The organism is Streptomyces luteosporeus, assembly GCF_039532865.1.
GTDB lineage: Bacteria > Actinomycetota > Actinomycetes > Streptomycetales > Streptomycetaceae > Streptomyces > Streptomyces luteosporeus.
The window spans coordinates 1-55,919 of record NZ_BAAASL010000021.1; the positions used below are offsets into that span (position 1 = coordinate 1).

Genomic DNA, 55,919 nt, shown 5'->3' on the forward strand with positions numbered 1-55,919 from the left:
CGGACGGGCTGCAATCCAGCCCGTCCGGCGTTTGAGGACCGGGGTCCGGGGCGGAGCCCCGGGAGACGGGGAGAGGGCGGGGCTGGGGAACCGCCCGCCGCAGGCGCTACGCGCGCCGCGCCGCCACGATCGCCGGTGCCGTCGAGTACGGCAGCAGGTCCGCCGGGTCCGGCGGCGTCCGCAGCTCCACCCGTAAGCCGTCGGCGAACCGGTACGGCCGGTGCCCCAGCACACCCCCCAGCGTGCGCCGCAACCGCGACAGTTCCGCCCGTACCGTCACCGTCCGGCTCGCGTCGCCGAACAGGTCCGCCGCCAGCTCGGCCGCCGTCCGCCCCGCGGGGTGCCGTGCCAGCAGGTACAGCAGCTCGGCGTGGCGCGGGCTGAGTTCGTGGGACCACCGCCCGGAGGGGCCGGAGACGGTGACCGTCCAGCAGCGGGCGAGGCGCAGGTCGAGCACGACGCTGCCGGGCGGCGCGTCCGCGTCGCGGGCCTCGTCCAGCCGCAGCAGCCAGCCGTCGGGCAGGGGCTCGACGGTGCAGGGGCCGAGGGAGGGCAGCCACGCGGGCCCGGGCCGTACGTCGCGCGGCAGCACGACCCGCCCGAGCGGTGCCATGCCGCTGACCGCCGCCGTCCAGCCGTCGCGGTCGACGGCCAGGGCCCGGCCGCCGAGCCGGGCGAGCATGGGGGCCGCGACCGAGCGCAGCCGGTCGACGGACTCCCAGTGCCGGGTGCGCAGCTCCGCCTCGGCCACTTTGGCGACGGCCGTCACCAGGGCGAGGGTGGCGGGGTTGAAGGCGGGGGCGGGGCCGCTGACGTTGAGCACGCCCAGCAGCCGTCCGTCGCGCGGGTCGTGCAGGGGGGCCGCGGCGCAGGTCCAGGAGTGGTGGCTGCGCACGTAGTGCTCGGCGGAGTGCACCTGCACGGGGCGGCGCTCGACGAGGGCGAGCCCGATGCCGTTGGTGCCGACCTGTTCCTCCGTCCAGGCGGCGCCGACTTCGAAGCCCAGCCGGTCGGCGCTGCGGCGCACTCCCGCGGTGCCCTCGCGCCACAGCAGCCGTCCGTCGGCGTCGGCGACCACGATCAGGTGGTGGACGGCGTCCACCGTCTCCCGCAGGCCCTCGCGCACCTGCGGCAGCAGCCCGGCCAGCTGGGAGGCGTGGCGGCGGTGCTCGATCTCGTCGGGCCCGATCGGCGCGGCGGGCCGGCCGGTCTCGGGGTCGACGCCGTGCCGGCGCACGCGGTGCCACGACTCGCCGATCAACGGACGCGGGCGTGCGGGCGGCGCCTGGCCGGCGAGCGTCGCCTCCCACACGGCGGGCAGCTGCCCCGCATCGATTGGTATGCGCTTCACGCTGCAATGGTGCCCGTCGGGGACCCTGCCACGCCGGTGCATCGGCGATATTGCAACGCCGTGCAACCATTGTGGGCGACCCGCCCCAGGGCGGAAGGTGACGGTGAGCGGCCGGAGGGTGGTGCCGAGTCGGCGCAGCATCACCCTCCGCGGCCCCTCCACCTGCGCCGCCGTACCCCCGCCCGCGCCCGGTCCGCCGGGTGAAGCGAGGTGCCCGCGGCGGATACGGTTAGCGCGTGCAGGCAGCAAAAGAACATTCGGGCCGGCCCGGCCGGCTCCACAGGGCCCGGGCCCTGTACCGGAACGTCTCCAAACGCAGGATGGCCTGGCTGCTCCTGAAGGACACGGTCAACTCCTGCATGGAACACCGGGTCACCGGACTGGCCGCGGAGGCCGCCTTCTTCACCCTGCTGTCGCTGCCGCCGCTGTTCCTCGGCCTGATCGGCCTGCTGCAGTACCTGGACGACTGGACGGGCACCCGCACGATCCCGGGCATCCAGGAGAACATCCTGACGGCCTCGGCCGCCGTGCTCTCCGAGAAGGGCACCCGGCAGATCGCCGAGCCGCTGGTCAGCGAGGTCATCAAGATCGGCCGGCCGGAGATCATGTCGGTCGGCTTCGCCATCGCCCTGTGGTCCGGCTCGCGGGCGGTCAACGTCTTCGTCGACACCATCACGATCATGTACGGGCTGGAGGGCAAGCGCGGCATCATCCGTACCCGGCTGCTGGCCTTCCTGCTCTACCTCGTCGCCCTCGTCGTCGGGGCCGTCGCGCTGCCGCTGATGGTGGTGGGCCCGGAGACGGTCGTCCACCTCGTGCCCTGGAGCGCGGACGTCGTCCGCTTCCTGTACTGGCCGGTGGTCATCGTGCTGTCGGTCGCCTTCCTGACCACCCTCTACCACGTGTCCGTGCCCGTGCGTTCACCCTGGGCCGAGGACATCCCCGGGGCGTTCGTCGCCCTGACCATGTGGGTGCTCGGCAGCTTCCTGCTGCGCATCTACCTCACCCACACCGTCGAACGCGTCACCATCTACGGCTCGCTGGCCGCGCCCGTCGCCGTCCTGCTGTGGATCGGCGTCTCGGCGTTCGCGGTGCTCGTCGGCGCCGCCGTGAACGCGGCCCTGGACCGCGTGTGGCCCTCCGTCACCACCGCGGCCGCCCGCGCCGAGGTCGACAGGCTGCGCGCGGCCGCCGCGGCCCGCGTGGCCGCCGAGCGGGCCGCCATCGCGCTGGTGCACGAGATCGACGACGACCCCTACGAGGAGCCCGAGGACGGCGTGATGGGCCAGGACCGCGAGCCGCCCTCGGAGTTCCCCGAGCGCTGGGCCCAGTTCCTGCCGCCCGAGGACGTCCGCTCCCGGCTCCACAAGCCCGAACAGGGGCCCAAGCACGCCAAGCCCCACCGCAAGGGCTGAGAACCGAGAAGGAGCGAGGAGGAGGGAGAAGGCGGAGGGAAAAACCCTTCGCGACCGGCCGCACCCGCGCCCTACGATCCGGGTGACCGACCGAGCTCAACAGGAGGTGAGTACGCAATGGCTGCCGTCGTCACGGGCCTTGCCCGCACTCAGAAGCAGATCCATTCCCCCTCCTTCGATAAGGACCACCACCTTGTCCGAGCTCAGCTCCGACCACCCGCTCGCCCCCTACGGCTGGGACGCGGGCTTCGCTGACGACTTCGCCGCCCACGCCGCCGAGGGCCTGGTGCCCGGGCGGATCGTGCGCGTCGACCGCGGCCGCTGCGACCTCGTCGTCGCCGACGGCGACGGCGTCCGCACGGTCCTGGCCGACACCTCCCTGGTCGCCACCGGCGACCCGGTGGCCATCATGTGCACCGGCGACTGGGCCGCCGTCGACCTCGCCGGCGGCTTCGTCCGCGCCCTGCTGCCGCGGCGCACCGCCTTCGTGCGGTCCGCCTCCTCCAAGCACTCCAAGGGCCAGATCCTGGCCGCCAACATCGACGCCGCCGTGGTGGCCGTCTCCCTCGCCGCCGAGCTCGACCTCGGCCGGGTGGAGCGGTTCCTCACGCTGGCCTGGGAGAGCGGCGCCGAGCCGCTCGTCGTGCTGACCAAGGCCGACCTCGTCCCCGACCCGGTCGTCCTCGCGCATCTGATCGCCGACACCGAGACCGCCGCCCCCGGCGTGCAGGTGCTGGCCGTCAGCGCCGAGGAGGGCGAGGGCGTCGACGTCCTGGCCGCCGTGCTCGCCGGCCGCACCTCCGTGCTGCTGGGGCAGTCCGGGGCCGGCAAGTCCACCCTCGCCAACGCCCTGCTGGGCGCCGAGGTCCAGACGGTGCAGGCCGTGCGCGACCGCGACGGCAAGGGCCGGCACACCACCACCACCCGCAACCTGCTGCCCCTGCCCGGCGGGGGCGTCCTCATCGACACCCCCGGGCTGCGCGGGGTGGGCCTGTGGGACGCCGAGGGCGGTGTCACCCGCACCTTCACCGAGATCGAGCGGCTGGCCGGCGACTGCCGCTTCCAGGACTGCGCCCACACCGTCGAGCCGGGCTGCGCGGTGCTGGCCGCGGTCGACGCCGGCGAGCTCCCGCAGCGCCGCCTCGACAGCTACCACAAGCTGTTGCGCGAGAACGAGTGGATCACCTCCCGCACGGACGCGCGGCTGCGTGCGGAGATCCGCCGCGAATGGAAGCGCAAGCAGGCGGAGGGCCGCATGATGTACGAGCGCAAGCGCAGCGCCCCGTAGGGGCGCGGGGAACTGCGCGATCAGCCACGACGCGCCCGCAGTCGGAGTGCCGTGCTGCGCCCGGGCCCCAGGGGTGGTGCGTCGCCTGCGGGCCGTCGTTGGCCGATCGCGCAGTTCCCCGCGCCCCTACGGGGCGCCGTGGCATGGCCGGCGACGGCCCTCGCCCCCGGGCGAAGGCCGTGTCCGATTTCCGCCAGTGCCACAGCGGCCGGTGCCGCAGACTGGTACTCATGACGGCCCCCGCACCCCTGCTCGACGACACCCGCTACCAAGCCGTCCGCAGCCGGGACGCACGCTTCGACGGAGAGTTCTTCTTCGGCGTGACGAGCACCGGCATCTACTGCCGTCCCAGCTGCCCGGCCGTGACCCCCAAGCGCGCCAACGTGCGCTTCTACCCCTCGGCCGCCGCCGCCCAGCAGGCCGGCTTCCGCGCCTGCCGGCGCTGCCGTCCCGACGCCGCCCCCGGCTCCGCCGCATGGAACGTCCGTGCCGACCTCGCCGGCCGGGCCATGCGCCTGATCGGCGACGGCGTCGTCGACCGCGAGGGCGTCGCGGGCCTTGCCACGCGCCTGGGCTACAGCTCCCGCCAGGTCCACCGGCGGCTCACCGAGGAACTGGGCGCCGGCCCCGTCGCCCTCGCCCGCGCCCAGCGCGCCCACACCGCGCGCATCCTGCTGCAGACCACCGGCATGCCGATCACCGAGATCGCCTTCGCCGCCGGCTTCGCGAGCGTACGGCAGTTCAACGACACCGTCCGGGCCGTGTACGACCGCACCCCCAGCGAGCTGCGCGCCGCCCCCGCCCACCGGCGGGCCCCCGACGGCGCGGCGGCCGCCGGCATCCCGCTGCGGCTCGCCCACCGCGGCCCCTACGCCGCCGGGCAGGTCTTCGGCTTCCTGGCCCGCCGGGCCGTCCCCGGCGTGGAGGAGGTGCTCGGCCCGCCCGGCGGGCGCACCTACCGCCGCACCCTGCTCCTGCCCTACGGCACCGGCATCGCCGAGGTCACCGAGCCCGCCCCCGACCGGGAGACCGGCAACTGGCTCGGGTGCCGGCTGCGCCTGACCGACCCGCGCGACCTGTCGGCCGCCGTGCAGCGCGTACGCCGCCTGTTCGACCTCGACGCCGACCCGTACGCCGTCGCCGAGCACCTCGGCGCCGACTCCCGGCTGCGACCCCTGGTCGCCGCCCGGCCCGGGCTGCGCTCGCCCGGCGCCGCGGACGGCGCCGAACTGGCCGTGCGCGCCGTCCTCGGCCAGCAGGTCTCCGTCGCCGCCGCGGCCGGCCTCGCCGGCGCGCTGGTCGCCGCCTACGGCAAGCCCCTGGCCGCGCCCGACGGCGGCCTGACCCACCTGTTCCCCGAGCCCGGCGTGCTGGCCGGTGCCGGCCTGGAGGAGACGGGCATGCCGCAGCGGCGCCGGGACGCCCTGCGCGCCCTGGCCGCCGCGCTGGCGGACGGCGCCGTCCGGCTCGACCCCGGCGCCGACCGGGAGGAGACCACGCGCGCCCTGCTGGCCCTGCCGGGCATTGGGGAGTGGACGGCCGGGTACGTGCGCATGCGCGCACTGGGCGACCCCGACGTCTTCCTGCCCACCGACGCGGGCGCCCGCCACGGGCTCGCCGCCCTCGGCGCCGGCCCCGCGGACGCGGACGCGTGGCGCCCGTGGCGCTCGTACGCCCTGCACCACCTGTGGCACCACGGCGCCCCGTAGGGGCGCGGGGCAGTGTCGATCTGCGGCTCCGCCGCGCGGGCGCGACAAGCCACGACGTGCCCGCGGACGGAGTTACCGTGCTGCACCCGGGCCTCGGGGTGGTGCGTCGGCTGCGGGCCGTCGGTGGCTGATCGCGCAGTTCCCCGCGCCCCTTACGGGGCGCTGAACGCTCTGGTCGACACCGGCGCGCCCCATAGGGGCGCGGGGAACTGCGCGACAAGCCACGATGCGCCCGCAGGCGGAGTGCCGTGCAGGCCGTCGGTGGCCGATCGCGCCCACGCGGCGGCAGCCGCAGATCGACACCGCCCCGCGCCCTGACGGGGCGCTGCATGACCATTGCCGCTCACCGGCACGCCCGTAAGGGGCGCGGGGAACTGCGCGACCAGCCACAACGGGCCCGCAGATGGACTGCCGGGCTTCGCCCGGGGTCCCGGGCGTGGTGCGTCAACTGCAGGCCGTCGGTGGCCGATCGCGCAGTTCCCCGCGCCCCTTACGGGGCGCTGGCCCTCGCGCCCAGCCCCGCTCGGCCGCGTACCAGCCCAGCTGCAGGCGGGTCGTCACGCCCGCCAGTTCCATCAGCCGCTTCACGCGCCGCTGCACGGTGCGCAGTCCCAGCCCCAGTTGTTTGGCGACGCTCGCGTCCGTCAGCCCGTCCAGCAGCAGTGACAGCACGGCGAGGTCCATGGGGTCGGGGCCGTGGGCGTCGTCCGGCCGTGGTGGCCGTCCGGCCCGCCAGGCGTCCTCGAACAGGCCGACGAGCCGGTCGAGCAGGGGGCCGCCGCGCACGAGCAGCGCGGCCGCGGCCGCGTCCCCGGCGGCCAGTCGCACCAGTGCGGTGCTGCGGTCGGCTATGACCACTTCCGCCGGTATCCGGTCGACGACCCGCAGCCGCCCGGCGTCCTCGGGCACGTGCACTGCCGCGGAGTCCACCACGATCCGCCGGGGCACCGCCCCGCCTCCTGTCGGTCCGTCCGTCAACACGCCGCGTCCATCGGCCACCATGGCGCACACTTCGTTGACGGCGCCCGACCGCAGTCCCAGCAGCCGCCGGACGACCGCGTCGGCACCCGTCACCACCTCCACCGCACCCGCCCGTACAGGCCGTGCCACCGGGCATTCCCCGTGCGGCGCCTGCCGGACGGCGCCCCTGCCCACCGAATCGAGCACGTGACTTCCCTCCCCGTCCCCGGAATCGTCCTCGCGACTTGCGGACATCATCCCTGGGGTGGTGTTCGCCGTGCACTCTTCCCGTATGCCCCGCAGTGTGGACAATAAGGGCATGAGTCAGCAGGGGGACCAGCACGCCGAACAAGAGGACGCCTGGTGGCGCGAGTTGTACGGCCGGAGCGAGTCCGACACCGGGGGCTGCCCGGGCGGCGACAGCCTCGACGAGCGCTTCTCCTCCGCCTCGGCCGTGGTCGGTCCGGAGCCGCTGCGCCCGAGAGCGGAACGCGGCCCCCAGCGGCCCGGGCCGCGGCGGAGCGGACCCGCCGACGAGCCGCCCGCGCCGCCGACCGTGGCCGCCACCGGGCTCTCGCCCGCCCTGGCCGGCGGGGTGCCGCGGCAGACCAAGCGCTGGGTCACCCCGGCGAACCCGGCGAACGGTTCCCTGCCCGTCCCCGCCGCCTCCCGGCACCGCCCGCCGCCCGCGCCGCCCGAAGCGGGCCCCGAGGAGCGGCCGGAGGCGCCGCCGCCCCCCGACCCCCGCACGCGGGTCTCGCCCCCGCCGCCCCTGCCGGTGCCCCGTGAGGCCGCCGCCGCGGCGGAGAGCGCCGGGCCGCCGGCCGAGGTCGCGCGGATCGCCGAGGCCACGGAGGTGACCAAGGCCACCGAGGTGCCCGGCGGCCGGGACGTGCCCGAGGTGCCGGACGCGACCGGTGTACGGGACGTGCTCGACGTACGGACCGTGCGCGACGTCTCCGCGACGGCGGCCGGACTGCGGGCCGGCGGGACGCCCGAGGCGCCCGAACCGGAGCCCGTCCTGCGCTCGCGCAACGGCACCCGGCTGCGCGCCGCCGAGTTCGTCGGCCGGCGCCCCCCGACGTACGACCCCGAGCCGACCTCCTGGCCGCAGGCCGACGCCGGTGCCCTGGAGGACCTCGTCCCCGACACCGTCCTGGACGGCGCCCGCTACGGCACGATGACCCTGCGGGCGGCCTCCCTGCGCGGCGACTCCGCCCGCTTCCGCGGCGAACCGCGCCGCGACGCCCTGCTCACCGCCCGGTTCGGCAGCGGCGAGGCGGCCCTGCTGCTGGTGGCGATGGCCAGCGGCGCACGGGCGGCGGAGGGCGCCCACCGCGCGGCCCGCGAGGTCTGCCAGTGGCTGGCCGGCGCCGTCGGCCGCAGCCACGCCCGGCTCGTCGAGGACATCCACGCCGGCCGCCGCGACGAGCTGAAGGCCGGCCTGCACCGGCTCACCGACCGCACGTACGGGCGGCTGCGCTCCCGCGCGGCCGAACTCGGCCTGCCGTCCACCGAGTACACCGCGGCCCTGCGCTGCCTGCTGCTGCCCACCGACGTGCGCTGCCGCACCCGCCTGTTCTTCGGCGTGGGCCCGGGCGGGCTGTTCCGGCTGCGCGAGGGAGCCTGGCAGGACCTGGACCCCGAGCCGCACGAGGCGGATCCGGTCGCGACCGGGGCGGACCCGCTGTCCGGCTACGACGCCGCCGACCGCATCACCGTCGACCTGGGCATCCAGACCCCCGGCACCGCCCCCGTCATCGACCCGGCCGAGGTGCCGGGCGAGCCCTTCCGCTTCCGGGCCTCCATCGCCCGCCCCGGCGACGCGCTGCTGCTGTGCACCGCCGGCCTGGCCGACCCCTTCCGCGGGGAGGCCGAGCTCGGCGTCCGCCTGGCCGAGCGCTGGGCGGGCACCACCGAGCCCCCGGGCCTCGCGGAGTTCCTCGCCGACGTCCAGCTGCGGGTGAAGGGCTACGCCGACGACCGCACCGCCTGCGCCGTCTGGGAGGAATGAAGAACATCTCGTGAATTCACGGCCCATTGCCCATTGCCCTGTCTTCCTGTCCTGTTGATGCGTCAACAGGAGTCGTTTCCCCTGGCACGGGGCATGCATTGCCGTGAACGTGTTCGATGGCCGGGGAGGGGTCGGGGCGGCGAGGGATGAAGCGGCGGACTGCACACTGGGCGGGCGCGCACGGGCGCGGGGGCAGGCAAGGAGCCGCGGAAGAGGGGACAGAGGGGATATCCGAGGGGGCCGGGGAGGAATCCGGGCCGACGTGGGAAAGACGACTGCGCCCCCATGAGCTCGGCGCCGTCCGGGAGATACGTGCCGGGCTGCGCGCCCTGCTCGCCGGCCGGGCCGGCTCCGAACTGGCCCGCACCGCCGAGCTGCTGGCCAGCGAGCTCGTCACCAATGCCCTGGTGCACACCGACGGCGCCGCCGTGTTCACCGCCCGCCTGACCGGCGGGCGGCTGCACGTCGCGGTGCGCGACTTCCTCTCCCGCCCGCCGGTTGCGGTCGCCGACCCGGCGGCGTGGACCGCGGACGCCTCACCCGGTTCCGGGCCCCTCGCCACCTCCGGGCGGGGCCTGCTGCTCGTCGACTGCCTCGCCGACGCCTGGGGCGTGCGGCGGCACGCCGTCGGCAAGGCCGTCTGGTTCGTCCTCGATCCGGCGCTGCACGCGAAAGAGCCCTGAGCCGGTCGCACGCGACGGCTCAGGGCGGACGAGCGTCAGCCGAACTGCCGCTCGATCTGCGCGAGTTTCGCCTCCAGGGAATCGAGCCGCGGAATGGCCTGTGTGTCGTCCTCCGCGGTGAGGTCGATGGGGTCGGACCTGCCGGCGACCTGCTGCCGGGAGCGGGGGCGCAGGGGAAGGTGGTCCTCGCCGACTATGGAGGGCTCCGCCCCCGCCTGGGAGCCGATCTGGGCCGGTTGCGGGGCGGCCGGCATGGCCGGGCCGGTCATCTCGACCTGCCGGCCGCCGCGGGTCTTGCCCCACCCCACGCGGTACTGCTGCCCGTACGCCTTGAGCCGGGCCCGCTCCAGCTTGCCCGCCTCCCGGCGGCGCATCCGGTGCTGGGCGCGCTGGCGCTTGTCCTCGCGGACCTCCTCCACGGCCTCGTCCAGCGTGCGCACGCCCTCCAGGAGCATGAGCGACCAGGCCCCGAAGGTCTCGCGCGGCGCCCGCAGCCACCGCACTATCCGGATCTGCGGCAGCGGGCGGGGCACCAGTCCCTGCTCGCGCAGCGCGGCCCGGCGGGTCTGCTTGAGCGCCCGGTCGAAGAGCACGGCCGCCGACAGCGACATGCCGGCGAAGAACTGCGGCGCCCCCGCGTGGTCCAGGCCCCTGGGCGCGTGCACCCAGTTGAACCAGGCGGCGGCCCCCGCGAACGTCCACACCAGCATGCGCGAGCCGAGGGCCGCGTCGCCGTGGCTCGCCTCGCGCACCGCCAGCACCGAGCAGAACATCGCGGCGCCGTCGAGGCCGAAGGGCACCAGGTACTCCCAGCCGTCCTTCAGCCCCAGGTTCTGCTGGCCGAAGCCGACCAGCCCGTGGAAGGAGAGGGCCGCCGCGACCGCGGCGCAGCAGAAGAGAAGGACGTACGAGGCCACGCCGTAGACGGCCTCCTTGCGGCGTCTGCGCTCCTCGTTGCGCTCCCAGGAGTCCGTGCCGGCCGCCGTGTCCTCCCGGCCGGGCTGCCGGCCGCGCGCGTACACCGTCACCGCCACCACTGCCCCGATGAGCGCAACGGCACTGGGGAGCGCCCAATTCAGCGGTATGTCGGTCACTCTCATCTTGCTTCCCTTGCATGCAGTACGGCGATTCGCGCGCCATCCTGACGGAATCCCGTCGGCTGCCAAGGGGTTTCGCGGCAACTCCCCGCGAATGGACGGCAAGGATATACGGAGAGCGACGACAGAATTCGAACGGGCAGGGCGGGTAAGGGAATTGTGTTCTCGCCAATCCACTCGATCGGGTGGCGTGGGCGATGTGTGGTGCCGATCGTTAGTAGGCAAGCCTTGCCTTAGTGGGCGGGGTCCGGGGTTTGACCTGCGGGACGGGCCGCCTATGGTTCCGGGTGAACACAGGAGGAACCCCCATGGAGCAGGGCAGACCCCGCAGCCCCCTGGCGCGGCCCCGGGCCGATGTGCCGGCCGCACGGGGAGAGCACACGCACGACGAGAGCGAGTACGCCTACGGACCGCGCCGCACGCCGCAGCGCTACTCCGTGCGCGGCCAGGTCCTCGACGCACTGCGCAGGGCACTGGTCGCCGGCGAGCTCGCCCCCGGCGAGGTCTACTCCGGCCCCGCCCTCGCCGAACGCTTCGGCGTCTCCGCCACGCCCGTCCGCGAAGCCATGCAGCAGCTGGCCCTCGAAGGCGCCGTCGAGGTCGTGCCCAACCGCGGCTTCCGCGTCACCAGCCGCAGCCCCCGCGACCTCGCCGAGCTCGGCGAGGTACGGGCCCTGCTGGAGGTCCCCGTCCTCCTCCGCCTCGCCCGCACCGTGCCCGCCCGCCGCTGGCACGACCTGCGCCCCCTCGCCGAGGACTGCGTACGGGCGGCGGCGACCGGCGACCGGGCCGCGTACGCGGAAGCGGACCGGGCCTTCCACGCGGGCGTCCTGGAGCTCACCGGCAACCGGCAGCTGGTGGCGGTCGCCGCGGAGGTGCACCGGCGGGCCCAGTGCCCGGCGGGGGCACGGCCGCTGGCCGCGGACGCGGCCGAGCACGTCCAGCTGCTCGACGCGCTGGTTGCGCAGGACTTCGCGACGGTGGAAGCGGTGGCGACGCGCCATTGCGGTGCGCCTGCGGCGGGCTGATCCCCAGCCCCGCCCTCTCCCCGTCTCCCGGGGCTCCGCCCCGGACCCCGGTCCTCAAACGCCGGACGGGCTGACAAGTCAGCCCGTCCGGCGTTTGAGGACACCGGGCGCAGCCCGGTCCGGGGGCCGGGGGCTTGCCCCCGGGAAACGGCGAAAGGGCGGGACCGGGGCTCGGCCCGCCGCAGGCGCACCGGCCCTCTCCGGTTGCCGTTCCGGCCCGGGCCCCGCCCAATGGGTACGGACATGGACGACCACACCTGGGACCGTCGCCGCTTCCTCGGCACCAGCGCCGCCGTGGGCGCGGGCGCCCTCCTGGGCGCCTGTGCCCAGGAGGGTGGCGGCCCCGCCTCCGGCGGCGCCCCCGCCGAGAACGAGCGCCCCGGCACCCCCGACTGGCACCTGACCCACCGCGGCCCCGACCGTGCCGTCGAGGGCTACGCCGACCGGGTGAGCGTCCTGCCGGGTGAATCGTTCCGGCTGCACGTCTCCGTCGGCGCCTCCGGCGCCAGCGGTTTCCGGGCGGAGGCGTTCCGCATGGGCTGGTACGGCGGTGCCCAGGCCCGCCGCGTGTGGGCGTCGGAGCACATACCGGCCGGCCCCCAGCCTCTCCCCCGCCCCACCGGCCCCACCCGCACCGTCACCGCGGAGTGGCCGGCCACCACCGAGGTGGGCACGCACGGCTGGCCCGAGGGCTCCTACCTCATCCGCCTCACCGCCGATTCCGGTGAGCAGCGTTACGTACCCCTGACCGTCCGTTCGGCCCGTACCGCCGGCCGGCTGGTGCTGGTGAACGCGACCGGCACCTGGCAGGCGTACAACACGTGGGGCGGCCACAGCCTGTACTACGGTCCCGGCGGCAAGGGCGACTACGCCTCCCGTTCGCTCGTGGTCAGTTGTGACCGCCCGTACGACCGGGACGGTGCGCCGCTGTTCACGACGTACGAGCAGCCGGCGGTGGCGCTGGCCGAGCGTCTGGGGCTGCCGCTGGCGTACGTCACCTCGATGGATCTCGACCGTGAGCCGGGGCTGCTGCACGGTGCGCACGGCGTGGTGTCCCTCGGCCACGACGAGTACTGGACGCCGGCCATGCGGCGCGCCGTCACGGCCGCCCGCGATGCCGGCACCAACGTCGCCTTTCTCGGGGCCAACGCCTGCTTCCGCCGCATCCGGCTGGAGCACGCGGCGAGCGGCGAGCGCCGCCTGGTGGTCTGCTACAAGACCGACTGGCACCTCGACCCGCTCGCCGGCAGCGACGACGCGGCCGTGACGACCGACTGGCGCGAGCCGCCGCACCCGGACCCGGAGAATTCCCTCACCGGCACGCTCTACGAGTCGAACCCGACGTCCGCCGACTACGTGGTCACCGAGCCCGGCCACTGGGTCTTCGAGGGCACCGGTGCGGGGCGCGGCACGGCCTTCCCGAACCTGGTCGGCACCGAGTACGACCGGGTCGACGCAGGTCCCGGCACTCCGCGTCCGCTGCAGATCCTCGCCCACTCCCCGCTGGTGTGCCGCGGGGTGCGGTCCTTCGCGAATTCCGGTTATTACACGACCTCGAGCGGTGCGGGTGTCTTCAACACCGGCACCATGCGCTGGGTCGAGTCGCTCACCGGCGACGGCAGCCATGGCATCCCGCCGGACACGGCCCGCTTCACCGGCCGGGTGACGGCCAATGTCCTGCGCGCCTTCGCCGCCGGTCCGGCGGGCCGTTCGCATCCGGCGCAGGACAACGTCGACGCCCACCACCCGTACGCGGGCGATCCCATCCAGGCCCACCGCGACCTGTGGTGAGCCCGGGCCGGGGGCTCACGGGCGTCCGAACCAGCGTTCCAGGGCCGTCCGCGGCGTCCCCTCCCCCGGCGGCCCGGCCCAGCACACGTACCCGTCGGGCCGTACGAGCACGGCGTCGGCCCCGGTCGCGGCGTCCGCGACGAGGCCCACGCGCTCGCGCCACGGGCCGAGCATGTCCTCGGGGGCCCGGGGCGGGGCCAGCAGCCGTCCGCGGCCGTCGGGGAGGCGTACGCCCGGCATGCGGGCGCCGAGCAGGGGGTGCGGCGGGGCGCCGGGCATGGGGTAGCGGATGCCGAGTCCGGAGACGAGCCCGGCGACGTACCGGTTGGCGTCAGGTTGGGCGAGCATCCCGGCCACGGTCTCCCGCAGGGCGTGCACGTCCTCGTCGGGGTGCACCAGGACGCCCTGGGCCCGGGTGTTGCGCAGGACGCCGGCGCCGACGGGGTGCCGCTCGGCGTGGTACGTCTCCAGCAGGTCCTCGCCGGCGCGGCCGGTGACGACGGAGGCGAGTTTCCAGCCGAGGTTGAAGGCGTCCTGCACCCCGAGGTTGAGCCCCTGGCCGCCGGCCGGGAAGTGGATGTGGGCCGCGTCCCCGGCGAGCAGCACCCGCCCCGCGCGGTACTGCTCGGCCTGGCGGGCGGCGTCGGTGAACCGCGATGCCCAGCGGACCTCCACCAGTTCGGGCCGCACCCCGCCCGCCGGCCGCAGCGCCGCCCGGACCTCGTCCTCGGTGACCGGCGCGTCGCGGTCGCGCTCCTGCTGTTCGGGGCCGCCGAAGAGGAAGCGGAAGACGCCCCCGCCGAGGGGGACGAGGAAGAGCTGTTCGTCGCGGGCGTCGTAGCGCGGCAGCGGCCACTGCGTGGGCAGGGTGCCGTTGTCCGCCAGGACGATGTCGGCGACCACCATCGACAGGCGGCCGTCGCGCCCGGGGAAGGCGATGTGCGCCTCCTTGCGCACGCGGCTGCGCGCGCCGTCCGCGCCGACGGCGTACGCCGCCCGCAGCCGGCGCGTCGTACCGTCCGGGGTGGCGACGGTCGCGGTCACGCCGTCCGCGTCCTGGGCGAGCCCGGTCAGTTCGTGCCCGCGCAGCACGGGCACGTCGTACGCGGCGAGGTTGTCCTCCAGGAACTCCTCCACGCGGGCCTGCGGAATGCCGACCTGGTACGGGAAGGCGGTGTCGAAGACGTCGTAGTCGAGCGGGATGCCGGCGAAGTGGCCGGTGGGCACGGTGGTGAGCGCCCGGTCGAGCACCGGTTCCAGCCAGCCGCGCATGTCGAGCATCTCGGCGGTGCGCGGCTGCAGGTTGAGCGCCCTGGACTGCCCGGAGCGCACCGGTTGCCGCTCCAGGACGACGGCGCGCACGCCGGCGAGTGCGAGTTCGCCCGCGAGGGTCAGCCCGGTGGGGCCGCCCCCGACGACGATGACGTCCGTGTCCATGGCCGCTCCTGTCATCAATGCCTCATGCCTCAGGCCTCGAGCCCGCTGCGGGTGACGTACCACTTGTGGAAGAAGATCAGTCCCGCCAGCACCACCAGCCACTGCACGGTGCTCACGGTCGGTACGAGGTCGACGGGCAGCGTCAGCGCCAGCACGACGCGCACGCCGGCGTCCAGCGTGAGCACCGTCCCCCACACCGCGGTGATCACCCTGATGCGCCGCCGGAACACGGGATTCGCCTCCCACTGCGCCCGCCACTGCCGGAAGCCGTCCTCGCCCACCTTGGCCACGATCAGGGGACGGAACGCCGTCAGCATGAAGGGGCTGCGCGTCGGCAGCGTGCCCAGCACCCACAGGCCGATCAGCGCGGCGAGCCAGCTGTCCCGGACCAGGAGCGTCCGCGGGTCGCCGGTCACCAGCGTCATCAGCGCCCCGACGACCAGGACGGCGAGGGTGAACACCGCCATCCCCTCGATGCGGCGCCGGCGCACCATCCCGTACCCGATCCACGGCACGAGCAGCAGGCTGCCGACCAGGAGCGCGGCCCACTGGTTCACGCCGGCGGCCCGCAGCCCGTAGTAGGCGCCGAGCGGCAGCCCCAGCTCGAACAGCAGCTGCTTGAGCGCGTAGCGGCGGACGGCGGCGGCCTTCTCGGCCCGCGTCCTCACCGGGGTCACCTCGGTCGCCTCGGTCGCTTCCGTCACTGTCTTTCCCCCGCCCTGTTGCCTTCTGTGGTGTTACTTGCGTGTCGCCCGGTCGAAGAGGTCGGCGAGCTCCCGCCCGCACAGGGCGAGATCGAGCCCGGGGTCGGTGGCCGCCCGGCTGATGACGGCGTCGATCGCGCTGCGGATGGCCAGGGCCATCACCCACGGGTCGAACTCGCCGAATTCGCCGGCCGCCTGAGCCGCTCTCATGCGGTCGGCGATGTCGTGCAGGAAGGCGTCCATGGAGGCGTCGAAATCCGGCATGCGGGTGTTGGTCAGCACCTCCACGAGGGCCGGCAGGTGCTTGGGGTACACGGTGAGCGCCGCGATGTTGGACTCGATGTGCGCCCGCAGCCGCCCCCGCGCGGTCGACTCGGCCTCGATGCGCGGCACCATGTACTCGCCGACGACGCGCAGGACCTCAGCGACGACCTCGCGCATGAGGTCGTCCTTCCCCTTGAAGTGGTACGAGATCATCCCGGTGCTGCTCAGCCCGGCCCGCTCCGCGATGCGCGCGAAGGTGGCCTTGCCGTACCCGAGATCGGCGATCACCTCGATCGCCGCCCCCACGATCTGCGCCCGCCGCGCGGCCTCCGTGAACGTGCGCTCCTGCTCGGTCGCGCGGTTGTTTGCTTGCATAAGCAAGACGGTAGCGGCGGTTTGCTCGACTGCGCAAGGAGTTGCGTAGTTGAGCTAATACCTTCCGCTTGCCGACGACGGCGCAGGCCCCGTCCCCCTACGGGGGCGGGGCCTGCACGTCAGCGTGCTCAGTCGCAGGTCACCACTGGGTGATGCCCATCGTCTTCGCCGCGCTGTGAATGGCGTTGTAATGCGGTAGCGACATCCCGGACTTCTTCTGCTTGTCCGGCAGGTGCTTGTCGGTCTGCCGGAACTCGTCGCGGGAAGCGGCCAGCAGGCTGGTTCCATAACTCACCGGCACGTCGTCCTTCCCATGGATGGGGTGCGACTTGGCGGCAGTCTGGCTCCCGGCCTTCGCCAGGATGCTCCGCGCCTGGTTGTACGCGGCGGCCTTGATGGTCTTGGGGTTCGCCACCACCGCGTGCGCGCCGGCCACGGCCGGAGCGTGCCCGGTCCCGGCGGCGACGGCGGGGGCGACCGCCGTGGCGACGGCACCCGCGGTCAGGAGGGCGGCGAGTCCGGTGCGGACGATGAATTTCATCAGTACCTCGCTTGCTCGTTCGCTCGACAAAGCCGGCGACGGAATGCCGGCCGGTGTCCCCACCCTGACGTGACCACGCGTCCGCCGTCCAAGACCTGTTCCGGGACGGCCGATACCGCATGGGCATCACAGCAGTTCATGCGAGACCCACAGGGCTCGCGCCCGTGACGCGCAATACAGTCGGAGCATGTCTGAGACGTCCGACTCGTCCGCGGATCTGGACTTACGCCTGGTGCGCTACTTCACCGTCGTCGCCGAGCAACGGCACTTCGGCCGCGCCGCCGCCGTCCTGCACCTCGCCCAGCCCTCCCTGAGCCGGCAGATCCGCCGCCTGGAGGACCAGCTGGGAGCCCGCCTGCTGGACCGCACTCCGCAGGGCACCCACCTCACCGAGGCCGGAGCCGCCTTCCTGCAGCACGCCCGGACGCTCCTGCGGTCCGCCGCTCAGGCCGTTGCGCAGACCCGCGCAGTGGCCGAGCCCAGCCACATCACCATCGGCTACACCACCGGCCTCATCATCACCCCCGCCGTCCGCGACCTGCGCCACAGGCACCCGGAAGCCGAGGTGCGCACGCAGCACCTGGCATGGAACGAACCGCGCGCGGCCCTGCTGGACCACCACGTCGACGCGGTCGTGGCCCGGATGCCGTTCACGGCCGACGGCCTGCGGGTGACGGTCCTGTACGACGAACCACGGCTGCTCATGGTGCCCGTCGACCACCGTCTCGCCGGAAAGGAGTCCATCACCCTCGACGACATCTCCGACGAACCCATGGTCTGCCTCCCGGACCCCATGTGGAACGCCTTCTGGCGCGTCGACCCCCGGCCCGACGGACGCCGCGCCCCCGACGGCCCCGTCGTGGAAACGATCGAGGACAAACACGAAGCCATCGCGAGCGGCCAGGCCGTGGCCCTCGTACCGGCAGGAGCCCGGACGACCAACCGCCGCCCGGACCTCGTCACGATCCCCGTACGAGGCGTCGAACCGGGCCAGGTCGTCCTCGCCACGCGTGCCGGTGACCACAGGGGCCTGATCACCGGCTTCCGCACGGCAGCCCTGACCCACCTCACACGTCCACCGCAGCCCCGGGACGCGCCCTGACCGGAGCCACGCCCGTTGCCCGGGGCCGCTCGCACCGCGCGATCAACCCGGTCCGCCCGCCGGCCGGTGCGCGCCGTACTCCGGCCGCCGGGGGCTGGTGAAGTACTCGGCGTCCTTCGGCCGGGACGCGTCCCGGCCGACCGGGCGGGGTGCCGGCACCAGATGCGGAATGTACTTGGAGCAGTGGATGTAGGCCTCCTCCACGGCGAGGTGCACCCACATCTCCGGACTGCGGCCCGGCGCGACGTCCGTGGGCAGGCCGGGGTGCATGCGGCGCAGGTCGTGGTCGTAGTAGAGGCGGGCCACGCCGTTGACGTGCAGTCCCACATGATGGTGGGTGAAGTCGACGAAGAGCATGCCGAGATGGGGGTTTTCGAGGACATTGCCGGCGCTGGCCATCACGCCGTTCCCGCGGAATTCCGGATAGGCGAGCGCACGGTCGTCCATCACGTGGACGAATCCGGGCGGACCGGCCCGGAAGCTGGCATCGCATTCGCCTTTCGCGTCGGCGGTGGCCAGGAAGACCATGGCCTGGCGGCCGATGAAGTCCTGCATTTCGGGGGTGAGATGGTCCCGGACCTGCTGGTCGTAGAACCGGGCGGCGCGGTCGGCGGTGCCCATGTGTCGCTGCAGCCGGTGTTCACCTGCTGATGTCACGAAGAGTTCTCCTGGCGGAACGGATCAGGGAGTGGACAGGACCGGCGTTTCAAAGGGGTCGTGGTGGATCCGATCGGTCGGCATTCCGTGCAGTCCGAGCACTTCCCTGGCCGAAATGATCATCTGGGCGGGGCCGCTGAGGAACGCGTCGTGCTCGTACCAGGGCCCATACTCGGCCAGAACCTCCGGCAGGGACCCGCGAATGCCGAAGCTGTACTCGTCGGACACCGCGGCTTTGACCGTCAGCCAGTGGTGCCGCTGGGCCATGCGGAGCATGTCGTCGACCGCGTACAGCTCGGCGCCGGTCCGGGCGCCCAGGAAAAGGCTCACCTGATGGCCCCCGCCTCGCCGGGCCACCTCTTCGACGAGCGCACGGATCGGGGCCAGACCGGTGCCGCCGGCCACGAGGAGCAGCTCGCGGTGCGCGGCCGCGTCGAGGACCATGTCCCCCATCGGCGGCCCCAACCGCACGACGTCGCCCACCGCCGCCCGGTGCGCCAGCGCGTGACTGACCGAACCGCCCGGCACTGCGCGGACGTGAAAGGTGAGGGTGCCGTCCTCGCGGGGCGCGTTGGCGACGGAGTAGTAACGCCACCGCTTCGGCCACCACGGGGTCTCGACGCTCACGTACTGCCCCGCGGCGTACGCGTAGTCGCCCTCGGGCCGTACGGTGATCTCGGTGATGCCGTGACCGCGCGGCAACCGGTGCACGACAGTGCCGGCCCACACGGCGGGCCGCACCGCCTCGTCCTGCTCCGCCGCACTGATCATGACCTGGGCCACGGTGCCGTACGCCTTCGTCCAGGCCGCGGCGATCTCCGGGGTCCACGCGGAGCCGGCGTACCGGGCCAGGGTGTCGAGAAGACACTCGCCGACGGCCGGGAAGTGCGCGGCGAGGGTGCCGAACTTGCGGTGGTCCCGCCCGAGATGCCCGCAGAAACCGACGAGGCTTTCGGCGTCGTCGACCAGATCCACGATCCGCAACAGCGCCCGGAGGAGACGATCGCGCTGGGCGTCCATCCCTTCCGGGAACATCGGACGGACCTCGGGATAACGGGCGAAGAGGATGGCGTAGAAGTAGACCGTTATTTCCCCCGCGAGGGGCTCGACCACCGCCAGGGAAGTCCTTATGAGGTCTATCTCATGGGGCGACAAAGGCGCTTCGGCGGCCTCCGTTTCCCGGGAGGCGGGGGCGGCCGGGGCGACCCCTCGGTCCTCCCGGGACGAACGCGGTGAGGTGCTGCTTGAACGGCCGATCCGGAATCTCAAGGGGACAGCGCCCCTCCACCCACCATGCGGCATGACTTCCGCCATGCCCGGCCGACGGGAACCTCTTGGGAGTCGAAGGGGGCCAACGCAAGTCCTCACTGGAGCGCGGAGTCCGCGAAGCGGATCGAATGATTCCGTATGGATGGCACTCGATCCTCATGGAGAACCAGGGAGTAGGGAAGGTACACATCCACTAGAGCTCCCGGCCGCATCTTGTGGAACTACGCCGACGCAGCCCGGCCGATGTGGCGATTTAGGCCACATATGGCGCACGCCGCGGCTCCCTCGCCCCTCACCGCTGCATTCGAGCCCGCGCCCTACACGCGGCGGCCCCAGGCGGAGATCAGCGGAGAGGTGGAGACGTCGAGGCCGCCCGCGGCAATGTTCGCCAGGTGCCGGTCGATCTCCTCGTCCGTTGCCAGCCCCGCCCCGACCAGCTGGGCACGCACCTGGCGGACGGTCGCCGCCTCCAGGAGGTCGCAGGCCGGTGAGGTGACGGGGAAGTAGCCGTCCGCACGGACGTCTGCCAGCCCCGCGTCCCGCAGGAGCCGGGGCAGCTTGCGGCCGTAGGAGAGGTCGGCGCCGCGCGCCGCCATCAGCGAGCGGAAGCCGGCGCGCAGCTTGTTGGCCAGCTCCTGCTCGGGCCCGTCCTCGTCCAGGCTGATCGACGGCTGCAATGCCGGAGCGGCGTCCTCCACGAGCAACCACCCGCCCGGCCGCAGCGAGGCGACCATCGACCGCAGGGCTCGCTCCCGATCGGACACGTGGATCAGCACCAACCGGGCGTGGACGAGGTCGAAGCCGCCCCCCGGCGGTTCGTCGCGGCCGACGTCGTGCCGCAGCACCTCCACGCCGCTCGCCGCGACGGGGTCGGCCCACGAGGTGTCGATGTCGGTGGCCACGACCCGCCCACCGGGCCCGACCCGGTCGGCCAGCCAGCTCACCACCGTGGTGCCACCGGCGCCCACCTCCCAGCACTTCCACCCCGGCGCGATGCCGAGCTGCTCGATGTGCCGGAAGGTGGAGGGATCGAACAGCTCACCGAGCACACGGAAGCGGATGCCCGCCTCGGTCTGCGCGTTGTCCAGGAGGTAACGGCCGTGGTCGGACGAGGCCGGTGCGGAAGGCGTCATGAGCATGATTCTCACACCTGGCGGAGCGGGCGCGCTGTGACCTTGAGCGCACATCCCGGGACGTCAACTCGGCGTCCCCAGCGGGCCGGTTCCCGCCATACTCTGGTCGTGACGCGCCGTCCGGAGAGAGGCCAACGATCGTGCCATCGGATGCCATCAACGAGCCGTACGCCGACCCCCTGGCGTTCGGGCAGCGGTTGCAGGTGCTGCGCACGCGCCGCGGGATGAGCCGGACCGTCCTCGCCGGGCTGCTCGGCAGGTCGCCGTCGTGGGTGAAGGCCGTGGAGTGCGGCCGGCTCAAGACGCCGAAGCTGGAGGTGATCCTGCGGGTCGCGGAGATCCTCCGCGTGCGCGAGCTGTCCGAGCTCACCGGTGACCAGGGCCTGCGCGTGGATCTCTTCGCCGGCCCGGGCCACGCCCGGCTGCCGGCCGTGCGTGCCGCCGTCGACGCGTTCCCCTGCGTCCCGCCGGGGCGGGCCCCGGCGGTCGCGCAGCTGCGGATGCGACTGGCCGCCGCCTGGCGGGCCCGGCATTCCTCGGCCAACCACCGCGATGTCATCGGCGCGCTGCTGCCGGACCTCATCCGCGACGGGCAGCTGGCCGTCCAGCAGGCCGACCGGGCGGCCGACCGGCGGGCCGCGCAGGCGGCGCTGTCGGAGATCTACAGCCTGAGCCAGTTCTTCCTGGCCTACCAGCCGGATCCCTCGCTCCTGTGGCGCGTGGCCGAGCGCGGCATGGTCGCCGCGCAGCAGTCCGAGGACGCGCACACCATCGGAATCGCCGCCTGGCTGGCCGCGCAGGCCCACCGCGACAGCGGTCCCGCGCACTTCGACGCCGCCGACGCGGTCACGCGGGACACGCTGCGCTATCTGGATCCCCTGCTGCCCGACGCGGCGGACGACGTCCTCGCCATTGCCGGAGCCCTGCGCTTCGAAGCCGGCTACACCGCCGCCCGCCGGGGCGACAGCGGTACGGCGTGGCACCACTGGGACGCGGCCCGGGCCGTGGCCGACCGGCTGCCCGCGGACTACTTCCATCCGGTCACCTCGTTCTCCCGCGCCGTGATGGGCGCGCACGCCGTCACCGTGGCCGTCGAGCTGCACGCGGGCGGCGAGTCGGTGCGGCAGGCGGCCGCCGCGGACGCGCTGGCCATCCCCTCCCGGCCGCGCCGGGCGCGCCACCGCATCGAGGAGGCCCGCGGCTACCACCTCGACGGCCAGCCCGAGGCCGCCCTCGCCGCCCTGGGCAGGGCCTTCGAGACGGCCCCCGAGACGATCCGCTACAACGGCCACGCCCGGACGATCATCCTGGCCGAGTCCGAGGCAATGAGCCCGCACCGCCGTCGCCGCGCGTCCGAGCTCGCGGTGAAGGTCGGCCTGCTGGCCGCGTAGGGCGTGTCCGGCGGCTCTTCGCGCCCGTAAGGGGCGCGGGGAACTGCGCGACAAGCCACGACGCGCCCGCGGACGGAGAGCCGGGCTGCGCCCGGACCCAGGGGTGGTGCGTCGGCTGCGGGCCGTTGGTGGCCGATCGCGCAGTTCCCCGCGCCCCTTCGGGGCGCCGCCGGACAGGCCCCGGACCGCTGCCCCGCGAGGGGGTACGAACTGTGCCCCTTCCGCTCCCGCACCGCGCCTACGGTCCCCTTCGGATCCCGTTCCGTACGCCCCGAAGGAGTACCGTGTCCGCCTCCCGTACCGCCTGGCTCGCCCGGGCCTCGATCGTTCCCGCCGCGACCTTGGACCTGTGGCGCCTCGGGTGCACCGCACCCCTGCTCCCCGGGCGGGAGTGGGACGTCGTGCGGGTCGACTTCGCGTTGGCCGTGGCCGCCGTGCGGCAGCTGAAGGGTGCGGGGCGGCACATCGGGCCGTACCTCATGAGCGGCGCCGAGCGTGCCGTGTGGTGGCTGCTGCCGCTGGGGACGGGATACCGGTTCGCCGGGGAGGGCGGGGTCACCGTCCATCCCGGTGACTGGGCGCTGCTCTCGCCGCCACCCACCAAGTACGTGGGCAATCGCGTCTGGGTCCTCCCCGAGGAGACGCCCCCGGCCCTCACCTCGCCCGGGGAGCTGCTCGGCGCCGTGCGCGGGGCGTTGGGCTCGTCACACTCGCCCGTCGGCGCCGGGCGGCTCGCCTAGGGTGCGGCCATGAAGATCATCGACCTGGCCCCGGGTGACGAGCGGCTCGTCACCGACTTCCTGCCCGTCCTGCGCCAGCTGCGCCCGCACCTCACCGAGGAGACATACCGGGAGGTGTACGCGGAGGGACACGGCTCCGGGCTGCGGTTCTCCGGGGCGTACGACAGCGACGGCCGGTGCGTCGGCGTCGCCGGGTGGCGGATCGTCGTCAACACCAGCACCCTGCGCTCGCTGTACGTCGACGACCTCGTCACCGATGCGGACGCCCGGTCCGGCGGCGTGGGCAAGGCGCTGCTGACGTACCTGCAGGAGCGGGCGCGGGAGGAGGGCTGCCTGCAGTTCACCCTGGACTCCGGCACCCACCGCACCGACGCCCACCGCTTCTACCTGCGCGAGCGGATGTCCATCGTCGCCTTCCACTTCAGCAAGCCGTTGGAAACTTCGGCTGAGTGACCAGCGGTGCGGCGGGGTGTGGGGGAGTTATCGCGTTGCACGGGCGCCGGCGGGGCCTTTACCCTTTTTGGGTTCCGCCTGTGCCCGTTCCGGGGCACCGGCGCCGTGTTTCGAGGTGACGACTTATCTCCCAGGCCACGTAGCCGTCCGCAGTTCCCCACGTTCCGAGGTTTCGAACGTGTCCGGGGGCGGACGTTGCGCTGGCCTGAGTTGCGTCGCCCACCCCCGCCTTTCCCTGTCATTTTCCGGGTGCAGCTCTGCCGGCTGCCCCGGGTTTCCTATGTTCCGGCCCCGGCGCGGCTGACGGCAGGGCTCCCCCGCTTCCTTGCATCAGGAGCCCCGCAGTGCCTTCCCCCGCGCTCGGCAACGAGCCGCAGCACACCGCCGAGCCCCCGGCTCACGACACACCGGACCGGTCGTCGAAGACGACCCGCGCCGCCCGGATCGCCCTTGTGGTGCTCCTGGTCGCCGAGCTCATGGACATCCTCGACCAGTCGGTCGTCCTCACCATCCTGCCCGCCGTCCAGGACTCGACCGGCGCCGAACCGGCGGCCGTGCAGTGGCTGACCGCCGGCTACTCGCTGACCGTCGCCGTCGGGCTGATCACCGGCGGGCGGCTCGGCGACATCCACGGCCGACGCAAGATCCTCCTCATCGGCACCCTCGTGTTCACCCTGGCCTCGCTGCTGTGCGGCATCGCCACCGGCCCTGGTGTGCTGATTGCCGCTCGCGTCGTCCAGGGCGCCGGCGTCGCGGTGATGATCCCCCAGGTCCTGGCCACTCTCCATGTCACCTTCGACGGCGAAAACCGCAGCAGGGCCTTCGGCCTGTACGGGGCCGTCCTGTCGCTCGCCAACGTCCTGGGCCCGGTCCTGGGTGGCGTGATCACCGAGGCCGACCTGATCGGACTGGGCTGGCGGCCGATCTTCCTGATCAACGTACCCGTCGGCCTCGCCGTGATCCTCCTCGGCCGGAGGTTCGTCCCCGAGTCGACGGCGCAGCAGGCCGACCGGCTCGACCTCACCGGCATGCTGCTGTCCGCACTGGCCGTGGTCCTGATCGTCTTCCCGCTCACCGAGGGCCGTTCCCACCAGTGGCCGCTGTGGTGCTTCGCCATGCTCGCCGCAGGGATTCTCGTGCTCGGCGTCTTCCTGCGTCACCAGCAGCACAGGCAGGACAACGCCCCGCTCGTGGCACTGTCCCTCTTCCGGGGCAAGCAGTTCTCCGGCGGCCTGTCCGCCCAGCTGATGCTCGGCCTGCTGTGCGGCCTGTTCTTCACGACCTGGACGCTGTACCTCCAGCGGGGCCTGGGCATGAATCCGCTGATGGCGGCCGCGGCCTTCGTGCTGCTCGCTTTCGGCGAGCTGGCCGGTGCGACGACCGCGATGAGGACCGCCGGGCGCTTCGGGCGCCGCCTGCCCCAGGCCGGAGTCGTGATCGCACTCGCCTCGATGGCGGCCTACGGACTTCAGATCAGCAGCCGGCAGGCCGGCCCGACCCTCCTCGCGATGACCGTCCCGGTCGTGCTGATCGGCTTCGGCCTCGGCATGGTCGGCGGCCCGCTCGCCGACATGTCCCTCGCCGAGGTCCCGCACGAGAACGCCGGTTCCGCCTCGGGCCTGTTCAACACCGCAATGCACCTGGGCATTGCCCTCGGCACCGCGCTGACCGCCCTCGTGTTCTTCGCCGCCACCGGCGGCTCACCCGACGGCGCGATCAACCGCGACGCGTTCACCGGCACCCTCTGGTGGGTCGGCGGCGCCCTCACGTTGATGTGGGCCCTGATGTTCTGCCTGCCCAAGCGCACCAACAGCCGGGCCGGGTGAGCCGGTTCCCCGCGGGGCGCGCCGCAGCCAAGGGAGTGCGGCGCGCCCGTCGGCTCACCCCCTCAGCTCGACCGACAGCGGCTCGTCCGTCGGTCGGGTCGCCGTCCTGACGTGGACGACGCCGCCGCGGTCGGACGGGTCGTACCACCAGCCCTCGTCCGCCGCGTCGGGCGACTGCAGGCGCGGCAGGTCGCTGCCGTTCACCGTGGCCGCAGTCGGTGCCGTGCCCGTGTGGACCGTGAACTGCGTCGGCCGGGCCGTCTGCTTGCCGCGGTAGTCGCCCTGCAGAGGGCTCAGTGACAGGCGTACGTCGGCGCCGCCACCGGATGCGACGGTCAGTTTCTGTTCGGCGTGGGCGCCCGTCCGGTGGGCTTTCGTCACGCCGTCGTCCTCGTACAAGGTGAACGACGAAGAGCCCTGCGGGTAGACGTCCCAGGCCACCGGTGAGTCGGCCGTGCGGTCCTCGTACGAGCGGATGCCCGGCCACATCGGGACGGCCGCGCCGCCCTTGACGAACAGCGGCAGCGTGTCCAGGGGCGCGTGGTAGCCGTCGAGGGTGGTCGGGCCCTGGTAGGTGCGGCCCGTCCAGTAGTCGGTCCAGGTGCCCTTGGGCAGGTAGATGCCGTTGCGGACGTCGGTGTCCTGGTAGACGGGGGCCACGAGGAAGTACTCGCCGCTGAGGAACTCGTACTTCGCCGCCTCGGAGGCGGCGGTGGGGTCGTCCGGGTACTCCAGCGCCAGGGGCCGCACCGGGCCGACGCCGGTGCGCGTGGCCTCGGCCGCGTAGCTGTACATGTACGGCAGCAGCGATTCCTTGAGCTTCAAGTACTTGCGGTTGATGGACGTGTACGGCTCCCCGTAGCGCCAGGGCTGCTTGTCGCTGGGCGCCCAGCCGTCCATGGTCATGACGGCCGGCAGGAACGCCTTCCACTGCAGGTCGCGCACGTACGTCCGGGGGCTGCCGCCGAAGATGCCGTCGACGTCGCCCGTGGTGTAGGCCAGCCCCGACATCGTGGCGCCGGCGTAGGTGGGAATCTGCCAGCGGATGTACTCCCAGGACCCCTTCTGGTCGCCGGACCACTGCACGCCGCAGCGCTGTGCGCCGGACCAGCTCTCGGGAGCCCAGGTGAAGCCGCGGGCGTCGCTGTTCTCCTCGATGCCCTTGTAGGCGTCCTTGCAGCCGTCGAGGGCGAACTTGTACCCGTCGCCGACCCAGGCGACGTCCAGCTTGGCGACCCGCTGGCCCGCCTTGACCTGGTCGGCGAGCTTGCCGAGGCCGTCCTCGGTCCACAGGCCCATCTTCATCTTGCGGTCGGCCAGGCCCTTGCCGGCCTCGGCCAGGTTCTCGTAGCCGCAGCCGTAGCCGTCGTTGACGAGCATCCAGCCCAGCGGCAGGTCGTGGTCGACGTAGCCGTCGGCGACCTTCAGGGCGTCGAGGGTGTGCCGCTCCCCGCGGTTCTTGTTGTGCAGGTAGCAGTCGGAGTCGCCGATCTCCAGCCCGTACAGCGGCGGCAGGAACGGCCGGCCGGTGAGCGAGGTGTACTGCCCGATGACGTCCTTGGCCGTCTCGCCGGCGAAGTAGTACGCGTCGAAGCGCCGCTCCTGCGCGCCGGCCGTCACCGGGTCGCCGAAGGTGTAGGTGCCCGGCGCGTAGGTGTTGCGGTAGACGCCGTAACCGGCGGTGGAGAGGTAGTAGGGCACCGAGTTGGGGTGGCCGCCGTCGTCCCAGTTGTAGTCGACGCCGACCTCGACGGTCCTGCCGCGGTGCGAGGTGTTGCCGCGCCCGTTCTGCATGCCCGCGCCGTAGAACTGCTCGTTCGCGCCCCGGGTCAGGGTCTGTACGGTCCGCTCCTTGCCGGCCGCGTCCGTGCCCCAGGTGAGGCCCTTGGTCTCGGCCCAGATGCGGCTGCCGTCGGCCCGGTGCAGGGCGAAGCGCAGGGGCTTCTTGTACGCGCGCAGGGTGATCGCCGAGGTGCTCATCTCGTACCGGTCGCCCAGATCGCGCCAGCGGGTGGCCGGGGGCGTGCTGCCCTGCGGCAGCACGATGTCCTTGCCGGTGGCCTCCGTGAACCGCCCGTCCGGCGCGAGCTCCAGCCGGAAGCTGCGGGCGGTCACGAAGCTCACCCGCACCTTCGCCGTGCCGGCCCGGAGGTGGAAGACGGGCCCGGCCGTGGCGAAGCCGGTCACGTCGCCCACGGTCTGCTCGGCGGCCTCGGCGCGTGCGCTGCCCGCCGGGGCCACGAGGGTGGCGAGGACAGTGAGCAGCGTGGTGGCGATGACCGTTCTCAGGCGTGTCCTCAGTCGTGTTCGCGGTCTCATGAGCGCGTGGATAGCGCAGCCGGGGGCCCGGTGACCATGGACTCGTGCGCGATGCTCATGGACTTGTCGTGTACGCGCACATACGCGAAAGGGCGCGCTCCCCCGGCGGGGAGCGCGCCCTTCATGCGGTACGGCTAGAGCGCGACGCCCATCAGCGCGTCGACGGCCCGGGAGACCAGGCCCGGGGCACCGGTGTCCGTACCGCCCTCGGCGGCCTGGGCGGCGGCCCAGCGGTCGACGGCGGCCAGGGCGGCCGGAGTGTCGAGGTCGTCGGCGAGGGCCGCGCGGATCTCCTCCAGCAGCGCCTCGGCGGGCGGCCCGTCCGGGCGCGAGACGGCGGCGCGCCAGCGGTCCAGCCGCTCCACGGCCTCCTGGAGGACGGCGTCCGTCCACTCCCAGTCGGCCCGGTAGTGGTGGGCCAGCAGGGACAGGCGGATGGCGGCCGGGTCGACGCCCTCGCGGCGCAGCGCGGAGACGAAGACGAGGTTGCCCTTGGACTTGGACATCTTCTCGCCGTGCAGGGCGACCATGCCGGCGTGGACGTACGTCTTGGCGAAGGGGTGCTCGCCGGTCAGCGCCTGGGCGTGCGAGGCGCCCATCTCATGGTGCGGGAAGACCAGGTCGGAGCCGCCGCCCTGGACGTCGAAGCCCATGCCGAAGTGCTCCAGGGCGATGGCCACGCACTCGATGTGCCAGCCGGGGCGGCCGGGGCCCAGCGAGGCCCCGTCCCAGCTGGGCTCGCCCGGGCGGGCGGCCATCCACAGCATCGGGTCGAGGGGGTTCTTCTTGCCCGGGCGGTCCGGGTCGCCGCCGCGCTCCGCCGACAGCAGGCGCATGGCCTCGGCGTCGAGGTGCGAGACGCCGCCGAAGGCGGGGTCGGAGGCGACGGAGAAGTAGACGTCGCCCTCCAGCTCGTAGGCGGCACCGGCGTCGCGCAGCCGCTCCACCAGCGGGACGATCTTGGGTATCGACTCCACGGCGCCCACGTAGTGGCGCGGCGGGAGCATTCGCAGGGCGGTCATGTCCTCGCGGAACAGGGCCGTCTCGCGCTCGGCGAGCTCGGTCCAGTCGTCGCCGTTGGCGACGGCGCGCTCCAGGAGGGGATCGTCGACGTCCGTGACGTTCTGGACGTAGTGAACCTGCCGCTTGGTGTCGAGCCACACGCGCTGCACGAGGTCGAACGCGTTGTAGGTCGCCGCGTGCCCCATGTGGGTGGCGTCGTACGGCGTGATGCCGCAGACGTAGATACGGGCGACGGGACCGGGAGCGAGGGTCACTCGCTCACCGGTCGCGGTGTCGTGGATCCGGAGGTCGCGGCCACTGCCGGGCAGGGCGGGAACCTCTGAAGCGGGCCAGGCATGCATGTCCTGAGCGTAACCGGACGGGGCGTCCGGATACGAACCCGGACCCTACGGTTGGCCGAAAACATGGCCTTGTGCGGTGGGGGGTGGGTGTGCTTCTCCCCAACCCCGCCCTTCCACCGTTCCCCGGGCGCAGCCCGGCCCGGGGCGCTACGGCGTGTCCGGCGCTCTGCGGGCGCGTCGTGGCTTGTCGCGCAGTTCCCCGCGCCCCTTACGGGGCACCGGGCGCCGCGTGGCCAAGGCGCCTACACCGGGGGCCAGGGGATCGCGGGCCACTGCCCGCTCGGTTCGCGGTGGCGGCCCGTCCGCAGGAGTTCCGCCACCCGGGAGCGCAGCGCGTCGATCTCCGCGGGAGTGATCAGCTCGGCCAGGCGGGCCGCCAGCGGCCGCCCCTCGGCCAGGTCGGCGGCGAGGCGCCGCAGCGCCCGGAGCGCCTCGTCGGTCAGCGGCTCCCCCGCCCACCCCCACAGGAGCGTGCGCAGCTTGTCGTCGGCGTTGAAGGTCACACCGTGGTCGATGGCGTAGAGCCGCCCGTCGGCGGCGGGGAGCAGGTGGCCGCCCTTGCGGTCGCCGTTGTTGATCACGGCGTCGAGGACGGCCAGCCGGCGCAGCCGCTCGTCGTCGGCGTGCACGAGGAGGGCGGTGCGGTCCTCGCCGACGTCCGCGTAGCCGACGGCCTTCCAGCCGGGGCCGGGGTCGTCGCCCTCGACGAGGGCGAGGAGGGCGCGGCCGTCCTCGTCCTCGGTGGCCTCTATCCACAGCTGGCACATGCCCTCGCCGTACGGTCCGTCACGCAGCACGGTGGGCGGGACGAGCCCCCAGCCCATGGCCTCGGACAGCTCGTAGGCGGCGACCTCGCGCTGGGCGAGGGTGCCGTCGGGGAAGTCCCACAGGGGCCGTTCCCCGGCCACGGGCTTGTAGACGCAGGCGGCGCTCACGCCCTCGTACTCGACGGTGCAGTACAGCACCGCGTTGGAGGCCTCGCGGATGCGGCCACGGACCGTCAGCTCGCCCTTGGCCAGCAGCTCGTGCGGGGTCACGCTCCGCGGCGGTATCCGTTCTGGCGCGGACATACGTGTCCCTCCGGGTCGAGCGGCAGGCTGCACAGGGGGCACGGCGGCCGGCCGGCGTTGACGACTTCCAGGGCGCGCTTGGCGAAGGCCCGGGCCATGGCGCCGGTGATGCGCACGCGCAGCATGGGCGGGCCGTTCAGCTCGTCCTGCAGCAGCCGCTCCTCGGCCTCGGCGAGGTCCTCGTCGGTGTCGGCCTCCAGCTCGACGAGGGCCTGGGCCTCGACGACCATGCGCTGGGAGTCGCCGTCCCAGGCCAGGGCCATGGTGCCGACCCGGAACTCCTCCTCGATGGGAGTGTCGAGGGGCGCGGTGTCGGCGACCTCGACGGGGGCCATGGCGGGCACGGGGGCGCTGCCGCCGGTGCGTCGCACGACCTCGTCGAGCAGTTCGTCGATGCGCTGGGCGAGCGCCTCCACCTGGGCCTTCTCCAGCGCCACGCTGGTGGTGCGGCCGCCGGCGCTGGCCTGGAGGAAGAAAGTGCGGCGGCCCGGCAGCCCGACCGTACCGGCGACGAAGCGGTCCGGCGGGTCATAGAGGAACACCTGACGGGACAACGTCCTGCTCCATTGGGTTCGAAGGCTTCGAATGGTCCGGATGACGGATGCCGGGTGCCGGTGGCGGCGGCCCGGGTCCCCACCCTACTGCGCGGGACGATCACGGTGCTCCCGCGCCGCCCCCCACCGCCGCGTCCGGGCTGCCGCCCGCGCCGGCCGCGCCGGCCGCGTCCTCGCGGGGGACGAGCCCGGCGAGGTCGCCGGTGTCGCCGAGGCGCAGCAGGTAGGGCCGCAGCCGGGTGTAGCGGACGGCGGTCAGGGAGCAGGGGTCGGCGGTGATGCGCTGGAAGTGGTCCAGGTGCAGGCCGAGGGCGTCGGCGACGACGGCCTTGATCAGGTCGCCGTGGGTGCACATCAGGTAGACGGCGTTCTCGCCGTGCCCGGCCGTGATCCGCTCGTTCCACTCGTGCACGGCGTCGACGGCGCGCGCCTGCAGGGCGCGCATCGACTCGCCGCCGGGGAAGACGGCTGCGGAGGGGTGCCGCTGGACGACCTCCCACAGGGGCTCGTCGGCCAGTTCGGCGAGCTTGCGGCCGGACCAGTCGCCGTAGTGGCACTCGCCGATGCGCTCGTCGGTGTGCAGGGGCAGCTCGGGGCGGGCGGCGAGCAGCGGCGCGAGGGTCTCGCGGCAGCGCTGCAGGGGGCTGGTGACGGCTGCGGCGAGCGGGACGCCGGAGAGCCGCTGCGGCAGGGCGGCGGCCTGGGCGGCGCCGCGCTCGTCGAGGGCCACTCCCGGGGTCCACCCGGCCAGTACCCCGGAGGTGTTGGCGGTGGACCGGCCGTGCCTGAGCAGGATCAGCGTGGGCATGGTGGCCAGCCTACGACCGCCGTCCGGTGTGCGGCGGGCCCGGGCGGGTGTACGGCGGACCTCTGGGCGGAAGACTTCCTTGCATGATCGTGGACTGCGCCATCTACCGGCACGGACACCGTACGGAGGGGCCCGCCGAGCTCGCGGACGCGCTGGAGGTCGCCCGGGCCGAAGGGGAGTCCTTCGTGTGGATCGGGCTGTACGAGCCCACACAGGAGGAGTTCGACCTGGTCACCCACGAGTTCGGCCTGCACCCGCTGGCGGTGGAGGACGCGCTCAACGCCCACCAGCGGCCGAAGCTGGAGGTCTACGACGACTCGCTGTTCATGGTGCTCAAACCCGTGGTCTACGACGACCTGCGGGACACCGTCACCACCGACGAGCTCATGCTGTTCATCGGCAACTGCTTCGTGGTGAGCGTGCGCCACGGCGAGGGCAGTCCCCTGGGCGAGGTGCGCAAGAGGCTGGAGCGGGATCCGGACATACTGCGGCACGGCCCGACAGCGGTGCTGTACGCGGTGTGCGACGCCGTCGTGGACCACTACACCGAGGTGGCCGTCATGCTGCACGCGGACCTCGACGAGCTGGAGGCGGAGGTGTTCGCGCCGCTGGGCGAGGACGTGCGGCACACCGCCTCGCGCATCTACTCCTTCAAGCGCCAGGTGGTGGAGTTCCGGCGGGCGACCCTGCCGCTGAGCGAGCCGGTGGCGCGCCTGTCGACGACGCGGCTGCCGTTCGTCGACGAGAAGTCCTGGCCCTTCTTCCGCGACGTGAGCGACCACCTGATCCGGGCGAACGAGTCCATCGAGGGCCTGGACCGGCTGTTGTCGGACATCCTCTCGGCCCATCTGGCCCAGATGGGCGTGCAGCAGAACGACGACATGCGCAAGATTTCGGCCTATGCGGCGATGGCGGCGGTGCCGACGATGATCGCCGGGGTGTACGGGATGAACTTCACCCACATGCCCGAACTGCGCCAGCCCTGGGGCTACCCGGCTGCGGTGACCCTGATGGCGGGGCTGGTGTACTGGCTGTACCGGATGTTCAAGCGCCGCGGCTGGCTGTGAGCCGCGGCCGGCCGTGAGCGCTCGGTCGCCGGGGCTCAGACGAACTCGGGGGCCGGGGTCGCCGGGCCGCCGAGGGCGCCTCGGCGCTCGGGCATGCGCAGGGTGGTCATGCGGCGCCATCCGCCGGCCCGCTCGTACGCGTACAGGGCGTGGATGCCGGCCCTCAAGGCGGCCGACTTGGCGCGCGGCCAGCGCAGGATGCGGGCCATGCGGTCCGTCACGGCGAGGCTGACGTCGCGGTAAACGGCGATCTCGGCCAGGGCGCTCTCGCGCAGCAGGTCCCGGATGGCGCGGCCGTGTCCGAGGGCGGCCAGGTGCAGCAGTTCCTCGTGGCAGTAGGCGAGGTGGTTGGTCTCGTCGGCGCAGATCATCCGGATGGCCCTGCCGACCTCGGGGTGGTCGCCGAAGTGCCGGGTGAGCATGTCCATCTGGTCGGCGGCGCGCTGTTCGGTGACGCGGCTGTGGGCGAGGTAGGAGAGGATGTCGCGCTCGGTGAGCGGGACGTCGGCGCGGAGCTTGTCGTGGGGCAGGCCGATGCCGCGGCGCATGAGGATCATGGTGTAGTCGGCCTCGGGCGGCACGTCGGCCGGCTCCAGGCCGCGCCGGTGCAGCAGCGCCCGGAAGATGCGGCCGTGCTTGTCCTCGTCGGCGCCGTGCCGGGCGATCTTCGGCGCGAGGTGCTGCAGGGCGGGCGGCACGAGGGCGGCGATCCGGCCGTTCTCCCAGCCTCCCTGGGCTTCGCCGCCGGCCGCGAGGGAGCAGAAGAGCCGGAAGGCCTCGTCGTCGCCGAGGATCTCCTGGAACAGACTCCTGGCCGTGAGCATGGCCGTCACCTCCGTAGGCACAAAGTCAAGTGCCCCTGCCGGCGGGCGGCAATCAGGCGGCCGGGGGCGCTGGGCCGAACGGAGGATCTCGTGCGGGGATTTCCGGTGCGCCCGGCGCGTAACCATGACGGCGCACGGGCGTTGTGCTCGGTGTCGGCCGTGGCGGGGAGACAGACCCCCGAGCCCCCACCACGGCCGCAGAATTCCCTATCGGCGCATCCGCCGTCCGGCTTTAGGCCAGACCGGCCAGCTCCAGGGCCTGGACACCGGCGCGCAGGGCGGCCAGGCGCTCGTCCAGGGTCAGGCCGGCGGGCGCGAGGGAGAGCGTGGTCACGCCGGCGTCCGCGTAGGCCTTCATGCGGTCGGCGATCCGCTCGACGGAGCCGAGCAGGGTGGTGGAGTCGATGAGCGTGCGCGGTACGGCTGCGGCGGCGCCCTGCTTGTCGCCCGAGAGGTACTTCTGCTGGATCTCCGCGGCCTCCTTCTCGTAGCCCATGCGGCTCGCCAGCTTGTTGTAGAAGTTCTGCTTGGGGCTGCCCATGCCGCCGACGTACAGGGCGGTGTACGGGCGGAAGAGGTCGGCCAGGGCGTCGACGTCGTCGCCGAGGGCGATGGGGACGGTCGGCACGATGTCGAAGCCGTCCAGCGACTTGCCGGCCTTCTCGCGGCCCGCGCGCAGCGGCGCGAGGGTGGTCTCCTCGGCGTGCTCGGGGGCGAAGAAGACCAGGAGGGCGCCGTCGGCGATCTCGCCGGTCTGCTCCAGGTTCTTCGGGCCGATGGCGGCGATGTACAGCGGGATGTGCTCGCGCACCGGGTGCACGGTGAGCTTGATGGGCTTGCCGGGACCGCCGGGCAGGGGCAGGGTCCAGTGGTCGCCGTCGTGGGTCAGGCGCTCGCGCGACATGGCCTTGCGGATGATCTCGACGTACTCGCGGGTGCGGGCGAGCGGCTTGTCGAACTTCACCCCGTACCAGCCCTCGGAGACCTGCGGCCCCGACACGCCGAGGCCCAGGCGGAAGCGACCGCCGGAGAGCGAGTCGAGCGTGGCGGCCGTCATCGCCGTCATGGTGGGCGTGCGGGCCGGGATCTGGAAGATGGCCGAGCCGACGTCGATGCGCTCGGTCTGGGCGGCGACCCAGGCGAGCACGGTGGCGGCGTCCGAGCCGTAGGCCTCGGCGGCCCAGCACACCGCGTAGCCCAGCCGGTCGGCCTCGCGGGCGACCGCGAGGTTGTCCGCGTCCATCCCGGCTCCCCAGTAGCCGAGGTTGATACCGAGCCGCATGCCGCACCCCTTACTCGTCAGTAACGTCGTTGTCGGGCGGACTCTAGCGCGCCGACCCCTGGTACGTCACCGATACTCTCGGCGCTCATGGAACACAGGCACCTCGGCCGTACGGGGCTACGGGTCTCCCGGCTCGGGCTCGGCACGCTCACCTGGGGCCGGGACACGGGAGAACACGACGCGGCCGAGCAACTGCGGACGTTCTGGGAGGCGGGCGGCAGCCTCGTCGACACCGCGGACGTCTACGCCGACGGGCGCGCCGAACTCCTCCTCGGCCGGCTCCTCGGCGACCTCGTGCCCCGCGACGACGTGGTCATCGCCACCAAGGCCGGCAGCGTGCCGGACCCCCAGCGGCGCGTGGACTGCTCCCGCGGCCACCTGCTCGCCGCCCTCGACGCCTCCCTGGACCGGCTCGGCACCGACCACGTGGACATATGGCAGGTCCACGCCTTCGACCCGCACACCCCGCTGGAGGAGACGCTGCACGCCGTCGACCTCGCGGTCGCCAGCGGACGGGCCCGCTACGCGGGCGTCTCCAACTTCTGCGGCTGGCAGCTCGCCAAGGCCGCCACCTGGCAGCTCGCCGCACCCGGCGGGCGCACCCGGCTGGCCTGTACGCAGATGGAGTACTCCCTGCTGCAACGCGGCGTCGAGCGCGAAGTGCTGCCGGCCGCGCTCGACCTGGGCGTGGGCCTGCTGCCGTCCTCCCCCCTGGGACGCGGCGTACTCACCGGCAAGTACCGGCACGCGACGCCCGCCGACTCGCGCGGCGCCTCCGAGCGCCTGGCGCCGTTCGTCGCCCCGTACCTCGACGAGACGGCGCGCGGCGTCGTGGACGCCGTACAAACCGCGGCCGACGGCCTCGCCACGACCTGCCTCCAGGTCGCCCTGGCATGGGTGCGCGACCGGCCCGGAGTCGTCGCCCCGATCGTCGGCGCCCGCACGGCACAGCAGCTCAGAGCGGCATTGTCAGTGGAGACCCTTACGCTTCCGCACGAGATCTGCCAGGCGCTCGACGACGTGTCGGCGCCCGTGCACCGCTACCCGGACCAGGACTGGAGCACGCTGTGACCGACCCCCGCACGCCCGACGCCACGGGCCCCGGCCCCGCCGCGCCCCCGGCGGGGGCCACCGCGGATTCCCCCGCACCAAGCCCTGCCGGGGGCGTCGGCGACCACGTTGCAGGTCCTGCCGCGGGCCCTGCGGTCTCCGCCGCAAGCCCTGCGGGGGGCGCGGCACTCGCCGGCGCGGGCAGCGCGACGCCGTCCGCGAGCGGCGGCGAGCCGGCCGACGGGCCGACGGCACCGGGTCCCGAGCCGGTCGCCGGGCCCGGTCCCGACGCGGTCGACCCAGCGCCGGGCGCCCCTTCGCGCGGCAGTGCCGGGGGCCCCGAGGGGGAGCAGGCCGCGCAACACGCGCCGGGTGCGCACTCCGACGAGCCCGCAGCGCCGCGTGCCGCGGCGGACGCGGCCTCCCGCGAGGAGACGGCCGCGCCGCAGGCGCAGGGCGCGCCCCCCGGTGGTGAGCAGGCCGCGCCGCAGGCGCCGGGCGCCGCGTCCAAGCGGTCGGCCGTGGCCGAGGCGCTGGCCGCCGCCGTGCGAGCCGTGGAGAGCGGGGAGCGGTCCGCCGATTCGTTCTTCACCGAGCGCAAGGCCGCGCCCCGGCCCAAGCCCCAGCCCCGCGCCGCCGCGCCCACCGCGCCCGCCGCGGAGCGGCCCGTGCGGCCGGCGGCCCGGGTCGTGCCGAGTGCCGGGCTGACCGAGGTGCTCGCCGCCGGCGGGGCGCCCGCGCAGCTGGCGGGGGCCGTCGCCGAGGCCCTCGGCGAGCAGGCCGCCGAGGAGCTGCGCGAGGACCCCTGGCGGCTGCTCGCCGTGCCGGGCGTCCGGCCGGAGCAGGCGGACGGGTTCGCCCGGGCGCTGCTGGGCGACGCGTGCGGGCCCGCCGACGAGCGGCGCGCCCGTGCCCTGGTGGTGTGGCTGCTGGAGCGTGCGGCCCTCGCCGGGCACACCGCGCTCGAGTCCTCGGCGCTGCGCGCCGAGCTGGCCAAGCGGTCCGTCCCGGACGCGGACGCGGCGCTGCAGAGTGCCGTTGCCGACGGCACCGTCCTGGTGTTCCGGGAGGGGGACGAAGAGGAGGAGGGGCAGGAGGCGCCCGTCCGGCTGCTCCTCGGGCTGGACCGGTATGCGATGGCGGAGGAGAGCCTCGCCGACGGGCTGGCCCGGCTGATCACGGCCGCCCCCGCCGAGGCGGAGGGCGACTGGGAGGCCGCGGAGGCCGCCGCCCCGGCGCCGTCCGCCGCCGAGCTGATCCGCGCGGCGGCCGGCCACGGCCTGGTGACGCACAGCGGCGGCGAGGCCGCCCGGGCCGAGCCCGCCGCGCTGGTCGCGGCGGCGGCCGGCCTGGGCCTGCGGGCCTGGGCGGCGGCCCACACCGAGGACGGCCGCCGCCGGCTCGCCGGCCTGGGCGTGGCCGACGCCGTGACCGTGGCCGGACTGTTGTCGGGGCAGGAGGGGCCCGGCCGGGACGAGGACGGCGCGCTCGCCCTGGACGTCCTGGCCGTGCTGGACGCCCCGCAGCTGGACGTGGAGACGGCCGCCCTGCTGGTGGAGTCGCTGGCGGACGGCACCCGCCTGGTGCTCAGCGGTGATCCCGGCGTGCTGTGGTCGGCGGGCCCCGGCCGGGTCTTCGCGGACGTCGTGGCGGCCCGCGCCTGTCCGGCGGTGGTCTCGCGCACCCCGGATCCGGGCCCCCTCGGGGAGCTGGTCTCCGGCATCGGCGTGGGCGAGCTGGCCCAGGTGGAGGCGCCCGGCAAGGAGGTGGTGATCGTGCCCGTGCGCGAGCCGGCGGAGGCCGTGCACCGCACGGTGCAGCTCGTGGCGGATTCGATTCCGCGGGCGATCGGCGTGCCCGCGGAGCAGACGCAGGTGATCACCCCGGGTCACGGCGGCCCGGCCGGCACCCGGGCGCTCAACGCGGCGCTGAAGGAGCGGCTGAACCCCGGGCCGGGCCGCTTCGGCGGCTTCGACCCCGGCGACCGCGTCGCGTACGTGCCGGCGCCCGGCCGCATGGTGCCCGGCACCGTGGTCGGGGCGGATGCGGACGGCCTGCGGCTGGAGTGCGGCGGGGCGCCGGTGGTCGTGCCGCCCGGGCGGGTGGCCGAGGAGGTGCGGCACGGCTGGGCCGTGACCGCCCATCAGGCGGCCGGTGCGCGCTGGCCGGCGGCCGTGGTCGTGCTGCCGGGCGATGCGGCGCAGGGCCTGACCCGGTCCTGGGTGTACACGGCCTTCGGCCGCGCCGAGCGGCACCTGTCGGTGGTGCACGGCGTGGATCAGGCGCTGCCCCGGGCCGTGGCGGGGGTGCCGGCGAAGGAGCGGACCACCCGGCTGCGGGGGCTGCTGGAGGCGCAGACGCGCACTGCCGGGTGATCCTGCCCGGCCGGCGGGCAGGGGACGGGGCTCAGCGCCCCTTCCCCCGCACGACCTCCAGGTCGTCGTCGCCGTCGTCCCCGTCGTCGCCGCCCTCGTCGCCGTCGCGCCCGTCGGCGTCGTCGTCCTCGCCGTCGGGTTCCTCGTCGAAGACGGCGCTGACGTCGAAGCGGCACACGACCCGCTGCGGGTCGGCGTCGTCGAACGGCGCCGAGAGCCACTCCCCCGGGTCGCTGGGTTCGTCGGCGGCCGCGACCCACAGCGTGGAGTCACCCTCCTCCAGGCCGAATTCCTTGTGCCGGGAGGCGATTTCGTCCGGCTCGTACTCGCCGAAGATCACTCCCAGGGCCGCGTGCACGCTGCTGCCCACCAGGTCCGCCGTGGTTCCGGCGGCGGCCGCGCCCCGGCTCACGTCCTCGCCGGCGTCGGGGTCGAGGTCGGCGACGCGCCGGGCCTGGGACAGCAGCCGCTGCGGCTCGACCACGGCGTAGTCCCTGCGGATGAGCACGCTGAGCGCGCTGGGCTCCTCGGGGCCGGCGTAGGCGGGCAGGGCGTCGTCGCCGGGGATCTCGAACGGGGTGACCTCGTCGTAGGCGTCGTAGAGCAGCTCGTCGTACGCCTCGGCTGTCGCGGCCAGCTCGTTGAACGCGGCGTAGACGGCCGGGTCGTCCTCCCCCGATCGGCGTTCGATGGCCTCGAGGTGACGGTCCAGAGCGGCTTTGACCGCCTCGGCGGCGGCGCGTACCTCGGCAGCGGTCGGCTGCGCAGCATCAGACATAGTGCAGACGCTATCCGCACCGGGCCCGTTCCCGCACAATAGATGCGATGCCGGAATACGAATTCTGCGATGTGTATGTGCCCCGAGGGGTCTCCCGCGGCGCCGCCACACGCTTGCTGACGGACCATGCCGAGTACGGACACTGGGAGTTGGACCGACTACGCCTGTATCCGGACGGCAGCCGGCGGGTGCGGCTGCGACGCCGGATCATCCGCCAGATCCGTGCCACTTGGTGAGGGGCACGACAGTGTGAAAGGTACGACAGTGGAGCGGGCCCCGCGGCGGCGGGGCCCGCTCCTTTGTGCGTCCGTGCGACCGTGCTCCGGGGCCGTCAGCCCTGGGAGCCGCGGGCGCGGCGGTAGAGCACCGCGCCGCCGGCCAGCAGCGCCGCGCTGGCCGCGGCGGCCGCGCCGATCTGGCCCGCACCGGTGTGCGCGAGCTCGGCGGCCTGCTGGGCGACCGTCGCCGGGCGGTGCTCGGCGAGGACCTCCGCCCCGCGGTGGGCGTCCTTCACCTCCGTGGCCGGGGTGCCCATGTGGCCGCCCGGCTTCTGCGGGTGCCCGCCGGGGCCGTGGTGCTCGCCACCGGCCGGCGGCTGGTGACCGGGCTTCTCGCCGGGCGGGTTGTGGTGGCCGCCGGGGTGGTGCCCGCCCGGGTGACCGGGCTGGTCGCCGTGCGGCGGCTGGTGGTCGTGCCCGCCGCCCTGGCCGTCGTTGACGCAGGTGTTGCCGCTGGCCGGGTTGCCGATGCCCACCACGTCGACGCTGTTGCCGCAGGCGTTCACCGGGATGCTGATCGGCGCCTGCACGGTGTTGCCGGAGCCGATGCCGGGCGAGTCGGTGTTCTTCGCGCCCGCCTGTGCCCCGCCGTGACCGCTGCCGTGACCGCCGTCGTGTCCGCCGCCGTGACCGCCGTGGGTGGCGTGGCCGCCGCCCCCGCCGTTGACGCACGTGTTGCCCGTCGCCGAGTTCAGCAGCCCCACCACGTTGACGGTGTTGCCGCAGGCGTTGACCGGAACGGTGACCGGAACCTGCACCGTGTTCCCGGACGCGATACCCGGGTTGTGCGTCGCCACGGCGCCCGCACCCGAGTCCGCCTGCGCGTAGCTGCCGGTCACTGCGGCGAGGACCCCGCTCGCCGCCGCAGCCGTGATCAGGCCCTTCTTGGTGACCTGTCGCATTGTCGTCTTGCCCCTTTTGTTTTTGCCTCCATTGCGCCGATCCCTACCCGCGCAACGGAATGCCCAGTCGAAAAGCCCGGTGGCTCCGGAGCACCAGCCGTGCGCTCCGGAGCCACCCTGGTTCAATCCCGCGTCGATTCCGACAGGGACGTCACTTGTTGACGCAGACGTTGCCGGTGGCGGGGTTCAGCAGCCCGACGACGTTGATCGTGTTGCCGCACACGTTCACCGGGACCTCGACCGGGACCTGCACGACGTTGCCCGAGACGACGCCGGGGTTGTGCGTGGACACCGCCTGGGCCCCGCTGCTGGCGGCGGCAACACCCGCGCCGGCGAGAACGAGACCACTGGTGGCAGCCGCAGCGGCGACGACCTTCTTGAGCATGGATTCCTCCTTGTTGGCAATGCGATCCCAGCCGCGGACCGCACACCTGTAACGATGAGGAGGTAATCCGGCTACGTACGCGCCCGGGCGTTCACTCTTTCCGGTTAAGAAAGCACCAAGGGTGGGCGAACCCGGGGGATTTCAGCACGCGTCGAGGAACCGGTCGAGCACGCGCACCCCGAATTTCAGGCCGTCGACGGGCACCCGCTCGTCGACGCCGTGGAACATTCCGGCGAAGTCGAGCTCGGGCGGCAGCTGCAGCGGCGCGAAGCCGAAGCAGCGAATGCCCAGGTCGTCGAAGGACTTGGCGTCCGTGCCGCCGGAGAGCATGTAGGGCACGGCGCGGGCGATGGGGTCCTCGGCTCGCAGCGAGGACTGCATGGCCTCGACGAGCCGGCCGTCGAAGCTGGTCTCCAGCGCCTTGTCGGCGTGCACGTCCTCGCGCCGGACGCGGGGGCCGAGGATGCGGTCGAGGTCGGCGAGGAACTCCTCCTCGTAACCCGGCAGGAACCGGCCGTCGACGTGGGCCGTGGCCTGCCCGGGGATGACGTTGACCTTGTAGCCGGCGCCCAGCATCGTCGGGGCCGCGCTGTTGCGCAGCGTGGTGCCGATCATCTTGGCGATGCCGCCGAGCGTGGCGAGCGTGGTCTCCATGTCCTCGGGGTCGAGCGGGACGCCGAGCGCGTCGGAGAGCTCGTCGAGGAACGCCCGTACGGTCTTGGTCACGCGCACCGGGAACTCGTGCCGGCCCAGCCGGGCGACGGCCTCGCACAGCTCGGTGATCGCGTTGTCCTTGTTGGTCATCGAGCCGTGGCCGGCGGTGCCGTCCACGGTCAGCCGCATCCAGTGCATGCCCTTCTGGGCGGTCTCGATCAGGTACAGCCGCAGGTCCTCGTTGACCGTGAAGGAGAAGCCGCCGACCTCGCCGATCGCCTCGGTCACCCCGTCGAACAGGTCGCGGTGGTTGTCGACCAGGTGCCGGGCGCCGAAGACGCCGCCGGCCTCCTCGTCGGCGAGGAAGGCGAGCACGATGTCGCGGGAGGGCCGGCGGCCGGAGCGCAGGCGGTCGCGGACGACGGCGAGGGTCATGGCGTCCATGTCCTTCATGTCGACCGCGCCGCGCCCCCACACGCAGCCGTCGGCGATCTCGCCGGAGAAGGGGTGGTGGGTCCAGTCGCCCGCGTCGGCGGGCACGACGTCGGTGTGGCCGTGGATGAGCAGGGCGGGCCGCGAGGGGTCGGTGCCCTCGATGCGCGCGACGGTCGAGGCCCGGCCGGGGTGGGACTCGATGATCTGCGGCTCCAGCCCGACCTCGGCAAGCTTCTCGGCCACGTACTCCGCCGCGCGCCGCTCGCCGGGACCGGAGTGGTCGCCGTAGTTGCTGGTGTCGATCCGGATCAGGTCCCGGCACAGGTCGACGACCTCGTCCTCGCCGCGGATCGCCGCCCCCGCGGCCGGCTTCGACTGGCTCACGCTGCCTCCTCGTGGTTCGCGTCCGGCGCCGCGCACTGGTGGCCGGGGCGCCGGCATGGGTGCACCGGCCATCCTCCCTCGCGGGCCGCCCCCACCCAAGGCCGCAATGAGCCCGACATGCGCCCGTAACGATCAGCGGACCGATCACTGGGCAGGAGGGGTGATCGGGCACCCGCGAATGTTTGGTATTGTTTTCCATGTCGCCGCGGGGAACGCCCCGCAGAGACAGACACCTGGTCCGGGTGGCGGAATGGCAGACGCGCTAGCTTGAGGTGCTAGTGCCCTTTATCGGGCGTGGGGGTTCAAGTCCCCCCTCGGACACTCACCGGAAACCCCAGCTGAGCTGGGGTTTTTCTGTGTGTGCGCGGTCGTGCGCCGCGTCCTTCGGCAATCCCCCACACCGCACGTCAAGGCATGAACGTTTCTCTCTCCGAGCGCACTCCGGTCCGCTCCCTGTCCGACCGCCGTCCCGTTCGCGTGGGCGTGCTGGTCACCGCCCTCCTCGCGGCCTGTGTCGCCTTCCAGCTCAACGCCAGCATGCTCAGCCCCGCGCTGAAGAGCATCGAGGACGAGCTGGGGGCGAGCTCCGCCGAGATCGGTCTGACCCAGACCGCGTTCTTCACGTCGGCGGCCCTGTTCTCCCTCTTCCTGCCGCGCCTGGGCGACCTCGTCGGCCGCCGCAAGGTGCTCACCGGCATGCTGGCCCTGATGGCGGTCGGCTGCGTCGTGGCCGCGTTCGCGACCAGCGTTCCGATGCTCTTCGCCGGCCGGGTGATCCAGGGCGCCTCCGGCCCGGTCGTGCCGCTGTGCCTGATCATGCTGCGCGTCGAGATCAAGGAGCCCAAGCGGTACGGCACGCTGCTGGGCGTGATCACCGCGGTCAACGGCGGCGTGGCCGGCGTGGACTCGCTGGCCGGCGGCTTCCTGGCCGACAAGCACGGCTTCCAGGCCGTCTTCTGGGCCATGGCCGCGGTCGCCGTGATCGCGACCGCCCTGGTGGCGTTCCTAACCCCGGAGTCGAAGGTCGCCGGCTCGCACCGCATGGACTGGCCGGGCGTCGCCCTGCTGGTCGTCTCGGTCGGCGCCCTGCTCGTGGCGCTCAACGAGGCCGGCAAGCTCGGCGGTGCGAACTGGGCGCTGGTGGGCGGCCTGACCGCGATCGCCGCGGTCGCCTTCGGCCTGTTCTGGCGCACCGAGGACCGCTCGGCGCACCCGCTGGTGGCCACCGCGCACCTGCGGCGCCGCGCCACCTGGGCGACGCTGCTGACCACCGTGCTCACCATGACGGGCGTGTTCGCCGTCATGAACGGCCTGATCCCGGCGTTCGCGCAGGACGCGCAGGCGGGGCTCGGCATGTCCGCCGAGCAGTCGGCCTGGTGGACGCTGACCCCGTACGCCCTCGCCGGCCTGGCCATGGGCCCGGTCGCGGGCCGGCTGGCGGCGACCTTCGGGTACGGGCGCGTGCTGCGCCTGGGCCTGGTCGGCTCCGCGGCCTCCGTCGTGCTGATGATCGTCACGATCCCGGCGCACTCGCGCGTGCTGCTGCTGGTGACCTCGGTCCTGGTCGGCATCACCTACGCGGGCGTGGCCAACATCGTGCTCAACGGCCTGGGCGTGGTGCACTCCCCGAAGGAGAACCCGGGCTTCCTGCCCGGCCTGAACGCGGGCGCCTTCAACCTGGGCGCGGGGCTGAGCTTCGCCGCGCTGTACGCCGTGAAGACGGCGCTGGTGCCCTCGGACGCCTCCTCGGCCGGCGGCTACGTCGCCGGCATGGTGGCCGGTGTGGCGATCATGGTCGCGGCCCTGGCCACGTCCTTCCTCATCCCCAAGCCGGTGGCGGCCGAAGAGCAGCACTGAGGGCTCCCGCAGGCGGCGGGCGCTTCCGTATGATCACCCGATGATCACTGACAGCGCTCGTCGCCCCGCGCCCGCCCCCTGCCGGATCACGGTCTGCCGCGGCTGCTGCTGCGGTGACGGGTCCAAGGTGCCCGGCGTCGACCACGCCGGGCAGATCGCCCGCCTGCGGGCCGCCCTGGACGGCGCGGCCCCGGTACGGGCGTCGGAGTGCCTGGACGTGTGCGAACAGGCCAACGTGGTCGTCGTCCAGCCGTCGGCCGCCGGCCGGGCCGCGGGCGGCAGGCCGGTGTGGCTGGGGCTGGTCAACGACGACGGGGCGCTGGACGACATAGCCGCCTGGGTCCGCGCCGGCGGCCCGGGCCTGGCGGAGCCGCCGGGGGTGCTGGACCTGTACGCGTTCACGGTCTCCCGGCGGGTCGGCAAGGCCCTGGCCGACTAGCGCCCCGTCAGGGGCGCGGGGAACTGCGCGATCGGCCACCCACGGCCCGCAGCCGACGCACCACCCCGGGGAACCGGGCTCGGCCCGGCACTCCGTCTGCGGGCGCGTCGTGGCTTGTCGCGCAGTTCCCCGCGCCCCTTACGGGGCGCCCAGGGCGTGTCCGGTGAATCATGCAACGCCCCGCAGGGGCGCGGGGAACTGCGCGACCGTCCACCGACGGCCCGCAGTCGAGGCAACGTGTCGCGCCCGCGCGGCGGAGCCGCAGACCGACACTGCCCCGCGCCCCTACGGGGCGCAGTGGCCGCTCGGGGTCTCCCGGGGGAGGTCCAGGGCAGGGTTGCGGTCGAAGAAGCCGGTGGGCTTGAGGGTGAAGCCGGTGGGCTCGACCGGCATCACCGGCCATTCCTCCAGCCGCGGCAGGTGGGTGGGGCCGAAGGTGTGCCAGACGGTCAGCTCGGTGTTCTCCAGGGATTCGCCGCCGGTGGTCCACTGCGGCAGGCCGCCGTCGCCGGGGTGCTGGTTGGGGTACTCGCCGGCCGGGTAGCGGCGGTCGGCGCGGTGCCGGGTGACCCACAGGTGCTTGGTGCCGTACGCCATGCGCCGGGCGACCGGCGAGCCGGGCCGGGCGAGCAGGACGGGCCCCGGCTGCGGTACGAGGGTGTACGCGACGGGCTGCCCCATGCGGTTGCGCGAGGCGGGGTTGGTGATCCGCCAGCGCCGGCCCGTCGTGGGGTCGGCGAGCCGCCCGCCGTCGGCGCTGTCGGCGACGACCGTGGTCCGGGTGGTGAAGGCGTTGCCGTGGGGGTTGTCCGGGCCGGCCGGCACGGGGACGACGTCGACCTCCTCGACGGTGTTGTGCAGGCCGTCGACCGCCACGTCGAGGCGCACGCAGAACAGGTGCTGGTGGTAGGGGGCCAGCAGGCCGGGGGCCACCTCGGTGCCGTGCGGCGAGCCGGCGCCGGGCTCGATCGCCGAGGTCTGCACGATGCCGGTGGACTTGGCCTCGAAGGCGATCGTGCCGTCCTGGTGGAAGTACCAGTAGAAGCCGTAGTCGTAGTTGCCGACGGTGGCTATGTAGGAGACGACCAGGCGGCGGGCGCGGCGGGACTCCACGGCCATGTCGTTGAAGACGTCGGTGTGCTTCCACAGCAGGCCCTGGTCCTCTTCGTGGATGCAGATGGCGTTCGGCAGCGTCAGCGGGTCGCCGGTCTCGTCGGCGAGGACGGCGTTGAGGTAGTGGATCTCCCCCAGGCAGTCGCAGCCCAGGCGCAGCGCGTTGGCGTTGCGGCCCAGGGAGTACTCGCCGGCGTCGAGGAAGGCCACCCAGTTGCGGGTCTCCTCGCTCTCGCCGTAGGCGACGGCCATCTCGGCGAGGGAGGCGCGGTGGAGCACGGACCGCTCGCGGTCGCCGTCGCGGTGGGTGACCCGGTGCAGGACCAGGCCCTCGCGCGCGTTGAAGTCGATGCGGAAGCTCCAGTTCAGCCAGGTCAGCTGCGGCCCGTCGAGCCGGAAGGAGGGCCCCTGGCTCTGGGTGATCTCCAGCGGCCGCAGGTCGGTGCGGGGCGGGCCGGTGAACTCGGCCTCGTAGCGCCCGCACTCGGCCGGTACGGGGACGGCTCCGGTGTCGACGATCCGTACGACCGTGCGCTCGGTGACGTCGACGTCGGCGACCAGACCGCCCACGGGGTGCGCCCAGGCGTTGTCGGTGGCGTCGCAGCGCAGCCAGGTCAGGCAGCGCAGCAGCCGGCGGCCGGGGCGGTCGAGCACGAGGCCGCCCGCGGCGAGCGGGGCGCAGACGGCGAGCGAGGTGTCCTCGATCCCCCGCTCGGCCATGGCCTTGCGCCAGCCCGGGTCGGCCTTGACCAGCGCGTCGACGAGCACGTACTCCTCGAACAGCACCTGCGGCTGGCCCTCGGTGGCCGGGTCGAGCTCCCGGTACGACAGCAGCAGGCCGGCGCCGGCGTCGACGACCGCCTCGGCGGAGGCACCGGTGGCCGTGTCGAGAAGGGTGACGCGCAGCCTGCGCACGACGGGGTCGCCGGGGCGGTGGGCGGCGGCCGTGTGCCGGGCGGGCTCCTCCAGCAGGACCATCGGGAAGCGCGTGGTGGGTGTCACCTTGCCCGCTTCCTGCAGGATCCGGCGGGCGGTGGTGATCTCTTCGGCGCCGAGCGGGTCCAGGGGGTGGGCGACGGCGGCGGTGCCCTGCGGCTGCGGGGTGGCCGGGTGGCAGCAGGTCATGGTGAAACCTTTCGCTGAGCGGTGGGGGCCCCGGCGGTGGCCGCGGCCTTCTCCAGCCGGAACGCCTCGTTGCCCAGCCCGATCCGGGCGTGGACCTCGGGGCGCACCGCCTTGAGCACGAGCCCGTAGACGACGCCCAGGACGACGGCGGCGCCCATGAGCCCGGGCAGCACCCAGCCCAGGGCCGAGCCGGGGCCGGTGCCGACGAGCACGTGGAAGTCCTTGACCGCGTAGCCGGCGATGACCAGCAGGGCCAGCCCGGCCGCCGCTGCGGCGACGAGCCGGGCGGCCTGGGCGCGGGCGGCGCCGCGGCGTACGAAGAAGACGATGACGGCGGCGCTGGCGGTGGCCATCAGCAGGATGACGCCGAGCGCGCCGACGTTGCCCATCCAGGTGAACAGCCGCTGGACGGGCGCGGTGGGGTCGCCCGTGGGCCGGTCGTCGGTGACGGCGAAGAGGGCGACGGCGAGCAGGGAGACGGTGCTCTGCAGCAGCGAACCGTAGGCGGGTGCGCCGCTGGTGGCGGAGGTGCGGCCGAGGGCGGCGGGCAGCAGGCCCTCGCGGCCCATGGCGAAGGCGTAGCGGGCGACGACGTTGTGGAAGCTGAGCATGGCCGCGAACATGCCGGTGACGTAGAAGACGTGCATGACGGTGGTGAACGTGGCCCCCAGCCGGGCCCGGGTGAGGTCGAACAGCAGATCGGGGCCCTTTTCGCCGGCCAGTCGGGTGATCTCCGCGGGGCCGCCGGCCACGCTCATCGCCCAGGAGCCGAGGGCGAAGAAGAGGGCCACGAAGCCGACGGCGAGGAAGGTGACGCGGGCGACCACGACGTGCGGGCGGCTGGTCTCCTCGGCGTAGACGGCGGCCTGCTCGAAGCCGACGAACGAGGCGATGGTGAAGGACAGGGCGGTGCCGAGCCCCGCGCCGGCCAGGGTGGCGGGGTCGAAGGCGTGCAGGGAGAGCCCGTCCGGTCCGGGGTCGGCGACGGCGGCGAGGTCGAAGGCGCCGACCATGAGGCACTCGACGAGCAGCAGCACGCCGAGGACCTTGACGTTGAGGTCGACCTTCAGCCAGCCGAGGCCGGCGACGACGGCGACGGCCGCCGCGGCCGGCACCCACCAGGCGGTGCTCAGGCCCAGGTGGGCCCGCAGCAGTCCGGACACCTCGTGGCCGAAGATGCCGTAGATGCCGACCTGCATGGCGCTGTAGGCGACGAGGGCCACGACGGAGGCGGCGGCGCCGGCGGTGCCGCCCAGGCCGCGGGCGATATAGGCGTAGAAGGCGCCGGCGTTGTGGACGTGGCGGCTCATCTCGGCGTAGCCGAAGCTGAACAGGATGAGCACGACCCCGAGGATGACGAAGAGCAGGGGCTGGCCGGTGATGCCCATGACGCCGTAGATGCTGGGCATGACGCCGGCCGTGACCATCAGCGGGGCGCTGGCGGCCACGACGGCCAGCAGCAGGCCGGCCACTCCTATGCGGCCGGCGCTCAGCCGTCCGGCGACGCCCTTGAACGTACTGATCTCACTGGTGGTGCCCGTCGTCATGGCGGGGTGGTCCTTCCCGTGGGGATCCCGTGGGGATGCGCAGGCGATGGCGGCCCGGGTGGCTGCCGGGCCGGGGGGGTGCGGGGTCAGGCGATGCCGAGCGCGGCCCGGCGCACGGCGCGCAGCGCCGTGCGGGGGTCCCGGTCGGGGTAGGCCCAGGGGGCGTGCGTGGCGTGCGGCCCGATGCGGGTGAGCAGGGCGGCGGCCTCGGCCGGGCGGCCCTCGTGGAACTTGGCGTGGGCGAGGAAGTTGAGGTCGACCTTGCGCCGGGGGTGGGCGGCGGGGGCCCGGGCGCCGGTGCCGGCGCCCTCGTCGGTGTCCCACTCCAGCCACCAGTCGAAGGCGGCCTTCATCACCTGTCGGGCCCGGCGGGTGCTCCAGTGGCCCGAGCGGGCCGGGTCGGCCGGCTCCAGCCCGGCGCCGGCCAGGACCCGGTAGCGCTCGGCGTGCGCGACGACGGGCAGGACGGCCAGCGGGGAGTCGGCCGGTGCCTGCTCGGCGGCCCAGGCGGCGAAGTCGTAGACCTCGTGCAGGGGGTCGTCGCGGTCGCCCTTCTGGTGCTCGGCGAGGCGGGCCGCCATCAGGTGGTGGGCGTGGTGGTGGTCGCGGTGCCGGGCGCGCACCTGGTCGAAAGCGCGTACGCACTCGTCGTCGGTGCCGGTGCGGCGGGCGAGGACGAGCAGGCCGAGCCAGGGGGTGGGGTCGCGGGGCGTGGTCCTGGCGGCCGCCAGGCACAGGGCGCGGGCGGTGTCGGGGGGCTCCTTGCCGTCCAGGGCGCGGAAGACCGAGGCACAGGCGAGCAGGAGGGCGGCGTCCGCGCTGTCGGGCTCGGCGAGCTGCCACTCCCGGGCCCAGACGGCGCTGGTGGCGCCCTCGGCCAGGACGAGGAGGCGGTGGCCGCGGCGGTCCCAGTCGTCCCCGGTGCGGGCGATCAGCCGGCGGGCCTCGTTCCAGCGGCCGCGGGCCAGGGCGTCGCGCGCGCCGGCCAGCTCGGTGTCGTCGAGGGCGGGGTCGAAGGTCAGCCCGTCCTTGTTCCGGTGGCGGCCCAAGGGGGGTGGGGGCGTCATCTGCGGGCTTCCTCCACGGCGTACGGTCACGCACAGCAAACCGGTAGTCACGGCTCCGCGTCAAGGGTGGATCTTGGTGCTGAAGTGACGTCAAGTAAGCTAGCGGGAGGGCCCGTTGCCGTCCCCCGTGCGGCCGGGACTGTGCAGCAGATCGTTACCTCGGGCAGCCAATACAGCCCCTCGATTGCCGCACTCGTGAACGTCGAACGTTTGTCCGTCTTCTCGCCTGTCCGGATGAACGACCGAAACGCGGGTACTCGGCCGGGGCACCACTCCTGGTGCGGCTATCGTCTTGTTGTCAAGTCTCCTACGACCGCACGGTCTTGAGGTGCACGACGTGATGGTCTTCGCACTCGCCGTGGCCGCGGCCTGCTGCCTGGGCGTGGGGTTCGTCCTTCAGCAGAACGCCGCCCAGCGGGCCCCCATGAGCGACTTCCTGTCCCTGCGGCTGCTGCTCGACCTCGCCCGCATGCCGCGCTGGCTGGCCGGCATCGGACTGATGGTCTGCGGCATGGGGCTCGGCGCCGTCGCCCTCAGCCGGGGCGAGGTCTCCCTGGTCGACCCCCTGATGGCGACCAACCTGCTCTTCGCCATGGCCCTCTCCCGCTGGCAGACCAAACAACCCCTCGGCCGCGACGGCTGGTGCGGGCTGTGGCTGCTGGCGGGCGGCGTGGCCGCCTTCATCGTCGCCGGACGCCCGCACGGCGGCCACGCGGTCACCGACCCGCTGCGGCACTGGCTCGTCCTCGGCATCATGGTCGGCACGGCCCTGCTGCTCGCCGCGGCCTCCAAACGGGTGCGCATGAGCACCGAAGCCGCCCTGCTGGCCGTGGCCGCCGGCCTGCTGTACGGCGTGCAGGACGCCCTCACCCGGGTCAGCGGCGAACGCTTCTCCCACGGCGGCTGGGCCGAGCTCGTCACCGGCTGGCAACCGTACGCCGTGCTGGCCCTCGGCCTGACCGGGCTCGTCCTCGTGCAGAGCGCCTTCGAGACGGCGCCCCTGCGGATGTCCCTGCCCGCCCTGACGGCGGCCCAGCCACTGGCCGGCATCGCCTGCGGCATCGGCTTCCTCGGCGACCAGGTGCGCACCACACCGGCCGCGCTGGCCGTCCAGGCGGCGGGCCTGGCGGCCATCGTCTGCGGCATCGTGCTCATCGGCCGGCACCCGGCCATGCCGTCGGGCATGAAGGAGGAGGGCCGGATACGGGACCTCCAGCCGCACTAGGGCCTGTCCGGCGGATCGGGCAGCGCCCGTCAGGGGCGCGGGGAACTGCGCGATCGGCCACTGACGGCCTGCAGTCGACGTGCCGTCCCCGGGGGGGTCCGGGAGCAGCACGGCACTCTGCCTGCGGGTGCGTCGTGGCTTGTCGCGCAGTTCCCCGCGCCCCTGAGGGGGCGCCGTGGTGCCGCGTAACGAAGATCCGCCGGACAGGCCCTAGGGCGCCCCATCGGGGGCGCTGCACGATCCGCCGGACAGCCCCTAGGCTGCCGGGCATGACCGACCCTGCGGACGAGGTGCTGGACGTCGTCGACGAGCACGACCGGGTGATCGGCCGCGCACCGCGCGGCGAGGTGTACGCGAAGGGGCTGCTGCACCGCTGCGTCTTCGTCCAGGCGCGCGACGCACACGGCCGGATCTTCGTGCACCGCCGCACGGCGGCCAAGCTGGTCTTCCCGTCGATGTACGACATGTTCGTGGGCGGCGTCGTGGGCGCGGGCGAGACGTACGACGCGGCGGCGCTGCGGGAGGCCGAGGAGGAACTCGGCGTCACCGGCCTGCCGGCCCCCCGGCCGCTCTTCCGCTTCCTGTACACCTCGGCCGACGGGCACGGGGGGTGGTGGTCGGCGGTGTACGAGGTGCGGTGCGACGCGGCCGTGCGGCCGCAGGTGGAGGAGGTCGCCTGGTGGGACTTCCTCCCGGAGGAGGAGGTCGCGGCGCGCCTGGCCGAGTGGCGATGGGTCCCGGACGGGTACGAGGCGTACGAACGGCTCCGCCGGTTCCGGGAGGGTTCCGGCTGAACGCCGGACGGGCCGGCGAAGCCGGCCCGTCCGGCGCTTGAGGGCAGGCCCCGCAGGGCTATCGCACCCGCACCACGATCTTGCCGCGCGTGTGGCCCTGCGCGCTCAAGCGATGCGCGTCCGCCGTCTTCTCCAGGGGGAAGACCTCCGCCACATCGACCGTCAGGACGCCCTGTTCCGCCAGGTGGGCGAGGGCCGTGAGGTCGGCGGCGTCCGGGCGGACCCACAGCAGGCGGCCGCCCAGGGCGGCGGCGGTCTCCGGGTCGGCGATGGAGACCAGGCGGGCGCCGCCCTCCGCCGCGAGCTGCGGCGTGGTGCGGGCGGCGCCGTCGCCGACGAAGTCCATGACCGCGTGCACGCCCTCGGGCGCGAGCGCGCGGACCCGGTCGGCCAGCCCGTCGCCGTAGGTGACGGGTTCGGCGCCGAGGGAGCGTAGGTAGTCGTGGTTGCGCTCGCTGGCGGTGCCGATGACGCGGGCGCCGAGGTGGCGGGCGAGCTGGACGCCCAGGGAGCCGACGCCGCCCGCGGCGGCGTGGACGAGGACGGTGTCGCCCTCGCCGACGTCCGCCGCGCGCAGCGCCTGGTAGGCGGTCAGCCCGGCCAGCGGCAGGCCGGCGGCCTGCTCGAAGGACAGGTTGGCCGGCTTGCGGGCGAGCGTGCGCACGGGTGCGGCCACGTACTCGGCGAAGGTGCCGCCGGAGAGGACGTCCTTGCGGACGTAGCCGATGACCTCGTCGCCCACCGCGAACTCGGGGGCGTCCACGCCCTGCTCGACGACGACGCCGGCGACGTCCCAGCCGGGGACGACGGGGAAGACGGCGTCCAGGAGGGGGTCGAGGTAGCCGGCCTGGGCCTTCCAGTCGACGGGGTTGACCGCCGCCGCCCTGACCTCGATCAGCACCGAGTCGGGGGCGATCTTGGGCCGGGGCAGCTCGCCGTACTCGAGGACCTCGGGGCCGCCGTAGGCGCGGTAGCTGACTGCCTTCATGGTGATGACTCCTTCCTGAGTGGTGCAGCGAGCGGGGTTCAGCGGGTCGCGGTGACGGCTTCAGCCTCGGCGGCCTCGCCGGCGTCCGCCACCGCGCCGGTCCGCCGGGCGGCCAGGGTGCGCAGGCCCAGCCAGGCCACCAGCGAGACCAGCAGGAACGCGGCGCCCGCGATGACGAACGTCAGTCCGAACTGGCTCTCGGCCGGCAGCTTCGGCACGCCCGGCGGCAGGTGCTCGATGCTCTTGGAGGCGAGGACCGTGGTGATCATCGCACTGCCGATGGCGCTGCCGGTGGAGCGGGAGATGGAGTTGATGCCGTTGGCGATGCCGGTCTGGTGGTGCGGCACGCTGGCGACGATCACGGCCGGCATGGCGGCGTAGCCGAGGCTGATGGCCGCGCCGACGCACATGCCCGCGGCGATGACGGAGTAGGCGTGGTCGTGGTCCAGCGCGATCCAGGCGAAGCCGGCGGTGCCGACGAGGGAGGCGAGGATCAGGACCAGGCGCGGGCCCTTGTGCCGGACGAGCTGGCCGCCGACGGGGGCGGCGAGCAGCGAGACGATCGTGGAGGGCAGCAGGTATTCGACGGAGGCGCGCAGGACGCTGGCGTCGAAGCCGTAGCCGGTGACCTTCGACGGCATCTGGACGAGGTAGGAGACGCCGATGAACAGGGCGAAGGAGCCGAAGCCGACGAGCAGGCCGGCGATGTTGGCGAAGAGCACCGGGCGGTGGGCGAACATGCGCATGTCGACGAGCGGCTCGCGCACCTTCAGCTCGACCAGCGTCCACAGGGCGGCCATGACGGCGGCGCCGGCGAAGCAGCCGATCGTCCGGGTGGAGGACCAGCCCCACTCGTGGCCCTGGGTGATGGGCAGCAGGAGCAGGATCAGGGTCGCGGCCAGGGTCAGCGCGCCCAGGACGTCGGTGCGGCCGCCGGTGGTCTCGCGAGTGGCGGGCACCAGGGTGACGACGGCGATCAGGGCGAGCGCGGCCAGGCCGGTGGCCAGCCAGAAGGCGCTGCGGTAGTCGGGGTTGTCGCCGGAGGTGAGCAGGCCGGTGGCGACGAGGGCCAGGCCGCTGCCGAAGGCGAGGGTGCCGCTGACCATGGCCATGGCGCCGGGCAGCTTCGCCGGGCGGACCTCCTCGCGCAGCACGGACAGGGCGAGCGGGAAGATCGCGGTGGCGGCGCCCTGCAGCACCCGGCCGGTGATCAGCCAGGGCAGGGAGTGCGTGACGGCGGCCAGGACGGAGCCGGCGACCATGACGATCAGCACGCCGACCAGGGTCTGCTTCTTGCCGTGCTGGTCGCCGAAGCGGCCCAGGAGCGGGGTGAAGACGGCGGCCGAGAGCAGGGTGGCGGTGGTGACCCAGCTGACGTTGGCGGAGCTGGTGTGCAGGTCGTTCTGGATGAGGCCGAGGATCGGCACGACGAGCGTCTGCATCATCGAGACGACCATGGCGGCCAGGCTCAGGGCGAAGACGGTTCTGGTCTCGGCCCTGCTGCCGGCGGACGACGTGGCGCGGGAGTCGGAGGACATGGGTACGCGGGGTTCCTTCGTGTTACTTCACGACATGGATGCTTGAAATCGTCAAGCAACTGGGGAACCGTACGCCCGGATACTTCAGATAGTCAAGTTAATGATTTAAGCACTCAACCTCTTGAGTAGACTCCAGGGCATGAGCACTCCCCCGTCGACCCCGTCGAAGGCCCAGCTCCTCGAACTCGTGGCGGCGCTCGGCACCGCCCAGTGGCAGGACTTCGCCGCCGCCGCTGCCCGGCACGGCCTGACCTCCGTCCAGGCCAAGCTGCTGGCCCAGCTCAAGGGGCCGGTGCCGATGCGCGGCCTGGCCACCGTGCTGGTCTGCGACGCCTCCAACGTCACCGGCATCGTCGACCGGCTGGAGGCCCGCGGCCTGGTGCGCCGCGAGCCCGACCCCGGCGACCGCCGGGTGAAGAACGTGGTGGCCACCGACGAGGGCCGGGAGACCATCCGCCGGGTGCGCGCCGAGATGCAGGCCACCCACAGTGCCCTCGACACCCTGGACGAGCAGGAGCGCACGGTGCTGTACGGGCTGCTGGAGCGGCTGCGCCCGGGCCTGGAGCACACCGGCCAGGAGCGCCGCGCCTGACGACCGGTCACCTGCCGCCCGCCGCCCGCCCGTATCCTGGCGGCCGGTGACGACCAGGGAGACATCCATGTGCAGCACGACCACGCCCCGGACCGGGGAGACGGAGACCGAGCCGTACACCGTGCCGCTCGCGCCCGGCGTCACGGCCTACGTGCAGCCCGACGGCGGCTGGTGCCTGAACAACGCGGGCTTCGTCACCGACGGCGGGCGCACCCTGCTGATCGACACGGCCGCCACGGAGCGCCGCGCCCTGCTGCTGCGCGACGCCGTCCTGGCGAGCGGCGCCCCCCTGCCGTCCATGGTGGTCAACACCCACCACCACGGCGACCACACCTACGGCAACTGCGTCTTCACCCCGGCGGCCACCGTCGTCGGGCACGCCGCCTGCCGCAGCGAGACCCTGGCGGCCGGCCTGCAACTGCACGTCGCCTGGCCGCAGATCGACTACGGGCACGTCGAGGTCACCGCGCCGGACGTCACCTACACCGGCACGATGACCGTGCACCTCGGCGGGACGGAGGTGCACCTGATCCACCCGGGTCCCGCCCATACCATCGGCGACACCATCGTCCACCTCCCGCAGCACGGCGTGGTCTTCACCGGCGACCTGGTCTTCAACGGCGGCACGCCCTTCGCCATGATGGGCTCCATCAGCGGCTGGCTGCGGGCCCTGGACGTCCTGCGGGGCCTCGACGCCCGGGTGGTCGTCCCCGGCCACGGCCGCGTCACCGACCCGAGCGCGTACGACACCGTCGAGGCGTACCTGCGCCGGGTCCAGGAGCTGGCCCGCACCGCCCACGCGGCCGGGCGCACCCCGCTGGAAGCGGCCCGCGAGGCCGACCTCGGCGAGTTCGCCGCCCTGCAGGAGAGCGAGCGCCTGGTCGCCAACATCCACCGCGCCTACGCCGAACTCGACGGCCTGCCCCCGGGCTCCCCCCTCGACGTGCCCACCGTCTTCGGCGACATGGCGCAGCTCAACGGCGGCAAGCCGGTCGCCTGCCACCTGTAGGCCGCGCCCCGCGGCCCCGTCGGCCCCGTCGGCCCCGTCGGCCCCTGGACGTCATACCGACTGGTCGGCATCATGATCGGCGTCACCCGAGGGCAACCCCCGTGAAGGAGCGCGCGATGAGCCGTGCCGGTGCACCACCGGGTCTGGACCCCGAGCGGTTGCGGGCGTACCTGGACCGAGAACGGCCCGGGCTGGTCGCCGGGCCGCTGCGAGCCGAGCTGATCGAGGGAGGGCGCTCCAACCTCACCTACCGCATCGCCGACGACGCCGGCGGGTGCTGGGTGGTGCGCCGGCCGCCGCTGGGGCACGTGCTCGCCACCGCCCACGACATGCGGCGCGAGCACCGCGTCATCGGCGCCCTGCGCGGCACGAACGTGCCGGTGCCCGCGCCGCTGCTGCTGTGCGAGGACGAGGACGTGCTCGGGGCGCCGTTCTACGTCATGGAGTTCGTGCCGGGCACGCCCTACCGCTCGGCGCGGCAGCTCGCGGCGATCGGGCCCGAGCGCACCCGGGCGGTGGTGCTGCACCTGACCGACACCCTCGTCGCCCTGCACGCCGTGGACCCGGCGGCGGTCGGGCTCGCGGACTTCGGGCGGCCCGAGGGCTTCCTGGAGCGGCAGTTGCGGCGCTGGGGCGCCCAGTTGGAGGCGTCCCGCAGCCGGGAGCTGGCCGGCATCGACGAGCTGCACACGGCACTGGCCACCGCTCTGCCGGCGTCCGGCGCGCCGGCCGTGGTGCACGGCGACTACCGCCTGGACAACGTGCTCGTCGGCGACGACGACACCGTACGGGCCGTGCTGGACTGGGAGATGTCCACGCTCGGCGACCCGCTGACCGACCTGGGCCTGCTGATGATGTACAGCAGCCT

Annotated in this window: 49 protein-coding genes and 1 tRNA gene (1 of these 50 running past the window's edge); 24 read left to right on the top strand and 26 right to left on the bottom strand. The window is 73.6% G+C overall.

Annotated features, from left to right (window positions below; all coding sequences use genetic code 11):
- Nucleotides 1-106 precede the first annotated feature (106 nt).
- Entirely contained in the window at nt 107-1,351 is a 1,245-nt protein-coding gene (locus ABD361_RS24235) for a helix-turn-helix domain-containing protein (protein ID WP_344437891.1), read from the bottom strand.
- A 320-nt stretch (nt 1,352-1,671) separates the two neighbouring features.
- Between ABD361_RS24235 and ABD361_RS24240 the strand changes: the two genes are divergently transcribed.
- The 3 genes from ABD361_RS24240 (at nt 1,672) to ABD361_RS24250 (ending at nt 5,763) form a co-directional block, all read left to right on the top strand.
- Entirely contained in the window at nt 1,672-2,766 is a 1,095-nt protein-coding gene (locus tag ABD361_RS24240) for a YihY/virulence factor BrkB family protein (protein WP_425583310.1), read from the top strand.
- Between the two features lie 193 nt (nt 2,767-2,959).
- A complete protein-coding gene (gene rsgA, locus ABD361_RS24245; protein ID WP_344437897.1) occupies nt 2,960-4,054 on the top strand; it encodes a ribosome small subunit-dependent GTPase A in 1,095 nt (364 codons plus the stop codon).
- Nucleotides 4,055-4,284: 230 nt separating this feature from the next.
- Nucleotides 4,285-5,763, top strand: a complete 1,479-nt coding sequence (locus ABD361_RS24250; RefSeq protein ID WP_344437899.1) for an AlkA N-terminal domain-containing protein — start codon at nt 4,285-4,287, stop codon at nt 5,761-5,763.
- A 444-nt stretch (nt 5,764-6,207) separates the two neighbouring features.
- Here ABD361_RS24250 and ABD361_RS24255 read toward each other — a convergent pair whose 3' ends face one another.
- A complete protein-coding gene (locus ABD361_RS24255) occupies nt 6,208-6,873 on the bottom strand; it encodes a helix-turn-helix transcriptional regulator (protein WP_344437901.1) in 666 nt (221 codons plus the stop codon).
- 169 nt (nt 6,874-7,042) lie between these two features.
- Here ABD361_RS24255 and ABD361_RS24260 point away from each other — a divergent pair, with 169 nt between their 5' ends.
- Both ABD361_RS24260 and ABD361_RS24265 read left to right on the top strand, forming a co-directional pair.
- The gene (locus ABD361_RS24260) at nt 7,043-8,737 is read left to right on the top strand and encodes a protein phosphatase 2C domain-containing protein (protein WP_344437903.1); all 1,695 of its coding nucleotides are present in this window, start codon (nt 7,043-7,045) and stop codon (nt 8,735-8,737) included.
- A 146-nt stretch (nt 8,738-8,883) separates the two neighbouring features.
- A complete protein-coding gene (locus tag ABD361_RS24265; protein WP_344437905.1) occupies nt 8,884-9,420 on the top strand; it encodes an ATP-binding protein in 537 nt (178 codons plus the stop codon).
- Between the two features lie 35 nt (nt 9,421-9,455).
- Here ABD361_RS24265 and ABD361_RS24270 read toward each other — a convergent pair whose 3' ends face one another.
- Nucleotides 9,456-10,520, bottom strand: a complete 1,065-nt coding sequence (locus ABD361_RS24270) for a DUF2637 domain-containing protein (protein WP_344437907.1) — start codon at nt 10,518-10,520, stop codon at nt 9,456-9,458.
- A gap of 305 nt (nt 10,521-10,825) precedes the next feature.
- Here ABD361_RS24270 and ABD361_RS24275 point away from each other — a divergent pair, with 305 nt between their 5' ends.
- Complete coding sequence (locus ABD361_RS24275; RefSeq protein ID WP_344437909.1) at nt 10,826-11,545, top strand: GntR family transcriptional regulator; 720 nt, start codon at nt 10,826-10,828, stop codon at nt 11,543-11,545.
- A gap of 243 nt (nt 11,546-11,788) precedes the next feature.
- Nucleotides 11,789-13,336 carry a N,N-dimethylformamidase beta subunit family domain-containing protein gene (locus ABD361_RS24280; protein ID WP_344437911.1) on the top strand — a complete coding sequence of 516 codons (1,548 nt, stop codon included), beginning with the start codon at nt 11,789-11,791 and terminating at the stop codon, nt 13,334-13,336.
- A 15-nt stretch (nt 13,337-13,351) separates the two neighbouring features.
- Here the strand turns inward: ABD361_RS24280 and ABD361_RS24285 are convergent, their stop codons facing one another.
- From ABD361_RS24285 to ABD361_RS24300, 4 genes are all read right to left on the bottom strand, one after another.
- Nucleotides 13,352-14,773: an FAD-dependent monooxygenase gene (locus ABD361_RS24285; RefSeq protein WP_344437914.1), complete on the bottom strand. Its 1,422-nt coding sequence runs from the start codon at nt 14,771-14,773 to the stop codon at nt 13,352-13,354.
- Between the two features lie 29 nt (nt 14,774-14,802).
- Nucleotides 14,803-15,477, bottom strand: coding sequence for a VC0807 family protein (locus ABD361_RS24290; RefSeq protein ID WP_344437916.1), 675 nt, complete (start codon nt 15,475-15,477; stop codon nt 14,803-14,805).
- A gap of 33 nt (nt 15,478-15,510) precedes the next feature.
- Complete coding sequence (locus ABD361_RS24295) at nt 15,511-16,116, bottom strand: TetR family transcriptional regulator (protein WP_344437918.1); 606 nt, start codon at nt 16,114-16,116, stop codon at nt 15,511-15,513.
- Between the two features lie 139 nt (nt 16,117-16,255).
- The gene (locus tag ABD361_RS24300; RefSeq protein WP_344437920.1) at nt 16,256-16,657 is read right to left on the bottom strand and encodes a hypothetical protein; all 402 of its coding nucleotides are present in this window, start codon (nt 16,655-16,657) and stop codon (nt 16,256-16,258) included.
- Nucleotides 16,658-16,844: 187 nt separating this feature from the next.
- Here ABD361_RS24300 and ABD361_RS24305 point away from each other — a divergent pair, with 187 nt between their 5' ends.
- The gene (locus tag ABD361_RS24305; RefSeq protein ID WP_344437923.1) at nt 16,845-17,759 is read left to right on the top strand and encodes a LysR family transcriptional regulator; all 915 of its coding nucleotides are present in this window, start codon (nt 16,845-16,847) and stop codon (nt 17,757-17,759) included.
- A gap of 42 nt (nt 17,760-17,801) precedes the next feature.
- On the opposite strand, the gene ABD361_RS24310 is transcribed toward ABD361_RS24305, so the two are convergent.
- The 3 genes from ABD361_RS24310 to ABD361_RS24320 form a co-directional block, all read right to left on the bottom strand.
- Nucleotides 17,802-18,380: a pyridoxamine 5'-phosphate oxidase family protein gene (locus ABD361_RS24310; protein ID WP_344438099.1), complete on the bottom strand. Its 579-nt coding sequence runs from the start codon at nt 18,378-18,380 to the stop codon at nt 17,802-17,804.
- A 60-nt stretch (nt 18,381-18,440) separates the two neighbouring features.
- On the bottom strand, nt 18,441-19,529 hold the full coding sequence (locus ABD361_RS24315; protein ID WP_344437925.1) for a globin domain-containing protein: 1,089 nt from the start codon (nt 19,527-19,529) through the stop codon (nt 18,441-18,443).
- Nucleotides 19,530-20,002: 473 nt separating this feature from the next.
- A complete protein-coding gene (locus ABD361_RS24320; protein WP_344437927.1) occupies nt 20,003-20,818 on the bottom strand; it encodes a class I SAM-dependent methyltransferase in 816 nt (271 codons plus the stop codon).
- 140 nt (nt 20,819-20,958) lie between these two features.
- Between ABD361_RS24320 and ABD361_RS24325 the strand changes: the two genes are divergently transcribed.
- From ABD361_RS24325 to ABD361_RS24340, 4 genes are all read left to right on the top strand, one after another.
- On the top strand, nt 20,959-22,209 hold the full coding sequence (locus ABD361_RS24325) for a helix-turn-helix domain-containing protein (protein WP_344437930.1): 1,251 nt from the start codon (nt 20,959-20,961) through the stop codon (nt 22,207-22,209).
- A gap of 284 nt (nt 22,210-22,493) precedes the next feature.
- Nucleotides 22,494-22,949 (top strand): hypothetical protein, encoded by a 456-nt coding sequence (locus tag ABD361_RS24330; RefSeq protein WP_344437932.1) that lies wholly within the window; start codon nt 22,494-22,496, stop codon nt 22,947-22,949.
- A 9-nt stretch (nt 22,950-22,958) separates the two neighbouring features.
- On the top strand, nt 22,959-23,402 hold the full coding sequence (locus ABD361_RS24335; protein WP_344437934.1) for a GNAT family N-acetyltransferase: 444 nt from the start codon (nt 22,959-22,961) through the stop codon (nt 23,400-23,402).
- Nucleotides 23,403-23,746: 344 nt separating this feature from the next.
- A complete protein-coding gene (locus ABD361_RS24340; RefSeq protein WP_344437936.1) occupies nt 23,747-25,228 on the top strand; it encodes an MFS transporter in 1,482 nt (493 codons plus the stop codon).
- A gap of 54 nt (nt 25,229-25,282) precedes the next feature.
- On the opposite strand, the gene ABD361_RS24345 is transcribed toward ABD361_RS24340, so the two are convergent.
- The 5 genes from ABD361_RS24345 to ABD361_RS24365 form a co-directional block, all read right to left on the bottom strand.
- Nucleotides 25,283-27,547 (bottom strand): glycoside hydrolase family 31 protein, encoded by a 2,265-nt coding sequence (locus ABD361_RS24345; RefSeq protein ID WP_425583311.1) that lies wholly within the window; start codon nt 27,545-27,547, stop codon nt 25,283-25,285.
- Between the two features lie 134 nt (nt 27,548-27,681).
- Complete coding sequence (gene mshC, locus ABD361_RS24350; RefSeq protein ID WP_344437938.1) at nt 27,682-28,911, bottom strand: cysteine--1-D-myo-inosityl 2-amino-2-deoxy-alpha-D-glucopyranoside ligase; 1,230 nt, start codon at nt 28,909-28,911, stop codon at nt 27,682-27,684.
- 242 nt (nt 28,912-29,153) lie between these two features.
- Nucleotides 29,154-29,981: an SCO1664 family protein gene (locus tag ABD361_RS24355; RefSeq protein WP_344437940.1), complete on the bottom strand. Its 828-nt coding sequence runs from the start codon at nt 29,979-29,981 to the stop codon at nt 29,154-29,156.
- A complete protein-coding gene (locus ABD361_RS24360) occupies nt 29,945-30,535 on the bottom strand; it encodes a DUF3090 domain-containing protein (protein WP_344437943.1) in 591 nt (196 codons plus the stop codon). The genes ABD361_RS24355 and ABD361_RS24360 overlap by 37 nt, the downstream gene beginning before the upstream one ends.
- Nucleotides 30,536-30,635: 100 nt before the next feature.
- The gene (locus tag ABD361_RS24365; protein WP_344437945.1) at nt 30,636-31,343 is read right to left on the bottom strand and encodes a histidine phosphatase family protein; all 708 of its coding nucleotides are present in this window, start codon (nt 31,341-31,343) and stop codon (nt 30,636-30,638) included.
- Nucleotides 31,344-31,426: 83 nt separating this feature from the next.
- Between ABD361_RS24365 and corA the strand changes: the two genes are divergently transcribed.
- Entirely contained in the window at nt 31,427-32,410 is a 984-nt protein-coding gene (corA, locus tag ABD361_RS24370; RefSeq protein WP_344437946.1) for a magnesium/cobalt transporter CorA, read from the top strand.
- Nucleotides 32,411-32,445: 35 nt separating this feature from the next.
- Here the strand turns inward: corA and ABD361_RS24375 are convergent, their stop codons facing one another.
- Together ABD361_RS24375 and ABD361_RS24380 are read right to left on the bottom strand one after the other, a co-directional pair.
- The gene (locus tag ABD361_RS24375; protein ID WP_344437947.1) at nt 32,446-33,234 is read right to left on the bottom strand and encodes a ferritin-like domain-containing protein; all 789 of its coding nucleotides are present in this window, start codon (nt 33,232-33,234) and stop codon (nt 32,446-32,448) included.
- A gap of 232 nt (nt 33,235-33,466) precedes the next feature.
- Nucleotides 33,467-34,516 carry an LLM class F420-dependent oxidoreductase gene (locus tag ABD361_RS24380; protein WP_344437950.1) on the bottom strand — a complete coding sequence of 350 codons (1,050 nt, stop codon included), beginning with the start codon at nt 34,514-34,516 and terminating at the stop codon, nt 33,467-33,469.
- 87 nt (nt 34,517-34,603) lie between these two features.
- On the opposite strand from ABD361_RS24380, the gene ABD361_RS24385 reads away from it, so the two are divergent.
- Nucleotides 34,604-35,587, top strand: a complete 984-nt coding sequence (locus ABD361_RS24385) for an aldo/keto reductase (RefSeq protein WP_344437952.1) — start codon at nt 34,604-34,606, stop codon at nt 35,585-35,587.
- Nucleotides 35,584-37,941 carry a helix-hairpin-helix domain-containing protein gene (locus ABD361_RS24390; protein WP_344437954.1) on the top strand — a complete coding sequence of 786 codons (2,358 nt, stop codon included), beginning with the start codon at nt 35,584-35,586 and terminating at the stop codon, nt 37,939-37,941. The genes ABD361_RS24385 and ABD361_RS24390 overlap by 4 nt, the downstream gene beginning before the upstream one ends.
- 31 nt (nt 37,942-37,972) lie before the next feature.
- Here ABD361_RS24390 and ABD361_RS24395 read toward each other — a convergent pair whose 3' ends face one another.
- The gene (locus ABD361_RS24395; protein WP_344437956.1) at nt 37,973-38,719 is read right to left on the bottom strand and encodes a hypothetical protein; all 747 of its coding nucleotides are present in this window, start codon (nt 38,717-38,719) and stop codon (nt 37,973-37,975) included.
- A gap of 47 nt (nt 38,720-38,766) precedes the next feature.
- On the opposite strand from ABD361_RS24395, the gene ABD361_RS24400 reads away from it, so the two are divergent.
- Nucleotides 38,767-38,955 carry a DUF5703 family protein gene (locus ABD361_RS24400; RefSeq protein WP_344437958.1) on the top strand — a complete coding sequence of 63 codons (189 nt, stop codon included), beginning with the start codon at nt 38,767-38,769 and terminating at the stop codon, nt 38,953-38,955.
- A gap of 95 nt (nt 38,956-39,050) precedes the next feature.
- Here ABD361_RS24400 and ABD361_RS24405 read toward each other — a convergent pair whose 3' ends face one another.
- From ABD361_RS24405 to ABD361_RS24415, 3 genes are all read right to left on the bottom strand, one after another.
- Entirely contained in the window at nt 39,051-39,899 is an 849-nt protein-coding gene (locus ABD361_RS24405; RefSeq protein ID WP_344437961.1) for a chaplin, read from the bottom strand.
- Nucleotides 39,900-40,050: 151 nt separating this feature from the next.
- Nucleotides 40,051-40,284: a chaplin family protein gene (locus tag ABD361_RS24410; RefSeq protein WP_344437963.1), complete on the bottom strand. Its 234-nt coding sequence runs from the start codon at nt 40,282-40,284 to the stop codon at nt 40,051-40,053.
- A 141-nt stretch (nt 40,285-40,425) separates the two neighbouring features.
- Nucleotides 40,426-41,757 carry a M20/M25/M40 family metallo-hydrolase gene (locus tag ABD361_RS24415; RefSeq protein WP_344437965.1) on the bottom strand — a complete coding sequence of 444 codons (1,332 nt, stop codon included), beginning with the start codon at nt 41,755-41,757 and terminating at the stop codon, nt 40,426-40,428.
- Nucleotides 41,758-41,993: 236 nt separating this feature from the next.
- Here ABD361_RS24415 and ABD361_RS24420 point away from each other — a divergent pair.
- The 3 genes from ABD361_RS24420 to ABD361_RS24430 all read left to right on the top strand — a co-directional run bounded on the left by ABD361_RS24420 (nt 41,994) and on the right by ABD361_RS24430 (nt 44,053).
- Nucleotides 41,994-42,078: transfer RNA gene (locus tag ABD361_RS24420), tRNA-Leu, on the top strand.
- Between the two features lie 93 nt (nt 42,079-42,171).
- Nucleotides 42,172-43,614 (top strand): uridine transporter UriT, encoded by a 1,443-nt coding sequence (gene uriT / locus ABD361_RS24425; RefSeq protein ID WP_344437967.1) that lies wholly within the window; start codon nt 42,172-42,174, stop codon nt 43,612-43,614.
- Nucleotides 43,615-43,654: 40 nt separating this feature from the next.
- The gene (locus ABD361_RS24430; protein ID WP_344437969.1) at nt 43,655-44,053 is read left to right on the top strand and encodes a (2Fe-2S) ferredoxin domain-containing protein; all 399 of its coding nucleotides are present in this window, start codon (nt 43,655-43,657) and stop codon (nt 44,051-44,053) included.
- Nucleotides 44,054-44,338: 285 nt separating this feature from the next.
- Here the strand turns inward: ABD361_RS24430 and ABD361_RS24435 are convergent, their stop codons facing one another.
- The 3 genes from ABD361_RS24435 to ABD361_RS24445 form a co-directional block, all read right to left on the bottom strand.
- Nucleotides 44,339-46,291, bottom strand: a complete 1,953-nt coding sequence (locus ABD361_RS24435) for a primary-amine oxidase (protein ID WP_344437971.1) — start codon at nt 46,289-46,291, stop codon at nt 44,339-44,341.
- Nucleotides 46,288-47,838 (bottom strand): APC family permease, encoded by a 1,551-nt coding sequence (locus ABD361_RS24440; RefSeq protein ID WP_344437973.1) that lies wholly within the window; start codon nt 47,836-47,838, stop codon nt 46,288-46,290. Before ABD361_RS24440 ends, ABD361_RS24435 begins: the two co-directional genes overlap by 4 nt.
- 86 nt (nt 47,839-47,924) lie before the next feature.
- Entirely contained in the window at nt 47,925-48,905 is a 981-nt protein-coding gene (locus ABD361_RS24445; RefSeq protein WP_344437975.1) for a hypothetical protein, read from the bottom strand.
- Between the two features lie 340 nt (nt 48,906-49,245).
- On the opposite strand from ABD361_RS24445, the gene ABD361_RS24450 reads away from it, so the two are divergent.
- Together ABD361_RS24450 and ABD361_RS24455 are read left to right on the top strand one after the other, a co-directional pair.
- A complete protein-coding gene (locus tag ABD361_RS24450; protein WP_344438101.1) occupies nt 49,246-50,130 on the top strand; it encodes a DMT family transporter in 885 nt (294 codons plus the stop codon).
- A gap of 269 nt (nt 50,131-50,399) precedes the next feature.
- Nucleotides 50,400-50,924 carry an NUDIX domain-containing protein gene (locus tag ABD361_RS24455; RefSeq protein ID WP_344437978.1) on the top strand — a complete coding sequence of 175 codons (525 nt, stop codon included), beginning with the start codon at nt 50,400-50,402 and terminating at the stop codon, nt 50,922-50,924.
- Between the two features lie 58 nt (nt 50,925-50,982).
- Here ABD361_RS24455 and ABD361_RS24460 read toward each other — a convergent pair whose 3' ends face one another.
- Both ABD361_RS24460 and ABD361_RS24465 read right to left on the bottom strand, forming a co-directional pair.
- Nucleotides 50,983-51,912 carry an NADP-dependent oxidoreductase gene (locus ABD361_RS24460; RefSeq protein ID WP_344437980.1) on the bottom strand — a complete coding sequence of 310 codons (930 nt, stop codon included), beginning with the start codon at nt 51,910-51,912 and terminating at the stop codon, nt 50,983-50,985.
- Nucleotides 51,913-51,950: 38 nt separating this feature from the next.
- The gene (locus tag ABD361_RS24465; protein WP_344437982.1) at nt 51,951-53,450 is read right to left on the bottom strand and encodes an MFS transporter; all 1,500 of its coding nucleotides are present in this window, start codon (nt 53,448-53,450) and stop codon (nt 51,951-51,953) included.
- Nucleotides 53,451-53,589: 139 nt separating this feature from the next.
- Here ABD361_RS24465 and ABD361_RS24470 point away from each other — a divergent pair, with 139 nt between their 5' ends.
- From ABD361_RS24470 to ABD361_RS24480, 3 genes are all read left to right on the top strand, one after another.
- Nucleotides 53,590-54,042, top strand: coding sequence for a MarR family winged helix-turn-helix transcriptional regulator (locus tag ABD361_RS24470; RefSeq protein ID WP_344437984.1), 453 nt, complete (start codon nt 53,590-53,592; stop codon nt 54,040-54,042).
- Nucleotides 54,043-54,109: 67 nt separating this feature from the next.
- Nucleotides 54,110-55,051 carry an MBL fold metallo-hydrolase gene (locus tag ABD361_RS24475; RefSeq protein ID WP_344437986.1) on the top strand — a complete coding sequence of 314 codons (942 nt, stop codon included), beginning with the start codon at nt 54,110-54,112 and terminating at the stop codon, nt 55,049-55,051.
- 116 nt (nt 55,052-55,167) lie between these two features.
- On the top strand, nt 55,168-55,919 hold the 5' portion of the coding sequence (locus ABD361_RS24480) for a phosphotransferase family protein (RefSeq protein WP_344437987.1). It continues 277 nt past the right edge of the window; 752 of the gene's 1,029 nt are visible here — the first part of the coding sequence; the start codon lies at nt 55,168-55,170; the stop codon falls past the right edge of the window.

Bases quoted from the DNA above. Each gene is read 5' to 3' on its own strand.
- ABD361_RS24455 (WP_344437978.1), top strand. From the start codon at position 50,400: ATGACCGACCCTGCGGACGAGGTGCTGGACGTCGTCGACGAGCACGAC.
- ABD361_RS24320 (WP_344437927.1), bottom strand. From the start codon at position 20,818: ATGACGCCTTCCGCACCGGCCTCGTCCGACCACGGCCGTTACCTCCTG.
- ABD361_RS24310 (WP_344438099.1), bottom strand. From the start codon at position 18,380: ATGGGCACCGCCGACCGCGCCGCCCGGTTCTACGACCAGCAGGTCCGG.
- ABD361_RS24270 (WP_344437907.1), bottom strand. From the start codon at position 10,520: ATGAGAGTGACCGACATACCGCTGAATTGGGCGCTCCCCAGTGCCGTT.
- uriT (WP_344437967.1), top strand. From the start codon at position 42,172: ATGAACGTTTCTCTCTCCGAGCGCACTCCGGTCCGCTCCCTGTCCGAC.
- ABD361_RS24305 (WP_344437923.1), top strand. From the start codon at position 16,845: ATGTCTGAGACGTCCGACTCGTCCGCGGATCTGGACTTACGCCTGGTG.
- ABD361_RS24460 (WP_344437980.1), bottom strand. From the start codon at position 51,912: ATGAAGGCAGTCAGCTACCGCGCCTACGGCGGCCCCGAGGTCCTCGAG.
- ABD361_RS24435 (WP_344437971.1), bottom strand. From the start codon at position 46,291: ATGACCTGCTGCCACCCGGCCACCCCGCAGCCGCAGGGCACCGCCGCC.
- ABD361_RS24430 (WP_344437969.1), top strand. From the start codon at position 43,655: ATGATCACTGACAGCGCTCGTCGCCCCGCGCCCGCCCCCTGCCGGATC.
- ABD361_RS24300 (WP_344437920.1), bottom strand. From the start codon at position 16,657: ATGAAATTCATCGTCCGCACCGGACTCGCCGCCCTCCTGACCGCGGGT.
- ABD361_RS24280 (WP_344437911.1), top strand. From the start codon at position 11,789: ATGGACGACCACACCTGGGACCGTCGCCGCTTCCTCGGCACCAGCGCC.
- ABD361_RS24450 (WP_344438101.1), top strand. From the start codon at position 49,246: ATGGTCTTCGCACTCGCCGTGGCCGCGGCCTGCTGCCTGGGCGTGGGG.
- ABD361_RS24405 (WP_344437961.1), bottom strand. From the start codon at position 39,899: ATGCGACAGGTCACCAAGAAGGGCCTGATCACGGCTGCGGCGGCGAGC.
- ABD361_RS24400 (WP_344437958.1), top strand. From the start codon at position 38,767: ATGCCGGAATACGAATTCTGCGATGTGTATGTGCCCCGAGGGGTCTCC.
- ABD361_RS24470 (WP_344437984.1), top strand. From the start codon at position 53,590: ATGAGCACTCCCCCGTCGACCCCGTCGAAGGCCCAGCTCCTCGAACTC.
- ABD361_RS24240 (WP_425583310.1), top strand. From the start codon at position 1,672: ATGGCCTGGCTGCTCCTGAAGGACACGGTCAACTCCTGCATGGAACAC.
- ABD361_RS24440 (WP_344437973.1), bottom strand. From the start codon at position 47,838: ATGACGACGGGCACCACCAGTGAGATCAGTACGTTCAAGGGCGTCGCC.
- ABD361_RS24295 (WP_344437918.1), bottom strand. From the start codon at position 16,116: ATGCAAGCAAACAACCGCGCGACCGAGCAGGAGCGCACGTTCACGGAG.
- ABD361_RS24355 (WP_344437940.1), bottom strand. From the start codon at position 29,981: ATGTCCGCGCCAGAACGGATACCGCCGCGGAGCGTGACCCCGCACGAG.
- ABD361_RS24265 (WP_344437905.1), top strand. From the start codon at position 8,884: ATGAAGCGGCGGACTGCACACTGGGCGGGCGCGCACGGGCGCGGGGGC.
- ABD361_RS24335 (WP_344437934.1), top strand. From the start codon at position 22,959: ATGAAGATCATCGACCTGGCCCCGGGTGACGAGCGGCTCGTCACCGAC.
- ABD361_RS24445 (WP_344437975.1), bottom strand. From the start codon at position 48,905: ATGACGCCCCCACCCCCCTTGGGCCGCCACCGGAACAAGGACGGGCTG.
- ABD361_RS24375 (WP_344437947.1), bottom strand. From the start codon at position 33,234: ATGCTCACGGCCAGGAGTCTGTTCCAGGAGATCCTCGGCGACGACGAG.
- ABD361_RS24410 (WP_344437963.1), bottom strand. From the start codon at position 40,284: ATGCTCAAGAAGGTCGTCGCCGCTGCGGCTGCCACCAGTGGTCTCGTT.
- ABD361_RS24395 (WP_344437956.1), bottom strand. From the start codon at position 38,719: ATGTCTGATGCTGCGCAGCCGACCGCTGCCGAGGTACGCGCCGCCGCC.
- ABD361_RS24475 (WP_344437986.1), top strand. From the start codon at position 54,110: ATGTGCAGCACGACCACGCCCCGGACCGGGGAGACGGAGACCGAGCCG.
- corA (WP_344437946.1), top strand. From the start codon at position 31,427: ATGATCGTGGACTGCGCCATCTACCGGCACGGACACCGTACGGAGGGG.
- ABD361_RS24365 (WP_344437945.1), bottom strand. From the start codon at position 31,343: ATGCCCACGCTGATCCTGCTCAGGCACGGCCGGTCCACCGCCAACACC.
- mshC (WP_344437938.1), bottom strand. From the start codon at position 28,911: ATGCATGCCTGGCCCGCTTCAGAGGTTCCCGCCCTGCCCGGCAGTGGC.
- ABD361_RS24345 (WP_425583311.1), bottom strand. From the start codon at position 27,547: ATGAGACCGCGAACACGACTGAGGACACGCCTGAGAACGGTCATCGCC.
- ABD361_RS24285 (WP_344437914.1), bottom strand. From the start codon at position 14,773: ATGGACACGGACGTCATCGTCGTCGGGGGCGGCCCCACCGGGCTGACC.
- ABD361_RS24380 (WP_344437950.1), bottom strand. From the start codon at position 34,516: ATGCGGCTCGGTATCAACCTCGGCTACTGGGGAGCCGGGATGGACGCG.
- ABD361_RS24465 (WP_344437982.1), bottom strand. From the start codon at position 53,450: ATGTCCTCCGACTCCCGCGCCACGTCGTCCGCCGGCAGCAGGGCCGAG.
- ABD361_RS24385 (WP_344437952.1), top strand. From the start codon at position 34,604: ATGGAACACAGGCACCTCGGCCGTACGGGGCTACGGGTCTCCCGGCTC.
- ABD361_RS24275 (WP_344437909.1), top strand. From the start codon at position 10,826: ATGGAGCAGGGCAGACCCCGCAGCCCCCTGGCGCGGCCCCGGGCCGAT.
- ABD361_RS24250 (WP_344437899.1), top strand. From the start codon at position 4,285: ATGACGGCCCCCGCACCCCTGCTCGACGACACCCGCTACCAAGCCGTC.
- ABD361_RS24260 (WP_344437903.1), top strand. From the start codon at position 7,043: ATGAGTCAGCAGGGGGACCAGCACGCCGAACAAGAGGACGCCTGGTGG.